The organism is Reyranella sp., assembly GCF_030651995.1.
In the GTDB taxonomy this organism is placed as follows: Bacteria; Pseudomonadota; Alphaproteobacteria; order Reyranellales; family Reyranellaceae; genus Reyranella.
Genome location: NZ_JAUSBN010000037.1, coordinates 1 through 54946 on the forward strand (window position 1 = coordinate 1; position 54946 = coordinate 54946).

62 protein-coding genes, 1 tRNA gene and 2 pseudogenes (1 of these 65 cut by a window edge) are annotated in these 54946 nt (G+C 64.8%); 23 read left to right on the plus strand and 42 right to left on the minus strand.

Annotated elements, in window-relative coordinates; translation table 11 throughout:
• A pseudogene (locus tag Q7V45_RS10280) lies at positions 1-151 on the plus strand (transposase); the annotation flags it as partial.
• Between the two features lie 164 nt (positions 152-315).
• On the opposite strand, the gene dctP reads toward Q7V45_RS10280, so the two are convergent.
• The 3 genes from dctP to Q7V45_RS10295 all read right to left on the minus strand — a co-directional run bounded on the left by dctP (position 316) and on the right by Q7V45_RS10295 (position 3263).
• Positions 316-1350 carry a TRAP transporter substrate-binding protein DctP gene (gene dctP, locus Q7V45_RS10285; protein WP_370692588.1) on the minus strand — a complete coding sequence of 345 codons (1035 nt, stop codon included), beginning with the start codon at positions 1348-1350 and terminating at the stop codon, positions 316-318.
• Positions 1351-1691: 341 nt separating this feature from the next.
• Positions 1692-2258 carry a hypothetical protein gene (locus Q7V45_RS10290; RefSeq protein WP_304851124.1) on the minus strand — a complete coding sequence of 189 codons (567 nt, stop codon included), beginning with the start codon at positions 2256-2258 and terminating at the stop codon, positions 1692-1694.
• Positions 2259-2852: 594 nt separating this feature from the next.
• Positions 2853-3263 carry a hypothetical protein gene (locus tag Q7V45_RS10295; RefSeq protein WP_304851127.1) on the minus strand — a complete coding sequence of 137 codons (411 nt, stop codon included), beginning with the start codon at positions 3261-3263 and terminating at the stop codon, positions 2853-2855.
• A 94-nt stretch (positions 3264-3357) separates the two neighbouring features.
• Between Q7V45_RS10295 and Q7V45_RS10300 the strand changes: the two genes are divergently transcribed.
• The 3 genes from Q7V45_RS10300 to Q7V45_RS10310 are packed head-to-tail and all read left to right on the plus strand — an operon-like array spanning position 3358 to position 6742.
• The gene (locus Q7V45_RS10300; protein ID WP_304851131.1) at positions 3358-4956 is read left to right on the plus strand and encodes a recombinase family protein; all 1599 of its coding nucleotides are present in this window, start codon (positions 3358-3360) and stop codon (positions 4954-4956) included.
• On the plus strand, positions 4953-5843 hold the full coding sequence (locus Q7V45_RS10305) for a plasmid partitioning protein RepB C-terminal domain-containing protein (RefSeq protein ID WP_304851135.1): 891 nt from the start codon (positions 4953-4955) through the stop codon (positions 5841-5843). The genes Q7V45_RS10300 and Q7V45_RS10305 overlap by 4 nt, the downstream gene beginning before the upstream one ends.
• A 2-nt stretch (positions 5844-5845) precedes the next feature.
• Positions 5846-6742 (plus strand): plasmid partitioning protein RepB C-terminal domain-containing protein, encoded by an 897-nt coding sequence (locus tag Q7V45_RS10310; protein ID WP_304851139.1) that lies wholly within the window; start codon positions 5846-5848, stop codon positions 6740-6742.
• A 317-nt stretch (positions 6743-7059) separates the two neighbouring features.
• Here Q7V45_RS10310 and Q7V45_RS10315 read toward each other — a convergent pair whose 3' ends face one another.
• The 26 genes from Q7V45_RS10315 to Q7V45_RS10440 all read right to left on the minus strand — a co-directional run bounded on the left by Q7V45_RS10315 (position 7060) and on the right by Q7V45_RS10440 (position 29089).
• Complete coding sequence (locus Q7V45_RS10315; protein ID WP_304851142.1) at positions 7060-7596, minus strand: hypothetical protein; 537 nt, start codon at positions 7594-7596, stop codon at positions 7060-7062.
• Positions 7593-8309 carry a glycosyl hydrolase 108 family protein gene (locus Q7V45_RS10320; protein WP_304851145.1) on the minus strand — a complete coding sequence of 239 codons (717 nt, stop codon included), beginning with the start codon at positions 8307-8309 and terminating at the stop codon, positions 7593-7595. Before Q7V45_RS10320 ends, Q7V45_RS10315 begins: the two co-directional genes overlap by 4 nt.
• Positions 8306-8533 carry a hypothetical protein gene (locus tag Q7V45_RS10325; RefSeq protein ID WP_304851148.1) on the minus strand — a complete coding sequence of 76 codons (228 nt, stop codon included), beginning with the start codon at positions 8531-8533 and terminating at the stop codon, positions 8306-8308. The genes Q7V45_RS10320 and Q7V45_RS10325 overlap by 4 nt, the downstream gene beginning before the upstream one ends.
• 56 nt (positions 8534-8589) lie before the next feature.
• The gene (locus Q7V45_RS10330; protein WP_304851151.1) at positions 8590-10236 is read right to left on the minus strand and encodes a hypothetical protein; all 1647 of its coding nucleotides are present in this window, start codon (positions 10234-10236) and stop codon (positions 8590-8592) included.
• 7 nt (positions 10237-10243) lie between these two features.
• Positions 10244-11140, minus strand: coding sequence for a hypothetical protein (locus tag Q7V45_RS10335; RefSeq protein WP_304851154.1), 897 nt, complete (start codon positions 11138-11140; stop codon positions 10244-10246).
• Positions 11141-11148: 8 nt separating this feature from the next.
• Complete coding sequence (locus tag Q7V45_RS10340) at positions 11149-11379, minus strand: hypothetical protein (RefSeq protein ID WP_304851157.1); 231 nt, start codon at positions 11377-11379, stop codon at positions 11149-11151.
• On the minus strand, positions 11379-12194 hold the full coding sequence (locus Q7V45_RS10345) for a hypothetical protein (protein WP_304851160.1): 816 nt from the start codon (positions 12192-12194) through the stop codon (positions 11379-11381). Before Q7V45_RS10345 ends, Q7V45_RS10340 begins: the two co-directional genes overlap by 1 nt.
• A gap of 13 nt (positions 12195-12207) precedes the next feature.
• Positions 12208-12852 carry a hypothetical protein gene (locus Q7V45_RS10350; protein ID WP_304851163.1) on the minus strand — a complete coding sequence of 215 codons (645 nt, stop codon included), beginning with the start codon at positions 12850-12852 and terminating at the stop codon, positions 12208-12210.
• A gap of 3 nt (positions 12853-12855) precedes the next feature.
• Positions 12856-14592, minus strand: a complete 1737-nt coding sequence (locus tag Q7V45_RS10355) for a hypothetical protein (RefSeq protein ID WP_304851166.1) — start codon at positions 14590-14592, stop codon at positions 12856-12858.
• A gap of 13 nt (positions 14593-14605) precedes the next feature.
• Positions 14606-18508, minus strand: a complete 3903-nt coding sequence (locus tag Q7V45_RS10360) for a phage tail tape measure protein (RefSeq protein ID WP_304851169.1) — start codon at positions 18506-18508, stop codon at positions 14606-14608.
• Positions 18509-18511: 3 nt separating this feature from the next.
• On the minus strand, positions 18512-18856 hold the full coding sequence (locus tag Q7V45_RS10365; RefSeq protein ID WP_304851172.1) for a hypothetical protein: 345 nt from the start codon (positions 18854-18856) through the stop codon (positions 18512-18514).
• A 47-nt stretch (positions 18857-18903) separates the two neighbouring features.
• Positions 18904-19323, minus strand: coding sequence for a hypothetical protein (locus Q7V45_RS10370; RefSeq protein ID WP_304851175.1), 420 nt, complete (start codon positions 19321-19323; stop codon positions 18904-18906).
• 89 nt (positions 19324-19412) lie between these two features.
• On the minus strand, positions 19413-19601 hold the full coding sequence (locus Q7V45_RS10375; RefSeq protein WP_304851179.1) for a hypothetical protein: 189 nt from the start codon (positions 19599-19601) through the stop codon (positions 19413-19415).
• An 18-nt stretch (positions 19602-19619) separates the two neighbouring features.
• Entirely contained in the window at positions 19620-20543 is a 924-nt protein-coding gene (locus Q7V45_RS10380) for a phage tail tube protein (protein WP_304851182.1), read from the minus strand.
• A 64-nt stretch (positions 20544-20607) separates the two neighbouring features.
• On the minus strand, positions 20608-21069 hold the full coding sequence (locus tag Q7V45_RS10385) for a phage tail terminator-like protein (protein WP_304851185.1): 462 nt from the start codon (positions 21067-21069) through the stop codon (positions 20608-20610).
• Between the two features lie 7 nt (positions 21070-21076).
• Positions 21077-21781: a hypothetical protein gene (locus Q7V45_RS10390; protein ID WP_304851188.1), complete on the minus strand. Its 705-nt coding sequence runs from the start codon at positions 21779-21781 to the stop codon at positions 21077-21079.
• Positions 21781-22116: a hypothetical protein gene (locus Q7V45_RS10395; RefSeq protein ID WP_304851191.1), complete on the minus strand. Its 336-nt coding sequence runs from the start codon at positions 22114-22116 to the stop codon at positions 21781-21783. Before Q7V45_RS10395 ends, Q7V45_RS10390 begins: the two co-directional genes overlap by 1 nt.
• 1 nt (position 22117) lies before the next feature.
• Entirely contained in the window at positions 22118-22780 is a 663-nt protein-coding gene (locus Q7V45_RS10400) for a hypothetical protein (RefSeq protein WP_304851194.1), read from the minus strand.
• On the minus strand, positions 22777-22965 hold the full coding sequence (locus Q7V45_RS10405) for a hypothetical protein (protein ID WP_304851197.1): 189 nt from the start codon (positions 22963-22965) through the stop codon (positions 22777-22779). The genes Q7V45_RS10400 and Q7V45_RS10405 overlap by 4 nt, the downstream gene beginning before the upstream one ends.
• 28 nt (positions 22966-22993) lie before the next feature.
• Entirely contained in the window at positions 22994-23419 is a 426-nt protein-coding gene (locus Q7V45_RS10410) for a hypothetical protein (RefSeq protein WP_304851199.1), read from the minus strand.
• A gap of 85 nt (positions 23420-23504) precedes the next feature.
• Positions 23505-24851 carry a phage major capsid protein gene (locus Q7V45_RS10415; protein WP_304851202.1) on the minus strand — a complete coding sequence of 449 codons (1347 nt, stop codon included), beginning with the start codon at positions 24849-24851 and terminating at the stop codon, positions 23505-23507.
• A 16-nt stretch (positions 24852-24867) separates the two neighbouring features.
• Positions 24868-25551 carry an HK97 family phage prohead protease gene (locus Q7V45_RS10420; RefSeq protein WP_304851205.1) on the minus strand — a complete coding sequence of 228 codons (684 nt, stop codon included), beginning with the start codon at positions 25549-25551 and terminating at the stop codon, positions 24868-24870.
• Position 25552: 1 nt separating this feature from the next.
• Positions 25553-26782, minus strand: a complete 1230-nt coding sequence (locus Q7V45_RS10425; protein ID WP_304851208.1) for a phage portal protein — start codon at positions 26780-26782, stop codon at positions 25553-25555.
• Positions 26782-26985 carry a hypothetical protein gene (locus tag Q7V45_RS10430; RefSeq protein ID WP_304851211.1) on the minus strand — a complete coding sequence of 68 codons (204 nt, stop codon included), beginning with the start codon at positions 26983-26985 and terminating at the stop codon, positions 26782-26784. Before Q7V45_RS10430 ends, Q7V45_RS10425 begins: the two co-directional genes overlap by 1 nt.
• An 8-nt stretch (positions 26986-26993) precedes the next feature.
• On the minus strand, positions 26994-28721 hold the full coding sequence (locus tag Q7V45_RS10435; protein ID WP_304851214.1) for a terminase large subunit: 1728 nt from the start codon (positions 28719-28721) through the stop codon (positions 26994-26996).
• The gene (locus tag Q7V45_RS10440; RefSeq protein WP_304851217.1) at positions 28700-29089 is read right to left on the minus strand and encodes a hypothetical protein; all 390 of its coding nucleotides are present in this window, start codon (positions 29087-29089) and stop codon (positions 28700-28702) included. The genes Q7V45_RS10435 and Q7V45_RS10440 overlap by 22 nt, the downstream gene beginning before the upstream one ends.
• Positions 29090-29180: 91 nt before the next feature.
• Here Q7V45_RS10440 and Q7V45_RS10445 point away from each other — a divergent pair, with 91 nt between their 5' ends.
• Positions 29181-29477, plus strand: coding sequence for a type II toxin-antitoxin system RelE/ParE family toxin (locus Q7V45_RS10445; protein WP_304851220.1), 297 nt, complete (start codon positions 29181-29183; stop codon positions 29475-29477).
• A gap of 2 nt (positions 29478-29479) precedes the next feature.
• Positions 29480-29809, plus strand: a complete 330-nt coding sequence (locus Q7V45_RS10450) for an addiction module antidote protein (RefSeq protein WP_304851223.1) — start codon at positions 29480-29482, stop codon at positions 29807-29809.
• On the opposite strand, the gene Q7V45_RS10455 is transcribed toward Q7V45_RS10450, so the two are convergent.
• The 3 genes from Q7V45_RS10455 to Q7V45_RS10465 form a co-directional block, all read right to left on the minus strand.
• Positions 29806-31059, minus strand: coding sequence for a site-specific DNA-methyltransferase (locus Q7V45_RS10455; protein ID WP_304851227.1), 1254 nt, complete (start codon positions 31057-31059; stop codon positions 29806-29808). The two genes, Q7V45_RS10450 and Q7V45_RS10455, sit on opposite strands and share 4 nt — an antisense overlap.
• Positions 31047-31679: an NUMOD4 motif-containing HNH endonuclease gene (locus Q7V45_RS10460; protein WP_304851230.1), complete on the minus strand. Its 633-nt coding sequence runs from the start codon at positions 31677-31679 to the stop codon at positions 31047-31049. The genes Q7V45_RS10455 and Q7V45_RS10460 overlap by 13 nt, the downstream gene beginning before the upstream one ends.
• Positions 31680-31792: 113 nt before the next feature.
• Positions 31793-32242, minus strand: coding sequence for an HNH endonuclease signature motif containing protein (locus tag Q7V45_RS10465; RefSeq protein WP_304851233.1), 450 nt, complete (start codon positions 32240-32242; stop codon positions 31793-31795).
• A 3-nt stretch (positions 32243-32245) separates the two neighbouring features.
• Between Q7V45_RS10465 and Q7V45_RS10470 the strand changes: the two genes are divergently transcribed.
• The 3 genes from Q7V45_RS10470 (at position 32246) to Q7V45_RS10480 (ending at position 34105) form a co-directional block, all read left to right on the plus strand.
• On the plus strand, positions 32246-32545 hold the full coding sequence (locus Q7V45_RS10470; RefSeq protein ID WP_304851236.1) for a DUF3489 domain-containing protein: 300 nt from the start codon (positions 32246-32248) through the stop codon (positions 32543-32545).
• Positions 32546-32551: 6 nt separating this feature from the next.
• Positions 32552-33115: a DUF3489 domain-containing protein gene (locus tag Q7V45_RS10475; protein ID WP_304851239.1), complete on the plus strand. Its 564-nt coding sequence runs from the start codon at positions 32552-32554 to the stop codon at positions 33113-33115.
• 477 nt (positions 33116-33592) lie between these two features.
• Entirely contained in the window at positions 33593-34105 is a 513-nt protein-coding gene (locus Q7V45_RS10480; protein WP_304851242.1) for a hypothetical protein, read from the plus strand.
• A 488-nt stretch (positions 34106-34593) separates the two neighbouring features.
• On the opposite strand, the gene Q7V45_RS10485 is transcribed toward Q7V45_RS10480, so the two are convergent.
• Both Q7V45_RS10485 and Q7V45_RS10490 read right to left on the minus strand, forming a co-directional pair.
• On the minus strand, positions 34594-34893 hold the full coding sequence (locus Q7V45_RS10485) for a DUF6362 family protein (protein WP_304851245.1): 300 nt from the start codon (positions 34891-34893) through the stop codon (positions 34594-34596).
• A 4-nt stretch (positions 34894-34897) separates the two neighbouring features.
• The gene (locus Q7V45_RS10490; protein ID WP_304851248.1) at positions 34898-35374 is read right to left on the minus strand and encodes a DUF302 domain-containing protein; all 477 of its coding nucleotides are present in this window, start codon (positions 35372-35374) and stop codon (positions 34898-34900) included.
• A gap of 72 nt (positions 35375-35446) precedes the next feature.
• Here Q7V45_RS10490 and Q7V45_RS10495 point away from each other — a divergent pair, with 72 nt between their 5' ends.
• Both Q7V45_RS10495 and Q7V45_RS10500 read left to right on the plus strand, forming a co-directional pair.
• Entirely contained in the window at positions 35447-35962 is a 516-nt protein-coding gene (locus tag Q7V45_RS10495; RefSeq protein WP_304851251.1) for a MarR family winged helix-turn-helix transcriptional regulator, read from the plus strand.
• Positions 35925-36932 (plus strand): tripartite tricarboxylate transporter substrate binding protein, encoded by a 1008-nt coding sequence (locus Q7V45_RS10500; protein WP_304851254.1) that lies wholly within the window; start codon positions 35925-35927, stop codon positions 36930-36932. The genes Q7V45_RS10495 and Q7V45_RS10500 overlap by 38 nt, the downstream gene beginning before the upstream one ends.
• Positions 36933-36984: 52 nt before the next feature.
• On the opposite strand, the gene Q7V45_RS10505 is transcribed toward Q7V45_RS10500, so the two are convergent.
• Both Q7V45_RS10505 and Q7V45_RS10510 read right to left on the minus strand, forming a co-directional pair.
• Positions 36985-37425, minus strand: a complete 441-nt coding sequence (locus Q7V45_RS10505) for a DUF6362 family protein (protein ID WP_304851256.1) — start codon at positions 37423-37425, stop codon at positions 36985-36987.
• A gap of 244 nt (positions 37426-37669) precedes the next feature.
• Positions 37670-37759, minus strand: a tRNA-Ser gene (locus Q7V45_RS10510).
• A gap of 350 nt (positions 37760-38109) precedes the next feature.
• Between Q7V45_RS10510 and rplU the strand changes: the two are divergent.
• From rplU to Q7V45_RS10570, 12 genes and pseudogenes are all read left to right on the plus strand, one after another.
• Positions 38110-38403 (plus strand): annotated as a pseudogene (rplU, locus tag Q7V45_RS10515) (50S ribosomal protein L21); the annotation flags it as partial.
• A 28-nt stretch (positions 38404-38431) separates the two neighbouring features.
• A complete protein-coding gene (gene rpmA / locus Q7V45_RS10520; protein WP_304851262.1) occupies positions 38432-38704 on the plus strand; it encodes a 50S ribosomal protein L27 in 273 nt (90 codons plus the stop codon).
• Positions 38705-38777: 73 nt separating this feature from the next.
• Positions 38778-39815 (plus strand): GTPase ObgE, encoded by a 1038-nt coding sequence (gene obgE, locus Q7V45_RS10525; RefSeq protein WP_304851265.1) that lies wholly within the window; start codon positions 38778-38780, stop codon positions 39813-39815.
• Positions 39812-40927: a glutamate 5-kinase gene (gene proB / locus Q7V45_RS10530; RefSeq protein ID WP_304851268.1), complete on the plus strand. Its 1116-nt coding sequence runs from the start codon at positions 39812-39814 to the stop codon at positions 40925-40927. The genes obgE and proB overlap by 4 nt, the downstream gene beginning before the upstream one ends.
• A gap of 16 nt (positions 40928-40943) precedes the next feature.
• Positions 40944-42227, plus strand: coding sequence for a glutamate-5-semialdehyde dehydrogenase (locus Q7V45_RS10535; RefSeq protein ID WP_304851270.1), 1284 nt, complete (start codon positions 40944-40946; stop codon positions 42225-42227).
• A gap of 24 nt (positions 42228-42251) precedes the next feature.
• Entirely contained in the window at positions 42252-43355 is a 1104-nt protein-coding gene (locus Q7V45_RS10540; RefSeq protein ID WP_304851272.1) for a nicotinate-nucleotide adenylyltransferase, read from the plus strand.
• A gap of 196 nt (positions 43356-43551) precedes the next feature.
• Positions 43552-44010 (plus strand): 23S rRNA (pseudouridine(1915)-N(3))-methyltransferase RlmH, encoded by a 459-nt coding sequence (gene rlmH, locus Q7V45_RS10545; protein WP_304851275.1) that lies wholly within the window; start codon positions 43552-43554, stop codon positions 44008-44010.
• A gap of 136 nt (positions 44011-44146) precedes the next feature.
• Positions 44147-44674: a hypothetical protein gene (locus Q7V45_RS10550; protein WP_304851278.1), complete on the plus strand. Its 528-nt coding sequence runs from the start codon at positions 44147-44149 to the stop codon at positions 44672-44674.
• Positions 44674-46266 (plus strand): 2,3-bisphosphoglycerate-independent phosphoglycerate mutase, encoded by a 1593-nt coding sequence (gene gpmI, locus Q7V45_RS10555; protein WP_304851281.1) that lies wholly within the window; start codon positions 44674-44676, stop codon positions 46264-46266. Before Q7V45_RS10550 ends, gpmI begins: the two co-directional genes overlap by 1 nt.
• A 130-nt stretch (positions 46267-46396) precedes the next feature.
• The gene (locus tag Q7V45_RS10560; protein WP_304851284.1) at positions 46397-47803 is read left to right on the plus strand and encodes a S41 family peptidase; all 1407 of its coding nucleotides are present in this window, start codon (positions 46397-46399) and stop codon (positions 47801-47803) included.
• A gap of 27 nt (positions 47804-47830) precedes the next feature.
• A complete protein-coding gene (locus tag Q7V45_RS10565) occupies positions 47831-48982 on the plus strand; it encodes a divergent polysaccharide deacetylase family protein (protein WP_304851476.1) in 1152 nt (383 codons plus the stop codon).
• Between the two features lie 5 nt (positions 48983-48987).
• The gene (locus Q7V45_RS10570) at positions 48988-49455 is read left to right on the plus strand and encodes an RNA pyrophosphohydrolase (RefSeq protein WP_304851287.1); all 468 of its coding nucleotides are present in this window, start codon (positions 48988-48990) and stop codon (positions 49453-49455) included.
• Positions 49456-49557: 102 nt separating this feature from the next.
• Here the strand turns inward: Q7V45_RS10570 and Q7V45_RS10575 are convergent, their stop codons facing one another.
• The 6 genes from Q7V45_RS10575 to Q7V45_RS10600 all read right to left on the minus strand — a co-directional run.
• Complete coding sequence (locus tag Q7V45_RS10575; RefSeq protein ID WP_304851290.1) at positions 49558-50376, minus strand: ferritin-like domain-containing protein; 819 nt, start codon at positions 50374-50376, stop codon at positions 49558-49560.
• A gap of 113 nt (positions 50377-50489) precedes the next feature.
• Positions 50490-50903, minus strand: a complete 414-nt coding sequence (gene atpC, locus Q7V45_RS10580) for an ATP synthase F1 subunit epsilon (protein ID WP_304851293.1) — start codon at positions 50901-50903, stop codon at positions 50490-50492.
• Positions 50904-50907: 4 nt separating this feature from the next.
• Complete coding sequence (atpD, locus tag Q7V45_RS10585) at positions 50908-52335, minus strand: F0F1 ATP synthase subunit beta (protein ID WP_304851295.1); 1428 nt, start codon at positions 52333-52335, stop codon at positions 50908-50910.
• Between the two features lie 40 nt (positions 52336-52375).
• Positions 52376-53266, minus strand: coding sequence for a F0F1 ATP synthase subunit gamma (locus Q7V45_RS10590; RefSeq protein WP_304851297.1), 891 nt, complete (start codon positions 53264-53266; stop codon positions 52376-52378).
• Positions 53267-53281: 15 nt separating this feature from the next.
• Positions 53282-54808, minus strand: a complete 1527-nt coding sequence (gene atpA / locus Q7V45_RS10595) for a F0F1 ATP synthase subunit alpha (RefSeq protein ID WP_216956314.1) — start codon at positions 54806-54808, stop codon at positions 53282-53284.
• Positions 54809-54946 carry the end of a F0F1 ATP synthase subunit delta gene (locus Q7V45_RS10600; RefSeq protein ID WP_304851300.1) on the minus strand. Its footprint extends 426 nt past the window's final position, so the window shows 138 of its 564 coding nt (coding positions 427-564); the start codon falls outside the window, past its right edge — the gene reads right to left on this strand; its stop codon occupies positions 54809-54811.

Here is a 54946-nt window from a genome sequence, read left to right on the forward strand (position 1 = left end):
GTGGGCGACAGTGGTGTCGATTGCGTCCAAGATCGGGTGCACGGCGCAGACCCTGAACGAGTGGGTGAAGAAGGCGGAACGCGAGAGCGGGAAGCCTGGCCTGACCAGCGATATGGCAGCCAAGCTCAAGGCGCTCGAGCGGGAAAACCGTGATCCGACCACCAGCGTAGATGATGTGGCGCGGCGGCTCGATGTGTCGCCGGCAACGTTGTACCGACATCTGCCGGCGGCAAGATCGACGCTCCAGGACGAAATTGCGAACAAGGGGATGCCCGGTCCCAGCTCCATGTCGGATGCCGGGCATCGATAGCAGTGCTACTTTTTCTGCGGCCCGGCCAATTCGTCTTCGCCTATGGCGAGACGGTTGAGCCAGTTGAGGTGATGGCGTTCACGAACGGTCACCGGATAGAGCGGCGTAAAAGCATTCCTGAACGATTGGTGGTCGAAATCGTGGGAGATTTTGGCACCGGTCGCTGCCGCCACCTGCCTCGCCTGCGCCTCATACTCGTCCATCAGCGCACGCTGTTTCTTCACCGAAGAATTCGCCGCTTCGCGAAGCAAATCCCGATCCGCCTTGGACAATGACCGCCATCTCTGCTGCGACATGATCAGCACCGAAGGTGGCTGGGCATGCTCGCTGATCGTGAAATATGGCGCAACGTGGAAGTAGTTGAACGCCAGATACTCGGACAGGCTTCCCTCGACCACATCGATGATGCCGAACTGCAGCGCTCTAAAGATCTGTGACTGAGGCAAGGTGATGGGCTCTGCGCCGAGCATCCGGAACATCGCTTCCGAGGTATCTCCTTTCTCGATACGGATACGCTTGCCCTTGAGGTCCCTAACCTTGTTGATGAAGCCGGCGCGGCTGAAAAACGAATAGGTGCCGCTGTCATAGAAGGCCAGTCCGACAAGCCCCGCTGGTGCGAGTGATGCAAGCAGATCCCGTCCGAGCGCACCATCAAGAGCCTGGCGCTTCTTTGCCTTGGATTCAAAAGCAAAAGGCAGTGTCGGGATCACGGTAAGAGGCGCAATGCCATTCAGCGCATTTAGGTTCACCCGTGCGATGTCGAGCTGGCCTAGGCGGACCTGCGCGACCAGGAAGCTATCGGAGCTCATCACTCCCGCTCCCAAGTCACCGATATATAGCCGGCCGTTTGTCCGTTCCCGCAGGGTCTCGCTCATGCCGCTAACGCTCTGCACTGTCGGGTGATCAGACGGGAGCGTGTCCGCCGAGCGCAGCACCTGGCCGATGGCGGGCGCAGAGTGGAAAGCAAGAAGGACCGCGAGAAATATTCTCACATCCCAACTCCCAATATACTTCGGTAAAATGCCGAATGTTATTCTCACCTCTAAACGTTGCTCTCAGTAGAAGGATGCGACGCCTCGGCGAAATAATTGAAGGAGGTTCGCCGCGTAACTCCTCAGGCCGCGGCCTTCACCGCATGCGTACAGAAGCGCAACCTCATCGAACGATGCATCGGAAAGCTCAAGCAGTTCAGGCACGTCTGCACACGCTTCGACCGCATCGCCTTGAACTACCTTGCCATGGCGAAGGTTGCTGCCGCACGACTTGCTGAGACATTATGAGTCTGCGGCCTAACCATCCAAAACACCGCCCGTCCGCGATCGACAGCTTCCGACAAAGCTGGGGCGATCCAAAAACTCTTCAAGATAAGGCGCTGCGAGGACTACCTGGACGAATCGCCGGTATTCTTCTCCCAAGTTTCTCTTGCGGCGTCGCCCGCCGCGCGCGCTGCGTCAGCGGCATCTCCTGCCGCCCTTGCCAACGCCTCCTTGGCTTCGATCGCCGCCTTCTTCACTGCCGCAACATTGGAACTGATGGAGGCCTCTGCCGATTTCTTCGCCTTGTCTGCCGCATCCCTCGTCGTAGCGACGGCCCTCCTGGCGGCACCCTCCGCCTTCAACATGAACTCATTCGCCGTGGTCGTGACAGTCTTGTTCGCCAACGCGATCTTTTCTTCAGCGCGCTTGACGGCAAGTTCCGCTTCGACAGCCAGGCGTTGCGTCACCTCGGCGGTCTGCTGCGACGCTTCGTTCGCTGCGGCTTCGGCCGCACTGACCGCCTGCCTTGTGGCCTCCTTGGCGTCGTTCGCTGCTTCCTGGGCAGCACGCCCCGCCTCCTGCATTTTCGTTTTTGCCATCTCCATGGACGACGGGGCCGGCGCCTGGGCATGGCCAGAAGTGGCAGTACTCAGTGCCACAAGGAATGAAATGATGACGTGTGTGATTTGCATGTCGTGGCTCCGTCTCTTGTATTGCCTCGACCGCTTTCGTTACCCGGCGCCTTGCGCCTGGGCAAGATTAGTCCGTTCCTCCACAGCAGCCAAGTGCCGGCGATCCGGATGTCGCTGACGCGCACGCGCCTCACAGCGATGTTGCCGTCGTCGAGCCGCCCGCCCAGCTGGTCGAGCCGGCGCAACGTTTCGGGTTTCAGGCCGCCGTATGGCAAGGCTCGCTTCGGCCCGTCACGCCAACCCGCCAGATGCTTGGCAGGCTGCCCATTTTGATGTGGCCTTGCGCGCCAAGCTTCTGCATCGTCGCCGGCTGCAGTCCGCCTTTGTACATCGAGGAGGCGCACGCCCCGGACGCATACTTCGACTGAATACCGACATTGGGATGGGGCCCAGGCGAAGGGGCTCCGACCTTGCTCTCGCCGTGAGCCTCGGAAAATAGTGCCCCAGAAGAAGCCCACATGGTCCGAGCGGCGTTGCTCCCAGTCACGCAAATATTTCAGCCCAATAGCGATGATAGAAACTATCAGGTTCGGGATTTCCAATGCGATAGCCGTACGGATGACCTGCCGTTTGGGGAGGCCGAATCGTCATCCGTCACTTATTGGAATCCGCGTTCAGGATCTTTTGAATAACAGCCAGCAAGCCAAGCAAGCGGTCGCGGGCCTCGAGCAGATGACTCCGTGCCAGGTCTGGGCGCTGCGCACGATCAAGGAACGCCGTTAGGACAGCATCTGAATGGCGCGCCAGCGCTATGAGGTGGTCGCCACTCGGACCACGCGCACCATTGAACCAGTATTTGACAGTTCGCTCGCTGGCTCCTGTCCATCGTCTCGCCGACTTGATCGCATGTCGAGAGTTTCCAAGCTCACTGCGAAGCGCAGCAGCGATCACAGCTGCGTACTCGCTCCCGGACTCATGCTCAACCGAGGAAAGGTGCACAATTGTGCCCTTCCTCGAGACATTTGCTCTCTTGTTTGGAACAACTGTGCCCTTCTTTCTCGCCACGATGCGCTCCTATGCGTCTACACTGACGTAGGAAAAGACGCCGTGGACCACTGCACCGCATCGACCGGCGCTGGTGTCGCCCCGGCAACTCCAGATGCCGATTGAATGGGAGCAGGCGGTGGCGCGTGGTCCGAGGCGGCCCCCTAGTGACGAGCAGCCGCAACTGCCGGCACCAGTTCGTGCCGCGCAGTATGTCCGCATGTCGACCGAGCACCAGCAGTACTCCACCGAGAACCAGGCTGATGCCATCCGCCAGTATGCCGAGCTGCGTGGCTTTCAAATCGTGCGAACGTATGCCGACGAAGGCCGTAGCGGTCTGAGCCTAGATGGCCGGGATGCCTTCAAGCGTCTCATCGACGATGTCGAGAAGGGCGAAACGGACTTCAAGGCAATCTTGGTCTACGACGTCAGCCGCTGGGGCCGCTTTCAGGATACGGACGAAGGCGGTTACTACGAGCACGTGTGCAAACGTGCTGGTATTACAGTGCACTTCTGTGCCGAGCAGTTCGAGAACGACGGGAGTTCTCTGGCTGGCATTGTGAAGGCCGTGAAACGCTCGATGGCCGGAGAGTACAGCCGCGAGCTTTCTGTGAAGGTCTTCGCCGGGCAACGACGCCTTATCGAACTAGGATATCGGCAGGGCGGCGCACCTGGGCTCGGGCTCCGTCGCTCTCTTGTCGACCAAGCCGGTTCCACAAAGGGTTCGCTCTCCCGCGGTGAGCAGAAGAGCATCCAGACCGATCGCGTCGTCCTAGTGCCTGGACCGCCTGAGGAAATCGAGGTGATCCAGTGGATCTACCACGCGTTCGTGGAGAGTAGAATGTCGGAGAAAGCCATTGCCGATGATTTGAATGCTCGCGGTATTCTGACTGATCTGAACAGGCCGTGGACCCGGGGCAGCGTGCACCAAGTGCTGATCAACGAAAAGTATATTGGCAACAACGTGTGGAACCGGACCTCTTTCAAGCTGAAGAAGCGGCACGTCCGTAATGCTCCTGAACACTGGGTCCGGGCCGATGCTGTCTTCCCGGCAATCGTGAGCCCCGTGCTGTACCGCGCCGCACAGACCTTTATCCTCGATCGTGCACGGCGTGTTTCGAACGACGACATGCTTAACGGGCTTCAGCATCTCTACAAAGAGCGGGGCTACCTATCCGGTCTGATCATCGACGAGACCGAAAACCTGCCATCTAGCAGCACGTACCAAAGTCGGTTCGGGAGTTTACTGCGCGCGTACCAGCTTGTTGGATACACGCCTCCTCAAGACTACAGCTATATCGTCATCAACAAGGTCCTGCGCGATCTGCATCCCGAGATCGTCTCGGCAACGATACACGACATCGCAAAGGCCGGAGGCAAGGTAACGCAGGACGCCCGGACCGGACTTATCACGGTGAACGACGAGTTCACTGCGTCGGTCGTAGTCGCTCGATGCAAGCAGACTGTGGCTGGCTCGCTCCGTTGGCACGTCCTTCTCGACACTGGCCTTCAACCCGATTTGACGGTCGCTGTTCGCATGGACCAGCAGAACGCTGCTCCACTGGACTACTACATCCTGCCACGGCTCGACATGACCGAGACGCGCCTGCGGCTGGCGATGCACAATCCCATATTTCTGGATGCGTATCGCTTCGAAACGCTCGACGCACTCTACGGCATGGCGGCTCGTGCCCGGCTTCCGGAGGTCGCATGAAAAGATCGGCGAACGCTCCTCTTATCGAGCATATCGACACGGACTTGATCAACGTCGTCAATCCGCGCGTTCGCAACAAACGGGGATTCCGGGACATCGTGGAGAATATTGGTGACATCGGGCTGAAGCGGCCAATTACGGTCGCCCGCCGAGTCCACGCTGGCGGCACACGCTACGATCTCGTCTGTGGGCAAGGCCGGCTGGAAGCCTTCAGAGCGTTGGGCCAGCAATCAATCCCGGCAATTGTAATCGACGCCGACAGCGACGATTGCCTCGTCATGAGCCTCGTGGAGAATTGCGCTCGCCGCAAGCATCAGGCCATCGATCTCCTGAGGGATATCCAGGGCTTGAAGAAGCGCGGCTACAGGGAGTCCGAGGTTGCTCAGAAGACAGGGCTATCTATCGACTACGTCCGGGGTGTGATTCAACTGCTCGAGAAGGGTGAGCATCGCCTGATTCGCTCCGTCGAGTCCTCCCAGATTCCGCTCAGTGTGGCCATCGACATCGCAGAGGCAGACGATGCCGGCGTCCAGCACGCTCTCCAACAAGCTTACGAGAAAAAGCTGTTGCGGGGGAGGAAGCTCCTAGCAGCGAAGCGGATCGTCGAACAGCGCCGCCGACGCGGCAAGGGCCGGCAGGCTGCGAAAACAAAGCGCGATGGCCTTGTCTCGTCGGCCACGTTGCTTCGCGCCTATCGCGACGATGCCGACAAGCGCCGGCTCCTCGTCAAGAAGGCCAGCGCGACCAGGGACTGCCTGATCTTCGTTACCGAAGCACTGAGAACGCTATTTGCAGACAGGCACTTCGCGACGCTCCTTCGTACGGAAGGTCTCGACAGTATGCCCCGGAACCTTGCCAACCGGCTTCAGGCCGGGAAACCGGCCTGACAATGCGTGCAAAAGAAAAAGGCACGGTCGGGATTGGTTTCGAAGAGACGAGCCAGCGCATAGCGATTGACCTGATTCAGCCGCTTCGCCTCGTCGGACTCGGCACGAAGAAGACTGCGAAGTACGCCCAGATCGCCGCTTCGGTGCAGGAGGTTGGCTTGGTCGAGCCGCCGGTGGTGGCAAGAGACAGGAATGAACCCGAGAAGTTTCTCCTCCTCGACGGACATCTCAGAGTCGAGATTCTCAAGGACATGGGTGTCACGGCGGTCGATTGTCTGGTGTCGACAGACGACGAGGCATTCACTTACAACCGGCGCGTCAGCCGTATCGCCATTATTCAGGAACACAAGATGATCCTGAAGGCGCTTGAGCGAGGGGTCTCGGAAGAGCGCCTTGCCCGGGCGTTGAATGTGAATGTCGATGCCATCAAGCGAAAGAAAAGGCTTCTCGACGGTATCTGCGCCGAGGCCGCAGAGCTACTCAAAGACAAGGATATCCCGATAAACTCATTCGCAGAGCTCAAGAGGATGGCGCCACTGCGTCAGATCGAGGCGGCCGAACTGATGATTGCGATGAACAAGTTCACCATCAGCTATGCCAAGTCTCTGTTCGCGGCAACGCCACAGGACCAGCTCGCTGACTCAACCCGAAAGAAGTCGCTGAAAGGCCTGACCGACGAGCAGGTGTTGCTCATGGAGCGCGAGTCCGCCAGGCTCGACCGTGAATTCAAGATGGCCGAGCAATCCTACGGTACTGACCACTTGGACCTGGTTCTGGCCAGGGGCTTTCTCGCCAAGCTCTTGGCAAACGCTCGGGTCATTCGTTATCTGTCCCAGCATCATCAGGAACTTTTGTCGGAGTTTCACAAGGTCGCCACTCTCGAATCGTCGGCGGCCTAAGCAACCGAAACCCAGGCCGCGCAGCCGGCTACGTGCGGCCACCATTGGGGACCCGGACCCACAAGCGCGGGGACCACGGGAGACGCCGCACGGTGGGGCGGATCAATCGTGGCGATGGGAATGACGGCGAACCCGTTCGGAGCCCATCAAGCTGCCCGTCATATCGGCAGCCGGGTACCCGGTTGGCTCTCAGCCGGGTGTCCTTGAAGGGCGTGTTGCAGGTCTCGCCGAGCCGGCCCTACGCGGCGACTGCAGCACGTCCTTATGGGGTTGGCTCAGCCTCTCCGGTTGGATCTTCACCGAGAGCAGACATCCGCTCACCTTTGCCCCAGTACCCTTTCCAGAGCGGCGTTCTTTTGCATCGAACCGCTGGAAGAGCCCACCCAATACGCGACGACGCTCGACGCCATTCCGGCCAGCGTGCCCAGCAGCAGCGTGACCATGTCGCGCTGGTTAGCGGGCACCTCCTCCCGGATGACGAGCCACAGCATGACGGCGAATCCTACCAGCACGATGGCCGATACCATGACGGCCCCATAGGCGATCGGGCTCCGCACCTCGGCCAGCTTGACCGTCTGACTGCGGGCGCTCTGGACGTCAGCCAGCTGAGCCTGGAGCGCCCCAAATTCCTGTCGGCGTGCGTCCGCCTCGGCCTGGATGACGGCCATCTTGAACTGCAACGCGAGATTCGGATCTGCGGCAATCGCCCGCTCGATGCCGCTGGCATCGTCGGTGCCGAGGATTTCACGGGCGATGCCAGTCACCTTGGAGACGGCGGCACCGGTCTTGTCGCCCATTATCCATGACACGACCGTGGGCGCGATGCCGAGCAGCAACGGAACAAGGGGCATCATGCGGCCTCCAGGGTGATGCCGAGCGCGGCGAGGGTCTTCGGGCCAGCGACGCCATCCGCCGCCAGTCCTCTCGCCTTCTGGAAGGCGATGACGGCCCGCTCGGTGGCGGGCCCGAAGTCGCCGTCAGCGACGAGACCAAGAGCGGCCTGCAGCTTCTTGATGGCACTGCCCTTCTCGCCCCTGACGAGGATGCCATCGGCGTCCGCTGGGATGAGATGCGAGAATTCTGCGACCGGCGTGCCCGCTGGCCTCCACCACTCGGTGATGCGATTGGCCCAGCCCGTCGCGAAGATGGCCTGAGAATGGTCATTACCGATGATGCGGAGGAAGTTGTCCAGGCGCTCGCAGATCAGCGGCCAGAACAGCTTAGCCTGGTCGACCGTGCCAAGCTTCTGCGCCCCCAGTACGACCATCAGCGCCTTGACTGCGCGGCCGGTACCGCTGTTGACCGCATAGTCGAACAGGAACTCGAGCACCTTGGGATCCGTCACTCCCTCCAGACCGCGGAAGAACACGGCGCGGTAGATCTGCCTCGCCTCCGGAATCGTCAGGGCCTCTACATCGGCCGGGGTCACGGCATACCCACGCCACGAGGAGAGGGTGGCCTGGGTGATGCCGTACTTCGTCGGTCCGCCCCGGTCGGCCGGATGGTTCGAGTATCCTGCCTCGCGGCGGATCACGTCCGTGATGAGATTGTCGATTGCGTCGCTCATGGTGTGCCTCCGATCTTGTGCAGCTTGTCGAACAGCGCCCAGAGCGCGGCGACCGCTATTGCCATGACGCCGCCGACCTTGAGCGATAGCCACAAGGCGCCCTTGCCCATGTCGGCAATGCTCGTGAGGTGATCGAGCTTGCGCTCGATGGACTTCAGGGACTCCTGCTGGGCGGCCACGATCTGCTCGACCTTCACCAGCCGATCGCGCTCTTCGGGGCTCATGGCTTTCCGTTCCTTTGGTACTTACCGGGCAGGGTCTCAGGACTGAGCGACATCGATCAGCCCCAGCCGCGATCGGCGACGAAGGCGTATTTCCAGTTTCCGGCGGTTACGGCCGCGGTGGTGATGCCAGAGGTGCGGACGGTCACGACATAGCCAGCGCTCTGGCCCAGCTGAATGCCGATGAGCTTCGACGTCGTGACGACGGGCATCGGGATGTAGAGCGTGCTGTAGGCCGAAGCGTGCCCCTCGGTGATCTGGTCGCCGGCGGAATAGCCATGCTCCGGGGTGACGTTCTCGACGATGAACTTGGCCACGTTCGGCTTGATGCCGAGGTTGTGGTTCGCCGAGGTGAATGTGGCGGCTCCCGGAAGCGTTGTGGTGAAGGCCGAGACGAAGCGGCCGTTGTAGGCATAGGCCACGGTGCTGATCACGCCACTGCCATCCGTGGCGGCCTCGCCGACCATGACGACGAAGGCCTCCGGCGCCGTGCTGCCGTTGCCCAGGTAGCCCTTCATCTCGCCGATGTTGAAGGTGAACTGGCCGTTGGCTGTGCCGGGGGTGCCGCCCTCCTGGTAGACCGGCGCGAGGATGGTGCTGCCGGGCGTCAGCGCGCCATCGGCGCCGACGGCCACATAAAGGAAGTTCGGCGTCGCAGCGGCGCGGCTGGCGGTGAGACCGGTCCATTGCAGGTTCGCCAGGCTGACGCCGACGCGATCGTTCGGCCGCCCCTGCCAGTCCCAGCCATTGGCCGCCGTGGCGACGAAGCGTGCTGTGGCAGTCACATTCTGCATCGTCAGGCTGAGCGCACCGTTGGTCGAGGGCAGGAACGTCGGCAGCCCCGCGCTCGAGACCGGGCCCGCGGCGACAGTCTGGCGCCGGCCGGTGCGCAGTGCTGGCACTGAGTTGAGGTAGGAAACCCGCCAGGTGTCGCCAGGCTCATCCCATTCCACATCGAAGCGGACGCTGCCCGGGATCCTTTTGGTCGCACCATCGGCGCCACCGTCGATGCCGTCACCGGCTGCCGGGGTCAGCACGATGCCATACTGGCCGGAGCTGAGGCCGAGTCCGCCGACCTTGAAGCCATGTCCCACACCGGCGGCGTCATGCGCCGGCAGCGTTAAGGTGCGATCGGCGGCGGCATTGTTCTGGGTGAAGACGCCGCCGATGTCGGCTGCGGCGATCGTCTTGTTCGAGGCACCAATGGCGGCCCACGGCCGGCGTCCGTCGGCAAAATACGCGTCCTTCACGACATCGTAGACGCCGATGCGGGTGTTCGTGGCGGTGCCGGTGGCCAGCCGGTCGATCCACGAGACGGCAAGGCCGGCGGCATGGTCCCACCAGCGCGCGCCGGTGCGGCCCCACCACGGGCGGGTTGCACCCAGGTTGCCCGCGATCAGCCCCGACAATACGTCGGCCGAGGCGATCGAAAAGACGTAGTAGACGTCGGACGCCTGCCAATCGATCGCCGCACCCGCGTTGCTGCTCTTCCTGACCGTGCGCGTGAGCGTGCGTGGTGGCCCGATGGTGAGCGTCCCGGTGCAGAACTCCCACCTGGTCTTGGCGAGGTTCGACACGAAATAGGCAACCGTGTCGCCGTCGGCAAAATCCTGCGCGAAAGTGCGCGAGTAGCCCACGGCGCCGACAAGCGTGTAGCTGCCGGTCCCCGTGGTCGACGAGGACTCCATGACTGAATCGGCAAACATCGGTACCTCAGAGTTTTTCGACGAGGGTGAAGGTAAAGCCCCACATCATCCGGCCGTTCAGGAACAGCGGCCGTGGAGTGAAGTCGTGGCTGCCAGTGACCAGGAGCCCCTGCATCGACCAGGTATGGAAGCGGGCAAGCTCCCCGGGGTCGAGGCAGCAGATCAGATCGCCGGCGAGCCCATGGAGCCGGGCGAACTGCATCGCGCCCTCATGGGCCTCGTCCTGATCCATCGAACCGAAAGGCAATACGAAGCGCCGCTTCCGATAGGGCCGGGGGTCGGTGAAGGTTTGCCCGTAGGGCGTCGGCTCCTGGACATCGTCCGACATCCAGCCGACCGTGCCGCTAAAATCGCAGTTAAGCGAAGGCTGGAAGGCGACCCCCAGTACGAGCCGCCCGGCTTCGAGCCAGGTCGTGGTCGGCGCAGGATCGGCGAACTCGATACGCCACCAGCGATGATCTCCACTGGAAGTCCAGCGGACCAGGGCCAGGTGATGCGCCCAGGAGGCATCAATCGGCTTCACGCCACCCGCCCACACGCTCTGCCAGCCGGTATCCGACACCGCCGTGACCCCCACATCGGCCAGGGCCGCGTATCCCCTCACCCGCCACAGGCCGGCGCCACTCAGATTATGGCCGACGAGGGCCGCCGCGTTGCACCCCAGCCCCGACGCCAGGGCGATGTCGATGTATTGTCCGATGGTCGAGGTCGAGCGCCATTTCTTGGTGGGCTCCGGGCTCTGCAGATTGGTCACCGGGAGCGTCGTGACGGCGGTGCTGGCGGACAGGGTGCCGAGGTCGCTGTCGCGCGGCGACAGCAGCAGGACGCGCTCGGCCATGCCCAAAGGCAGGACATAGGGGGCCACGGCGATCGGCAGCGCACCGTGGGGATACGGGAATGTCATGGGCCGCCTTAGTCTTCGGAAGGCTCCAGTGCGGCCGGAAAGGATGGATCGGCGCTATCCAGACGAGGGAGCACCGCCAGGAATTCCGCGTGCATCTGATAGGCCGGATGATCCAGCACGCCGGCCGGCAGGATGAACACACCACCCGGCCGTTCGATGGGCTCCAGCGCATACGGCGGCGACGCCGGACCGCGCACATGGGCTGCCTGGTCGGCGGTGAGGACGATGAACACCGGCATCAGACGTTTGCTCCCAGGGCAGTGGCCCACACCTGCACGGCGTTGTACTGCGCCAGCTCCTGCGCCGCGCTGAGGGTGGCGCCCACCGCCATGAAGCCGATCGAAGTGGCGCGGGACGCTGTGAAAACGCCCGCGTTGTTGTATCCACCGACAAAGATCGGGACGACGGGCAGACTTGCCGAGCCGAACGCCGTCGGAGCGACGGTCTGCACCAAGGCAACCCCGTTCTTGTAGCCGTAGCTGCTGGCAGCTGACGCCGCATCGCGCGAGCCGGCCGTATATCCGGCGCTGGTCGCCGCGGGGAGCGTGTAGGTGCCGGAAGAGGAGTTGGCGTCGAGATAGGCCACGCTGCCATTGCGCGGACGCACACGGAGGTTTCTGTTCGAGCTCGAGACGGCACCTGCCGCGTACGTGTTGCCCGACAGATTGTCGCGCAGATAGACCGCGAGACGAATATTGTGCCTGCTGGCCGCGATCTTGTGCGTCGAGGGAATGAAGCCGGTGTTGAGATATCTGGAGGTGCCGTCGGTCGCAAAATGCCGGCGTGCCGTGAAGACCGGTGCGTTGACCAGTGTCACGGTGCGCCGCTGCTTGAGCGACACGGTCGCCTGGATCAGGTTCTCGCCCCAGAACGGCCAGTAGTCGTCGGTCAGCGGCCACGCGCCACTCGCCTTCTCGTCCGCCACGAAGCGCGACGCGATGGACAGGATGGCAACGGAGACACTGCCGCCGGCGACGACGATGGTGTCGCGCCACGACAGCACGTCCGCATCCACCCGCCCCATGACGCCGAGGCGGCGGGCAATCGAACTCATCGTGGCCCCTCGCCTAGTAATTCTGCGCGACGATCGACATCAGCCACGTCGTGCCGCCGTCGAAGGTCACGAAGTTGAGCAGATCGCGTGTGCCGTCGGTGCTGGACGGCGTGTAGGTGCCGTTCAAGGTGGTGACGCTGCCTGGCATCGTCACGGTGCGGGCAGTGCCGTCCGCGGTAAACTCCACCGTGAAACCCGAGGCAAAGCCTGTTAGCGCGTTGGCGATGGTGACGCCCGTCACGTCGGCGTTGAGTGTCACCTTGTGCACGGTACCCAGCAGAAGATCGACGGTGAGCGCGCCTGCAAAAATGGTCGGCGCATTGACGGCTTCGAGCGAGCCCAGGAGGGTGAGCACGGCTGCCGGCGCCACGAGCGAGATCGTCTTGGTGCCGGCCGAGAAGGACACGGCGGCACCGGTGCTGGATTTGAGCGGGGCGGCGCGCGCGATGCTACCGGCGCCGGCGCTGGCGTAGGTGCAGAGCGCGATCTCCCATTCGGCAGCCGTCGAATGCTCGATCAGGCCCCAGAAGGTATCGCCGTTGGCGAAGCCGGCGCCGGACAGGGACAACATCTTCGATGTAGCCCCTGCGAGCGTGAGCCCGCCCGTTCCGGTGCTGGTCGTCGTCTCCTGCACGCGGTCGAGTATCTTGTGCGCCATTGGCTATCCCCATAGATCGAGCGCGACAGACTTCGACGAGGCGAAGCTCATGCCGACACAAATGAACTTGCGTGCGCCGGCCCAGCCGTAGCGCGGAAAGCCGTAGATCTGGATCACCTTGCCCAGCAGGTTGGCAAAGGGATCGCAGGGTACCGTGACCCGCCACCGCTCCCGGCGGACGCCCATGACGCGCTGCTGCCGCGCCGCCTCGGCATGGGCTGACGCCTCCAGCGAGAAGCCGCCGCTCACATAGACCGCGGCCGCCGTGGGCCAGAGGCTGGCCTGGAAGCCGTCGGACGAGCTGGCAAAGCGTTCGATGCCCCGATAGAGGAGCACCGCCGCCGCATCGATGGAGCCCGCCAGCCGGCTGGGATCCTGCGGCGTGTAATTGCGCTGCCAGCCGACATAGGTCGCCCGTCGCGGTGCCTGGTAGGTCTGCATCATCTGCGGCTCGGAGGAGCCGAAGTCCTCGGGGTAATGGATGGTCAGCGCCGGCGAGCGTGTCGGCTCCTCCAGGAAACCCATGGCGAGGAGGCCGTTTGCCCGTACAGCCCACCAACCCAGGCATCCGGCCATGACCTCAGTCAGGGCCTCGGCCTTGCTGATCGCGTCCTTGAAGTAGAAGCCAACGATGCCGGCCTGCTCCTGCTCCATGTAGTTCAGCGCTGCAAAGTCGATCTGGGCGTCGCCGAGCACGATTGTGCCGCGCCCGGTGGCGATCCGCCGGGCGATCTGGCCGCGCGTAAAAGGATAGGTCTGACCGTTTATGGTGTCGTTGTCGCCGCGGAGGTCGACGGTCAACGTATAGACCACCGCCGAGCCCAGCCGGATCAGGCCCTGCGCCAGGCAGGTGGCGTACTTCCCGGCGGGCACCGCAGCATCAGCCAGCGCCGCCCAGTCCGCATAGTCGGCATCGAAGGCAAGAGGCACGCCGCCATCCCGCACGGCGTCCACCGCCAGGATCGAACTGCAGGACAGCTGGAAGATCAGCAGCGCGGCACTGACTTGTGTCGGCTCGCAATTGTAGACCGGGCCCACCGCGTAGGGCTTCATCTGACCGGCGATGGAGGCATCGCCGTCGGCGCCGCCGGTGCCGCCGTAGCGCAGGCCGTGCAGCTCGGCGGCGGCCAGTTGCCAGCCGAGGTCGCGCAGCCTGAACTCCTTGCGGCGCTGGTCGTAGAGCAGGCCGTTGGTCGTTAGCCGGCCCACCACCTCGAAGGTTGAGAACGCCGCCAGCGGATTGCCGCGCAGGATATCGAGGCGGGCGCCGTCCCACGCGAGGGCGATCAACCCGTCCAGCTCGCCGTCCGGGTCGATCAGGGTGATGGCCCCGACGCCGCCCTTGCCGCCGGTGGTCGGCTCGATGCCGTCGAACAGGCTGATGCCGTAGTTGATGGGACCATTCAGTTTGCCCGGGACGTAGGTATTGGCCGGCGTATCGTCGGGTGCCGTGGAGCGGCCGAGCGAGGCGGCCGGATAGATGACGGTGCGGGCACCAGGCCACTCGACCTGGAAGGGCGTCGGCCAATCAGTCATGCCAGAGGGATAAGGCGCGCCACCGGAGAGCGCGATGTTGGTGCCGGGATCAGGTGGCGCGGCGCGCAGCAGATACGACAGGCCCCGCGCCGACTGCAGGTCGACGGCATCGGCGCCGACATCGACCGGGAACTGCGCCAGCGCGGGATATTCGACCGTGCCCGATGGACCGGGGAAGCCCGTCAGGTAGATCGTGCTGGCCATGTGGCCGTCCCTCTCAGCCGTTCACCACGCGGCGCAGCAGCAGGTCGTTGGTCTCGGAGAGCTTGGCCATCAGGGCTGCAATCTGCCGGCTCTGTTCGGAGACGACGGTCTGAAGCTGGACCACCTGGGCGACGGCCACTTGCGTGGCGCCGTTGTTGTCGTTCGGCGCCGGGTTGTTTGCACTGCCGCCGCTGCCCTGCAGTTGCGACTGGATAGTCAGAAGGTCGTCGAGGATCTGCTGTTTGAGGGCCTCGTAGTCCGGGCCGCTCGCATAGTAGGACTGGGCCGCCTGCGCGAAGGTCGTGCCTTCGGCCGCTACGCGCGCGATGGCGCTGCTGTCGCCTGAACGGGCCTGCGCGACGGTGGCCTGGTAGGCCGCCCGCACGCCCGTCAGCATGGTGGTGGGCGAGAGGTTGGCGAGGTCGCCCAGGCTGAGACGCCTGATCGCATCCTCGAGCTGTGAGATCGCACCGCCGTAAAGTTGCTCTTTGAGCGCGGCTTCTCGGCGCAGCAGGGCTTCGGTGATGCGCGCGTTATCGACGACGACGTCAGTGTGCTGCTTGATGTAATCGATATTCGCCAGGATCGACTGCTTCTCGTCTTCCCAGGCGCGCAGGCTGGCCGCGATCGGATCAATCAGGTTGTCGACATAGTCCTGGCCGAGGCGTTCGGTGGCCTTCTTCTGCTCGGCCTCGATCGGCGCCAGGGCGAGCCCAAGCCTGGTCGCCTTGTCGGTCATGTCGTCGAACTGCTTCTCGAGCTCGCGGAACTGCGTCCGGACAGTCAGCGCGCCCTTGCCGAGCAGCTCATAGACGTCATCGACGAAGACGATGCTTTCGGCGGTCTCCTTGATGCCCATGGAAGCGGCGCGCATGGACTCCAGCGCGGTCTTCATCGTGGCACTGGTCTCGCCGACAGCGCCCGACAGGATCGACCGGATCGCGACCTGGGCGGCGCCGGTGTCCATCATGTCGTCCATGTTCATCCGCCAGGCTTCCTGGCTACCCGTCTCCGGGTCGACGAGGTGCGTGGCGTTGCTGGTATAGCTCCAGTCCTTGCCCTGGGCGGTCCAGGACGAGGCGTTGAGCCCCCAGACCTTCGATGGGTCCTTCACCCCGCCCAGGATGCCCAGCACTGAATCGATGCCGCCCGTCAGACCGCGCAGCGCGCTTTCCGACTGGCCGCTATTGGCGTTCGGGCCATATGCACCGCCGGTCGTGTACCAGTTGCCGTTGCCGTAGTGCAGCGAGGCGTTCGTGCTGCTGTGCGTGCGCGCGTTGGGCTCGCCAATAAGGCTGGGAAGGATCGCGGACAGAGCAGTGACGATCATCCCGGGGATTTGCATGCCCGGGATCAGCATCATGCCAGAACCGATCATCGATCCGATGCCGCCGAGCGTCCCGCCCAGCGACTTGGACGTGATGGCTTGATAGGCTCCCATGCCGATACCAAGGGCAGAGCCCAAGCCAGCGCCGATTGACATGCCGCCGATGCCGCCGATGCCGGATGCCGAAGCACTCGCCCCCGTGCTGCCGCTCGACAAGAGCGCGCCGACGTCAGCATAGCCTCCAGCCGGCGCGGCCGATGAGAACAGAGAAGCCATCGGCCTCTGCAAGAAGCTGCTCGCGCCGGAAAACATATTGCTGAGGCCGCCGCCAATGAGTCCGCCGCTGCTGCTGCTACTGCTACTGCTTTCCAACACTTCGCCGTAGCGACCGAGGCCACCACCTGTTGACGGCATAGAAAACCCACTGCCGCCGAAGAGACCGCCACCGCTGCCGCCGCCTAGTCCCGGCATTGACGTGCCGCCACCGAGGCCCATGACAGAAGCCATGTTGGGCGAGACTGCGTTCACAAGTACAGACATGACAGGCCTGACAGTCGCAAGCGCCAGGAACTCAGCGGCCATACGGATGACCATCTTCTTGAAGACCTGGCCTAGCTCTTCGAAGTGAAGCTTGCCGCTGTTGAGCATGTTCTCGAAAGCATCAGCCGCCGTCGTCTGGATCGACGAGAGCGCTGTTTTCAGTGGCTCCATCCAAAGCTCGTTCGAGCGCTTGATTTCTTCCGCCTGCGTCTTCAGATGCTCATTCGTTTCCATCAAGGCGATGCGGTCGTCGATGTCCTGCTTGTTGTCGGACAGCCCCTTCGCACGGACCTCCTGCATGACCTTGAGGGTCGCCAACTCCCTCTCACGGATAGCGGGCAATTCGCCAGCAAGGCGGAGCTCCGCTTCGAGCAACTCATTCTGGTCGCGAAGCGTCTGAGTACCGATGCGGAAGTCGCCGAGGTTCTTTAGCTTCTGCGTGACGAGGGCCTGACCCTCCAACTTTGCAGTCAGGTCTGCAACGCCCTTTGTATTGTCGTCAGCCGTCTTACCGAAAACATCCTGCGCCGCTTTCAGCGCCCTGAAGTGTATCTCCAGTCGAGCAACAGCGTCGGCTCCCTGGTTGGCGGCACCTGCAAATGCCCGCGCCTGCTCGAGTTCCCGGGCCGCGTCACCCAGAGCCTTTCGCATGCGATCGGCCTCCGCGTCGCCGGATCCTTTCACGGTCGAGAAGCCGCCTCCCGTCGTCTTGGGTGGCACATAGCCGGTTGCGCCGGCCTCCTGTTTGGCAAACCAATCGTCGAAGTCGATCTTTCGCTGCGCTTCGCGATCGGCCTTGTATTCGCGGCCATACCCACGGCCCCGCATATCCGCCTCGGCCTTGTCCTCGGCTGCGCGGATGCCGGCATTACGATCTGCGGTGCTGGCGCCGCCACCATCGAGTCGACCGAACTTGACTGGATCGGGCGTGATGCCGAGCTTCTTACTCGTCCACGGTGCCTGCTCAACCATCGTCCGATTGATGATGTTTAGGCCCTTCTCGATCGCCTCGATGGCATCGTTCATACCATCGATGAACGCCTTCTTGAGAAAGCCCGGGATCGAGCGGATCGCCTCGCCGAAGCCGGCCGCAAAGCGAGCACCCGCAATGATGACACTGTCGAATGCGGACTTCGTAACGTCGATCCAGTCGCCAGCCTTACGGATCGCAGCGTCATAGGCGTCGCCGATCGCCCCAGTGATTTTCTGCGGATCCTTGGCGATCAGTTCGACCATGCCGGCCAGGCCGAGCGTAACCAGGTTAACGAGCGTCCTGTTGCGTTCGTACCAGTCAGCCACAGCACTGATCATGTTCGCGAAAGCCGCCCGCCAGCGGAAAGATGCACGCTCGGCGGCATCCGCCATCTCGTCCAGGCGCTTGGACGTCTCCGGGCCGATGTAGGCGCCGGCCTTGATCATCTTGGCCGCCATGGCATCGGCGCCGTTGCCAATCTCTGCCATCATTGGCAGCAGCTTGGTCCCGGACTTGCCGAAGAATTCGACCGCAGCCGCCGCGCGCCGCGCCGGGTCGTCGATGCCAGCAATTGCGGCGGCGACGTCTTCCATGATGTCTTCGGTCGGCCGCAGCTTGCCGGCGAGATCGAGGTTCTTGACGCCGAGCTTCTGCAGCGCCTCGACCATCTCCTTCGAACCGTCGGCCGCCTCACCCATCTTCTGGTTAAACTTACCGTAGGCAGTTTCCAGCTGCTCAAGCTTGACGCCGTTTTGAGCGGCCAAAAATTGCGAAGCCTGCAGGAACTTGTTGCTGACGCCGATCTGATCCGCCAGCTCGTCCAGGCCGGCCGCGGCGTCAAATGCGTGCTTGCCCATCTGCACCAAGCGGGCGCCGATGTCTGCGATCGCCAGCGCCAGGTGGGCCTTAAGCAGTCCGCCGATCTTGCCGAGCCCGCGCTCCATGCGATCCAGCGACGAGACGGCGGAACCTTGAGCCCTCTCCATGCGCTCCAGCGCGCGCGTCGCCGCGGCCGAACCATCGACCGCCTTGGACGAATCGACGACGATTCGGATTATTTTGGTTTCGTCGGCCATGAATCACCGCTTTTGCGACCGAGAAGCCGCCGCCTTATACTCGGCAGCGATGCGGAGCGAGTTCACGCGAACGAACTCGTCGTCGATGCCGCGAAGCACGGCAACGAAGTCTTCTAGGCCATCGCCCTCGTAGCCTTGGCGAGCACCCTCGGCACGTATCCTATCGAGGTCTATGCAATCGGGAAGATCGACCGAGCCGACCATCCCGCCGCCGATCGTGTTCCTGCGGCGATCACGATCGAGATCGAGGAATGCCGCCCAGTATGGTTCAGCTTCGTCAGGAAGGTCTGGCCGGGACAGCAGCCGCTCCGTCGCGAACCCGGCGTTGGGGCCGCCGGCCTCCGCCATGAGCTGCCATGCCGCGACATGGCCGGCGTTCTCGCTGTCCCAGCGGATCAGTTTCCCGCGTGTTCGATGATGGCGCCGACTCGGGCGCTGCGAAAGTTCAGGGTGTCGTAAACGATCTCGTCGACGGCTGTGTAAGCGTCGTCAGCAGCCAGAAGAAATGCCGTGCAGGCTTCAACGCTGTACGGCACCTCGACGCCCTTGATCCTCACGCCCCGCCAACCCTTGACCAGGTGACGGGCATACTGCGGCGCCAGGTAACTCCGGAGCTGCTCGTTGGTGGCGCGGGCGTTCCGCAGCCGCCGCAGTTCCTTGCCGATCGCGACGCTGGCCGTCCTCCACAAAGGATTTGCATCCGTGGCCGCCCGAACGACCAACGTGATGTCGCCGGGCAGGCCAAGCTCGGTGCCCTCTGCCTCGATGTCGCGCTTCCTCTGCAGTTCCTCGATGTTATCGAATTCGTAATCCATTGATCTCTCCGGTCGGGTGTCAGGTGGGCCGCCGGCCACCACGGCGGGCCCGTATCGCACCGCCGTCACCGGCGGCGCAGGCGGCCACGCTAGGCCGCCGTGGCGAGTCCCTTGGACACCCAGTCGTCGGCGGTGTGCCCCTCGGGGATCTCGGAAGCCTCGATCACCATGCCCTTGGCGAAGGTTGCTCTCCGCGCCGGCTTGTCGGTGCCGTCTGCGTTCTGCCCCTGCCCGACAAACAGGTGGAAGGTGGCCGCAATGATCAGTTTGTCGTCCATCGTCAAACTCCGTGATCGTTAGGTTGTGTTGCGGGTGATCTTGATGGCGGCCGCCTCACCGGTGTCATAGCGGGCCATGAAGTTCAGGGTGACCATGTGGTCGCCGGTCGCGCCGGGATCATCGACGTCCGGGTTCCACACGTCGCAGTAGGGCAGTAACAGCGCATCCTTCTGGGCGTTGGTGTTTCCGATGAGCAGCGAGAGGTCCAGCCCCGTCTGCCTGTTCATGAACGTCGAATAGTCCGTGGACGCGCTGAAGTAGAGTTGCACGCGCCCGCTGACATCAAACAAGCCTTGCCCGATGCCGAAGGGCGAGTTGGACCCCCACGAATGCTGAGGCCGCATGTTGTTCGCGATGGTCATGTCGAGGCTGACGACCTTCGCACCGGAGATGGAGAAGCAATCAGTGACCACGATGTCCGCTGGCGTCGAGGGATCGAGGCCCGGCGTCGGCGCCGCGTAGGTCGCACCCACAATCGCAGTTGTGGCGGCAGTCTCGGCCAGCGCCTGGATGCCGAAGGTGATGGTGCCCGGCTGGCCGGTGCGGAAGGAGATGGTTGTGGTATCAACCTTGCAGCCGGTGAGACGGCGGTATGGATCTGTGATGCCGCCTTCATAGCGCTCTTCAAGCGTGAAGAAAGTTTCCGCGCTTCCGTTCTTGAGGACATTAGTCTGCCAAGTGCCGCAAAGCGCGTTGCTCAGAAGGATGTCTGTGCCGGCATCGCGCGCCCACGGCAACTCGATGCTCTTGGGGAACGTGTAAAGACCGGACGTCATGTTCGCGGCCATGCGGTCGCTGCGGCGTTCCGGGGAACGGGTAGCAGGACGATCCGGCGAACCACTCACTCGAATATCGCGAAGTAGTTTGAAGCCGGGCGTCGCCGGTGTCGATCCCTGCGTCACCTCCGCGACGATCGCGGTCTGCTTGTTTGCGCTGTCCATCGCGGGACTCCTCTATTGCAACACAGAAAGCCGCCCGTCAGGCGGCCGTACACACGCGGGCGGACTAGCCGACGTTGTAGGTTTCGTAAGCGAGGGCCAGGCTCTCGACCCACATGCCGCCTTCGTCGAAGCCGCCGCCCATCGGAGCCACGGCAGTGATGCGGATCGTGCGGGCGCCGGCGGCGAAGCGGTCCATGCGGAAGAGGTTGCGCAGCGCGGCGGCGTAGGTTTCGGCGTAGTCGCGCACGGTGGTGCCCGCACGCAGGCGGGTCACAATGCGGACCGTGACCTGCCCTTGCTCGCGGTGGAGGTTCGAGGCCGGGGCGCCGAACGTGTACTGAGCCTCGCTGCCGCCGGAAAAGTCGAGCTCGAGGTGACCTTGCGTGGTGCTCGCCGCATTGGCCGCCGCGGGCGCCGGCTGCTCGGCAGTGTTGAGCACGTCGACGATCGGCCACGGGATGCTCGCGGTGGTGCGGTGCGCTGCCAGCCTGGTGCGGAAGGCGTCGCGGAGGGTGTCGCCGGCCATGAGTACCTCAGTTCGGCAAGCCGGTCGGCTTGATGAAGAAATGCAGCGACGGATAGACGTGGTCGCGCAGGATCCGCTTGCGAGCACCGCCCCCGCCCTGCCAGCCCTTCACCTTCACGCCGGTGTCGAGCTTCACGTACTTGAAGTCGAAGAACATCGACCGGCCGTAGCGCTGCACCAGCATCGGCAGCACGACGCGCTCATAGACGCCGCGCGGTGCTTGGCGGCTCAAGCCGGGGACCGCGGCTGTCTTCGTCTTGGCAGCACCGCGGCCCTTAGATCGGGAGCGACGGCCCTCGATCTTTTTGGCGTAGGGCTGCGGATTGACGATCTGGACGCGGTCCGTTTCCTTCACGGACTGCAGGGCGGCACGCAGGTCGCCCGAGATCTCGACCTTGTTTAACAGCACGACGTGCGACTGCGCGTAGCGGCCCGTTCGGACCGGCGACCGCTTTCGCAGCATGTCGAGCGCCCAAAGCACGGCCTCGGCCATCTGCGGCCGGCGGATGAATTCGATCCTGCCGAATGGCTTTACCTGGTCGTAATGGCGGCGCGGCATGCCGTCGGTGACGACGACGGGCTGGTTGTCGAAGCCCTTGCCGACCTCCTCACGAAGCGCGGTCTCGGCGACGCGGATCGTGACTTCCTTGACCCACTGGCCGATCGTCTGGCCGTCCGTGGGCTTCCCTATCTGCTGGATGGTGACCGGCATCAGCCCACCACCTCGAGTTCGTAGAGCGCGACCGTGTCGCCGTCACCCATGGGCTTCCAGTCGACGACTGTACGGGCGCGACCGCCGACGGTCAGGGTGTCCGTGCCGGAGCTTGGAACCTTCGACGTCCAGGCCGACGCCAGCATCTCGGTCGGCGCGATCTTGACGCGGAACCGCTGCTGTTCGGCGCTGCCGCCGACGTCGTCGGTGCCGCCCGGGATCCTCTTGCCCTGCAGGCCAATCGTTGTGGCCTCGCCCTCGCGGGATAGAATCATGGTCTCGCCGTGAAGACGGATCAGGCGGGCGGCGTTGCGATGGATGGCGCCGCCCGGCACGTCAGAGCGCCCAGGACCTGAATGGAGCCAGCGCACCTTCAAGGGCGGTCAGCAGCCCGCTCTTACCTATGCTGTCACCTCCGGCGACGGCATACGAGCCGGACCAGACGTCAGGCGTATTCTCGGACCTGAGCGCGGGGTCCCGATCGGTGGCCAGGTACTTCATTTTAACCTGCTCGATCACCTGTCCCTCGAGTTCGGCCGGTACCTCCGCGGGCAGTGACCAGCCGGCCGTCCAGGACACCACGATCTTGCCGGGCGACCAGCAGACCGGGGCGTCGTCGGCCATTCTTTCCAGCATGCCCCCGCCAACGAGGCGGAAGTCGGTGTTCAAGGCGAGACTGGTCCCATCCTCCACGACACTGCTCACGGCAGTAACGGGCGTGCGCCAAGGCAAGACCAGGATTGAACTACGGCTCATGTCGGTGCCCAGCCAGGTGGCACGGACGACTTCCAGGCCGAACGTAGGCACGGGACCGGCCGCGCCGCGGGCCAGATTGCAGAACCGGACACACTCCCCGCTGACGGCATCGATGATGCTTTCGATGAGGGTCGTATCGACGGCACCAAGCCTCAGCGCCGCCTGGACCTTTGCCGCCGTGGTCAGTCGGCAGGCCACCGCGGAGACTGCCGGCGTCACCACCTCGAACAGCGGCGAGTTCACCGGCTCGCCGATCGCCGCCGCAGAGGTTCTTGCGCCATCGGAGCAGCGCCCAGCGCCTCTGCCCACCCCTCGGCAACAGCGACCCTCGCGAGATCTCCCTCGACCAGCTCCGACACCTCGAACTGCCGCGGATGGAGGGCGCCATCGGGCGCCCCCATGAATGCCTTGATGACCTTCGCCTTCATGACTGGCTCCTCATGCGATCAGAGCCGATCAGGCCGGGGGGTTCGAGGTCGGCCGGTTGCGCGGACAGCCAAGCACCCACACGCCCGCGACGAAGGCGTTGCCGGTGTTGGCCGCCGGCGTGATTGTGACGCGGGCGTACCGCTTGCTGGTGCGCAAGCCGATCTTGAAAACCTTGTCATCGTCGCTGAACAGGAAGCTCGCCTGTGTCTCCAGGCCGATCAGCTGATCATCGGGAACGGCTGTGGCATCCGACAGGTTAGCCGCGTCCCCGTGCTCGACCAGGGTCGTGAACGTGGCATCGGCATCGGCCAGCGCGCCGGTCAGGATCACGAACTCGGCAGCCTCATACCCGGCAAGATCCGCGATCTGCGATACGAACGGCGTGTTGTCCGCAACGGCTGCCGCAGGGCTGATGCCGCGCTTCAAATGAATGTTGTTGTGCAGGTCTTGCATGGTGACAGTCCTTTGAGGGCAGAATAAGAAAAGGCGCGCCTCATGAAAGCGCGCCTTCGATGTTTGTCCGGTCCGTGCCGACCGATCAGGTCGAGCACTTCAGCTTGCGAATGGCCTCGGCCAGCGTCACCGCACCGCCAACACGCTTCCAGAACAGGAAGCGGACATTGCCGCTGGTCGCCTGGGTGAGGTTGTCGCGCTGGAGCGACATGGCGAGGCGATCGACCAGCGTATAAGCCCGGGCGAAGTCGCCGTAGGCGATCGGGTAGGTATTCGCCCCCTCGCTCGGCATGTCGGGCACTTCTACATACGGGTCGCCATCGATGGTGTTGGGCTTGCCGAGCGCAATCCCGGGCATCCAGATGTACTGCTTGTTGCCATCTTTCAGCTTGCGGACCGAGCCCAGCGTGGTGCGGTTCAGCGCCCAGGTGGCATTGCGCGTATAAGCCGTCTTGATCGCGTGTTTCAGGGTGAGGATGCCGTCCGCCTGGCCGTTGGCGTCCGCCACGGTGGCCGCGGACCCCGAGACAGTCGAGCCCACGTCGGTGTTGGTCAAAAACCCCTCGCACTGGTTGACGCCCGTGCCCGACACGACCTCGGCGCCTTCCTTGACCGCGAACTGCTCGTCGGCCTCCAGCCGCAGCTCGGCTTCCAGATCAAAAGCCGAATCTTCCAGGTTCTGCCGGCTGATATCGATCAGCGCACACATCTCCGGGGCCACGATCTCGATCATGCCCCAGGTGAGACCGGTGGTCTCAGTGCGGGTCTCCTGCTCGCCGACGCGGCGCGCGGCAAACTGGCCGGTGCGCTTAGGCAGCATGATCGACTTGGCCCCGGTCGAGCGGACCCGGACCAGGGAGCGAACCGGCGACATCTCGGTGATGCCCTTGATGATCTCTTTCACATACTCCGGAGGCGCCAGGTAGCCGCCGGTCGTGTCGTTCTGGATCGAGAGCGACTTGCATTCGGTCTCGACGTCGGCCAGCACCTTGCGGTGCTCGTCCGAGAGCGGCGTTCCCCCCATCGAAGACAGGACCGCCGCGCGTGCCCAGGTCGCGTGTGTGACCTTGCGCTGCAGTTTGAGGTCTTCGCCGCCCATCAAGGGCCGCTTGAGCTTGAGTTCCAGCCTGTCGATGGTCTCGCGCAGCTCCTGCTCGCGCTCGATCGCGGCCTTGGCCTCCCGCTCGATGGCGACCAGCTTCTGGTTCACCTCTTCGGTCCGGGCGAGGTCGGCCTCGATCCTGTTGAGCTTTTCCAACGTCAGGGGATCGGCCGCCCCCTTCTTCTCGATCTCGGCCAGGCGCTGATCGTTCGTCTTCTTGAACTCCTCGAAGCCCGTCATCAGCGGGTCGACGACCTTCTTGACCTCGGCGGCGACATTGGCGCCGCCGTCATCCTTGCGCTCGATGCGGCGCAGATTGCCTAAATTCATTGTCCTGTCCTTCGGTTCAGGGGGAGAAAACGCTGGTGGCACGGTCGCGCAGTGCCTCCAGCTCCTTCGCCGTCCCGCCCTCATCCCGAGGGGTCGGATTGGCCTTGTAACCGCCGCTGGCTATCGCCTTGGCGGCAGCAATCGAAAACCCGCCTGCATCCCGCAGGAAGCTTTCGAAATCTCGGATGGTCTTGATGTTCTTCGACGCCTTGGCGCCCTCGATCCCAGCCTGCTCGTTCATGCCCCACAGCACGGGGCCCACCTCGTAAAGGTCGAGCTTGCTGATGGAGCGGAAGGTCTCGCCCGCGAGCTTCCCGTAGGAGCTCTCCACGACCGAGTAGGTGATCGACATGGCGTCGATCGCCTCGGCCATCATGCCTTCGTGCAGGGTGCGGCCGCGGTCGGTATCCAGGGCGATGAGCTGGCCCTCGACCCTCAGGCCGTGGTCGTCCTCCTCCATGCCGGTCCAGTAGCCGATCGGCAGCAGGTCCTCCGACGACATGCCAAGACCGTGATGCCACAGCATCTTCGGCATCTTGCCCTTGGCCTTCCACTCGGCGAGCGTGTCCCTGAAAGCGCCTTTGACGATCATGTCGCCGCCGTCGTCGATGTTGTCGAACACCGCGCCGTAACCGGAGAAAGACCCCGGCTTCGTGTCGCTCGCGAACTTCAGCTCGAACGGCCGGGTGGTACGCAGCATGTCAGTTGCCTCCAGGCGGTAGCGGCCGGGCGCGCTCGCCCTGTGTGCTCATGTTGAGGGGCAGCAGCGGCTCGCCCAGCCCCTCGATCGGGTTCAGATCTTCCAACCGCCGCGCCTCGTTGCGTGTGAGCCAGCCATTGGTGATGCCGCTGGCATAGAAGGTGGCACGCGCCGCGTTGTCGCCGCGCAGGAGGCCCTGCATGGAAAACTTCGCGACGATGTCGTCCTCGTCGGGGAAGAGGTCGCGGGCCAGCGACTGCTCCCAGTTCTCGATCCATGGATTGAGCGTGTGGATGACGTGGGCCAGAAAGAACGCCTCCGCCGAGGCGAAGGTCGCCGTCTTGTCGGCGTAGCCCACCATCTGCGGGAACACTTTTAGGTCACGGCAGATCTCCTCGATCTGGAAGCGCCGCGTGTCGAGATGCTCGGCATCGACTCCCTTCATGCCAAGCGGCGTCCAGGTGCTGTCCATGTCGAGCACGGCCGTCTTGAACTTGTTCTGCATCCCACCCTGATACTGTGACCACGCCTCCTTCAGACGGGCGCGGGCCGCATCGTCCAACGCCCCCTTGATCGACAGCACACCGCCCGGCTGCGTGCCGTTGGCATGAAGGGCGGCGTGAGTTTCCTCAGTGGCGATGGCAAGCCCCACCGCCTCGCGCGCGACCTGCAGGGCGTCGAGGCCGGCGACGCCGGTCCAACTGGGGCCCCGCAGATGGAACACATCCTCGCGTGGCAGGACCGTCGCCTGTCCATTCAGGCCGGTTAGCCGGTAGGTCAGCGTGTAGTCGCTGGCCTGCTCGATCGTATAACTGCCCGGCACCAGCGGGATCAGCTCGCGCGGCACGCCGCGGACGCGGCCTATATAGGCGCAGCCGTTCCCAAGCAGAACAGCATGAAACATCATGACCTGCCGGAACTCGAAGGACGTCATCCACTCGTTCGGGCGGCGCGACAGCAGCCGGTAGGCCGGATGGTCCTTCGCCAGCTCCTTCGAGCCGTCGGCCTTCTCCCGGTAAACTTTTAACGGCACCTGCGCGATGCCGTCGGCCAGCACCCGCAGGCAGGCAAACACCGTCGAGACTTTCAGCGCGCTGTCGACGTTGACCGACACGCCGGCACGCGAGTTCTGCTGGCCGAACAGCGCCGCCCAGCTGAGGTTTCCGGCGTCGGTCGCTTTCAGCTCGCGGCGTCGCAGGCTGGACGCCAGGGAGCCGAACAATCCTGCCATCAGTCCGCCGCGCGATTGCCGAGCGCAATCATCAGGGTGCCGACAATCAGCAGAATGCCCGCGGTGATGAAACCGGCGGGCGGGTAGATCATCCAGGCCCCGTAGGACACGAGGCCGACACCGCAGAGGCCGGCCAGATCGCGGGCAAGACCGGGCACCGCCCCTGCAATTGTGCGCACGGCGGTGGCGAGCAGCTTCATCATGCTTCCCTCTAAAGAACGAGCATCTCGCTCGACCGCAGATATGACCGTCCGGCGGCCTGAGGATTCATGGCCATCAGGGCAACCGCGTTGAACGCCGCCATCAGCGGATCGATCTTGGCCGTTCCCGAAGCCTGTTTCGTGATCACGATGGCATTGCCCTTGGGCTCGACCTTCGCGTTGCCCACCGCCCAGGCCATCAGTCCCATCCCGCCATGAACCAGCGTGCCATCGGCCAGCTTGCGCTCTGCCGTCTTGATCGCGCCGGTGAGCTTCCAACCCTGCGTGATACCGACCACCCGGTCGTTGCCGGCAATCCCCACTTCGGCCAAGGCGTCCACGATGGCGCCGACGCCGAACGGATCGAGGCCGACGGATCCCAGCTTGCCAGTCTCGTCGACCCGCTCGGCCAAGGTAGCTATCTCGGCGATGTCGTCGCCCAGGTTGGCGACAATTCGCAATTCGCCGGCGGTTTCGAAGTCACGGAGCACCGAGGCCTCACTTTTGCGCCGTTCCAGCACCGAACCGTGGGCCCACGCCCGCGACCACAGCAGCCAGTGGCGGGTGACCCTGTCTCGACCGAGTACTGCCAGGCCCAGCAGATCGTCCAGGCCGCCTCCGTCGATGCCGATCACCACCACCTCGCTCCGCTCGATCAGGGCGTCCAGGGTGAGGGTCCTGTCCGCCGCCCGCTGCCAGAGGTCGGCACCGACCCAGCGATCGGAGCGAAGCGCCAACCCGATCTCGATGTTGAGATGCTGGGAGGCCCAGCGAATGATCTCGCCCTGCCCCTTGGCCTTCGCCTGGGCCCAGTCGTCTTCCAGCCGCTTGATCGTGACCGACCGGTCGCGGTTCGGCGTCACCATCCACCACTTGCTGGAATCCTGCCACGCCGGCGGGTCAGCGGTGTCGTTGGCGATGTCCTCGGGGAACTCGTAGAGCACCGGGAGCATCGCTCCCCGGGTCTTACCGTCCCGGATGGCGCGCGCCACCATCAGCTCGGCTCGAAACGCCCCTCGTGGCGGCTCGTCGGACTGGGTCGTGATGAACACCAGGAAGCCCTCGGGGTTGGGCAGCAGCCCGCCCCGCAACTGGCCGATGATCCGCTCGGCCGCCGCGACCTTGGCGATCTCGTGCAGTTCGTCGAGCAGTACGCCGGTAGGCTTCACGCCCGTGAGCACCGTGGTGTCGAACGCCTTGATCTCCAGGGTAGCTTTGGTCCGACGATCGGTGATCTTCCGCAAATGCTCCTGCACGTGCAGGCGCTTCCTGAGGAACCCGTCGGGATCCTTGTCGACCATGCCCAGCGCCTGGCTGAAGGCTATGTGGGCCAGCGACACCGTTGGCGCCACCAGCAGGAATTCTGCCCTCGGCCGCTCGTTCATCAGCAGCGTCGTCACCATCAGAGCCGCGGCGTACGACGTCTTCGAACTCTTCTTCGGCGCCAGCAGAAAGATCTCGCGGATCATCCGCTCCCGGGCGACCGGGTCGAACGACCCGTGCAGCGCGCCGACGATCTCGCGGAACCAGTCCGCCCCCGCCTCCGCCAGCGCCGGCGTGCCGATCACGTCGGGCAGCCGCAGCTTGTTGAAGATCGCGATCGCCCGGTTGGCCTGGGCCCGGTTGAGGTGCGGCAAATCAGGCAGCAGCGATCGACCCGCCCGGATGCGAGATGCGATCTCGCCAATCCGGTACGGCCAGCGACCACGGCTCCATCTCAGTTGACCAAGCGGCCCCACTCGGTGCCGTCGCCTGCCGTCAGCGCATCACGTTCGGCCGCCTCCTTCTTGCCCAGAGGCTCTTCCACGCGCTTCGGCGCGTACTCCGACCAGCCCGCCCGCACTTTCAGCCAGAAGATCGCCGCCGACAGGCCTTCCCGCGTCGGCTTGCACGCCATGGTGAACAGGTTCTGCGCCACCTTGGCCGTAGCCTTGATGCTCCCCAGCTCGATCTGGTCGGCGTAGTGGAAGCGCAGCGTCTTCGGGTCGATGCCGACCAGGCGGGCGATCTCGCCCTGGGGGATGCCGAAGCCGGACAGGGATTCGACCAGGTTGCGGGTCTCGTCGGTCGGTACATGCGGGGGCCGTCCGCGTCCAGGGCGGGTCACTTGGAAATCCTATGGTTGGGTGCCATCCGGCGCACTGTTGCATCTGTAATCTGCAGTTGACGCCTCACCGCCAGTAACCTAGAGGTTACACGTGTTCGAGGTACGCCAGACTGTTGTCTTCAGCCGCTGGCTGGAACGACTTGCCGACCAGCGCGCTGCTGAGCGTATTGCCCAGCGTATCGTGCGCTTGCAGTCGGGGCTCCTCGGAGACGTCAAGCCAGTTGGAGAGGGCGTCTCCGAGTTGCGGATCGACTACGGCCCCGGTTACCGAGTGTACTTCGTACAACGGGGGAAGATCATGATTGTCCTGCTGTGTGGCGGAGACAAACGTACGCAGTCTCGCGACATCAGGGCGGCAAAAGCTTTGGCGGCGGACCTGGAGGATTGAAGATGGCTACGAAGACGATCGCCTTTGATGCGGCGCGCTACCTTGGTTCTGCCAAGGCTCAGGCTGAGCTGCTGACCGACGCCCTGGAGTCGGGCGATGCCGGGTACATCGCCAACGCCCTTGGCGTCATTGCACGAGCGCGGGGGATGGCCAAGGTCGCCCGCGGCGCAGGTGTGACGCGCGAGGCGCTCTACAAGACACTGAGCCCCACTGGCGACCCCAAGCTGACGACTCTGCTCGGCGTTATCCGGTCGCTTGGCTTCTCCCTTGCCGTCCAACCACCGGCCCGGCGGGCCACGAAGACCGTGGAACGCAAGCGGAAGGCTGCTTAGGTCGTTGGAAATTGGTCACCCGTGAGGGCGTGACAGGCACGAGCACCAGTCGTCCCCTGCCACCGCTGCACAATCACATCGACGTACCGCGGATCGAGTTCCAGCAGCCGCGCCCGCCGCCCCGTTCGCTCCGCAGCAATCATCGTCGTGCCTGACCCGCCGAAGGGATCGAGCACGATATCCCGGCTCTTCGAAGAGTTCCTGATGGCACGCTCAACCAGCGCCACCGGCTTCATCGTCGGATGCAGGTCGTTCTTCACAGGCTTGTCGAAGAACCAGACGTCGCCCTGATCGCGCGCGCCGCACCAGTAGTGATCGGCGCCGTCCTTCCAGCCGTAGAGGATCGGCTCGTACTGGCGCTGGTAGTCAGCGCGGCCGAGCGTAAACGTGTTCTTGGCCCAGATCACGAAGGTCGACCACTTGCCGCCGGCTTCGCGGAACGCCTTCTGCAGCGTGTCGAGTTCTGACGACGACATGCAGATGTAGATCGCGCCCTTGGTGACGGCGAGCATGTTGACGCTGGCGGCGTGGAGAAGGGCTTCGAACCCCTCGCCCAGCGCATCGTTCAGGATCGGCCGGTTCTTGCCGCGCAGCTTGTCCTTGGCCGAGTTGGCGTAGTTCACGTTGTACGGCGGATCGGTGAACGCCATGTCCGCCAGTTCGCCGTCGAGCAGCCGATCGACGTCGGCGCGGACCGTCGCGTCGCCGCACAGCACACGGTGCTCGCCGCAGATCCAGAGGTCGCCGGGCTTGCTGATGGGGTCGGCAGGCAGCTCGGGCGCCTCGTCCAGGTCGCCATCGCTATCGGTGCCGAGCAGCAGCTTGCCCAACTCGAGTTCGCCGAAGCCGGTCAACCCGAGGTCGAAGCCCATCGCCTTGAGGTCGCCGAGCTCGACAGGCAGCAGTTCGGCGTCCCAGCCCGCATTCAGCGCCAGCTTGTTGTCGGCGATGACGTAGGCGCGCCGCTGCGCCTCTGACCAGCCGGTCGCCACCATCACCGGCACCTCGGAGATGCCGAGGCTCTGCGCCGCCAGAATGCGTCCGTGGCCGGCGATGATCGTGCCTTGCTCGTCCACAAGCGCCGGAATCGTCCATCCAAATTCCCGGATCGACGCCGCGATCTGCGCGATCTGCTCGGCGCTGTGGGTACGTGCGTTGCGCGCTGAGGGCACCAAGCCGGCCACCGGCCGACGCTCCACGCGATCTGCCGGCCACAGCTGAGTTGGCTGGGCCTCCTTCACGTGCGCCATTTCAACACCCCGTACGCGCCTGATTTGCTCATGCCGAAATCTGCGGCGATCATCGCGAATGTCGCGCCTTCACTTCGGCGCTTGAGTATCGCGTCGGCCTGAGGGTGGCGCGATCGCGGAGGTCCGCGCTTCTTCTGGCCAGGTTTGAAGAAGTTGATCGGCCTCGCATAGGTGCCGTGCCGCCGCTTATCCTGCTCGTTCTCCGCCCGTGTGGCCCACCTGATGTTGCTCGCTCGATTGTTGAGCGTATTGCCGTCCCAGTGCGCAGCCTCATGCTTCGACGATGGCGGGAGTCCGAAGAAGGCCAGCGCCACAACGCGGTGGACGCCGCGCTTCGCCGACTTTCCAAGGGACACGTACAGGTAGGCGTTTGCCTTGAACAGCTTGAGGACGCGTCCCCTCAGCCGCCGACCGTCGGGAATCAATCGGTCAATCGACCGCACGCGACCATGGTCGCTGGCCTCGTAGCCGGGGTGACCGGGGATCGGGCGCCAATCTTCCAGTACCTCCCTCGCCGCGAATCGGTGCTCTCCGCTTTCTGCCGGCCACACCAGGCCGGCCGGGGGCGCAAGCGCGGGCTTCCAGCCCGTACCTGGCAGTACGGCCGTCTCAGCGGTCATCGTTCCCCTTCAGGTAGAGGCCCGGGAAGGGCCGATTCTTGGAGGTATTGGCGGACGGGAAAAATTCTCTGCGTGCGCCCCCGTCCGGCAGCGCGCCCCAAAAGCCCCAAGGATCAAGGTCCCCCCGGCCTCCGCGCCGTGCGCTTCGCGCGCTCTGCCACGGTCTTGAGGCTGTGGTGCGACGCGCAGAGCAGCCAGACGTTCGTGCGCTCCAGCGGCGCGCCACCGTCTTTCAGTTCGACGATGTGGTCGACGAACATGCGACGCTCAACGCGACCGCATCCGTCCACCTGACAACGTCCACCTGCTTCACGTCGAACACGATCGCGCAGCGCGATCCATGCCGGCGACGAGTAGAACGGTTCCGCCACCTTCGGCGGCAGTGCCGCCGTGCGCAGATCTGCCAGCCCGACGCGAGGCTGCAGCGCTTGTAATCCCATGATCGTGTTGCTCCCAATAAAGCAATCGAATGATCCGCTTGTGTGCTTGGCTCGTGCCGCGATTGAAGCGGTCATGATCACCGGGCCGCGATGGTCGTGGCCCGTTTCATCGAAAGGGTCCACGTCATGTCGAAAGCTTCAACCAGCACGCGCGCCAAGCGCACGACCAAGCACGCAACTGCCAAGAATGCCAAGGGCGCAGCCAAGACCGCCAGTGCGCCTCGCGCCGAGAGCAAGCAGTCGCAGCTCATCGCCATGCTCAAGCAGCCGGACGGCGCGACCATCGCCGAGATCGCCAAGGCGCTGCACTGGCAGTCACACACGGTACGTGGAGCCATTGCCGGGGCACTGAAAAAGAAGCTCGAGCTCAATGTCGAGTCCGAGAAGGTCGACGACCGCGGTCGCGTGTACCGCATAGCCGAGTAGCGGCTGATGTACCGCATCATCCTGCGCTCGGTCGGCAACCCGGACTTCGGCCAAGACCCGTATCAGCCGATGTCCCCGACCGAGGAGATCATGGTCGATACGCTGCAGCAGGCAGCAGCAGCCGCGCGCGCTTACATCGTGCGCCATAACCTCGGTGGCGGGAACTTCCCATCACCGCACGTGTTCAAGGGCAATCAGGTAGTCGCCCGGATCTCCTACAACGGTCGCATCTGGCTGCCGCCGGAGGGCGGCTGGAGCGACAACGACCCCGACGACTGGAGACGGTGGCGGGAGGCGCCGGGATATGCCCAAGCCTATGACATCCCCTCAATCTCTGCCACCCGGCCTCCCTTGAATCCAACTTCCAGCAAGCGGCCGGCAAAGCACGACAGGCTGGAAGCGATGCTACGTCGTCCAGAGGGGGCAACACTCGATCAACTATGCCGGGCGTTGGACTGGCAACCACAAAGCGTAATGGTCGCATTGTCTCGGATAATCAGGAAAGAGCGCGGACTGAAGATATCGAGTACTGTCGTGCGCCCCGTCCGGACATATCGAATAGTCGATTAGCCGAGCACCACCCGCTCGATCAATCAGCCGGTGGTCGCACCAATGCGTGGTCGCCGGCTTTTTCGTTCGTATTGTGGGTGATGCCCGCCGCGCGCGCCTCTCGCGATCATAGCAAGAAATCTACCTTGTCTGACCGAATCCGTCTGCGCGAAAAGTGTCTGCAAGTGCCGTTTTCTGAACGACCGCCTCGAGAGTGATTCGGCCTCCACATACCCTTCAAGGGCTGCGTGAGTTCGCGGCCCCTTGCGATGATCCGACGGGCGCCGCTCGCGGCGGGCAAGGCGATCGTTTCGCTCACCGATAAGTCTTGGGTGGGCCGCCGATGGCTTCACACAATTCACACTTGATGATAATTTCTCAGACAGCTTCAGGTTGTCGATATCAGAATGTCACGCAGTCGATCAAAGGGCGCAAGATCCTTACCGCGAGACGCGGAAACCCGCCCGCTTGGACTGTAATCCAGGTATGGAGCCGCTTGTGAAGAGCGTCGTTCTTCTCTACCCGCTCGCCGCGGTGATGCTGGCGGCACTTGGTTTGTATTCGATCCGCCACGAGCTCAGCGAAAAAGCCACCATGCGCCTCGAATGGGTGGCAACGCCCGCTCTAGCTATCGCCGTAGCGGCGGTGTTACTGATCGTGTCACCAGTCCAGCGCATTGAGTTTTGGATCCTCGCCCTCGCCGTCGGCTTCTTCCTGGGCGCGCTTGCGGGCTCATTGCTGAAGATCAACCAAGATGTTGGGCAGCAGTTACTGCGCGTTGCCCGCACCTGGGATGGCGCAATCGCGGCGGCGCTGCTTCTATTGCTTGCCCTGGTCAGGCTGGTGATATCACCCAAACCGGGCGAGCTCGGATTCGGTGCCGGCATCGCTGCATTCCTCGCGGCCTACCTCACCGGCCGCTACATCATCGCGCGCTTTTATAAAGTGCCGCGGGCGATCCACCTCGACATGGTCCGCGGCCGCAACCCACGACGGACACTGATTGCCTGACAAGGCCGCGGCGTGACGACATACGCAAGCGAGCGATCAAGAGCGGCCTGCCGATGTGCCCTTCACCGGTCCTTGCCGTTCTCGTGTTGATGGCGATGCTCCCGCGCGCTCTTCTCGCGATCATAGCAAGAAATCTAACTTTTCTGACCGAATCCGTCTGCGCGAAAAGTGTCTGCAATCAGGGAACTCGCCGAGATGGCCGCTTAGCAAAACTTGGGGGCGGCGTGAAAACGGCTCCCGGTTTCGAATCCTGTTGAGCGTCTCTCGGCAGGCTGGTAACCGGCTCCGATCGAACACTCACCCAATTCGACATACTAAGAGCCTCGTCCCAAACCCACCCTGAGGCTCCCGAGTAGCGATGGCCGGTGTCCCCAAGCACCGGTCATCGCATTCTCCTTCAGTCATATTTGACGCCCGCCGGCGGTCACGACAATAGCGTGGCCGCCGGCTTTCGTCGTCCGTCCAAGACGCGCGGACGGATCATGGGGCTATGCTTGCCTTGCCTGCACAGCTCGCAGGCGGCCAATCAGTTCCCGGCGCCCCAATCCCTTCGGAGCGGCACGGCCATTCAGCCGCCACGCCATGACGCAGAGCGCATAGAGCAAGTGCTCGTGCGCCGTGGCCCGCGCCAGGCCGACCGACCAGCAGATCGACTTCCAGCGCATTTCGCTGGCTCGTAGCCACGTGATCTTTGCGTCGACGGGCTTGAGCCAGGGCATCCAGCCGTGCGTGCCCTCCATCCGGCAGATAGCTGCGGCTGTTCGCTCAAGACATTGATGCGAACCCATGTGCTTAACGTGTTGCTGTTTCGGCAATTGTGGCCATCAAGGCCTCTGTGCGAACAGCTTGTTCCTTTGCCTGATCGCTGCTCTGCAGGCCATGTCGCTGAGCCACGCTGAGCATATGGCTCGCTGTGTTGTAGGTTACGCTTACGGTGCCAGTTGCGTCCTGCCAAACGAGGATCTTCAGCGGCAGGTCGATTGCCAGGGTCGGATAACGAATAAACCGCTCGGTCCCTATCCGGGGGTTGCCGATGACGAGCACCGTGGACGGCGGCATCGTTTGCCCGACGGATGCCGCCGCAGCCGCGTGGTCGAGGCGCCCAAAGACCTGAAACCCCTTCTCCCGCGCTGCAGTCTCTACTCGTTCGACCGTTGCCGTATATGAGTGGACGCTGCGCATGCTGGCGACGCCCTCGGCAGCCAGGCATGCCTGTCCGTAGATTAGTATGGATCCAACGAACGCGATGACGCCCTTAATGGAAATCATGATCTCCTCCCAATTTTCTCGAACATTGACACCCATTTATGATCAGTTTACTGATCGTCAGGATATTGATCAATGACAAAGCGCCCCGAAGTGAAGACATCCGCCAAGCACCCGATCCCAGAACGGCATCGGAAGATCGGCCCGCTCTCGCGTCGGTTCTTTCAGGTCTATCTCGGTCTAATTTCCGAGGTGCTTGAGCCGTTCGACCTTGATCCAGCCTTCTACAGCGTGTTGGTAGAACTCCATGACAATCCTGGTGTCGATCAAAGACGCCTCGGCGACGCCTTGGGCATTGATCGCACCACCATCGGCGAGATGGTCGATGAGTTGGAGCGTCGCCGGCTGCTTGAACGAAAGGTGGCCGCAGAAGATCGTCGCGCCCGGTCGCTCCGGCTTACCAAACAGGGCGATGCCCTGCGGCTGAAGATCCGCCCGCACATGCTTGCCGCCCAAGAGCGGTTCGAGGCACCCCTGTCGGCATCAGAGCGCCCCGTGTTCCTCGACCTCTTATATCGCGTTGTCACAGGTAGCCTCGACCACGAGCAGACCGGTGGATTTCGCCGTCGAAAGCGCAAAAAAGCCAACTGACCTAAAGGACTGGATGATGATCAGCCGAAGAGCGTTGTTTCTCGCCGCCACACCAGGCTTCTTCATTGCTGCGCGGGCTGAGGCCTTCCTGCCGGAAGGCAATGTTCGCATCCTCACCCCAGTACCGCCGGGCGGTTCACCCGATCTCGCGGCCAGATTGCTGGCCGACAAGCTCAGCGCTAAATGGAACAGAGTGGTGCTTGTCGACAACCGGCCTGGCGCCGACGGGATCATTGCCGTCACAGCACTCCTCGAATCCAAGGATCAATTCACGCTGCTTCTCGCACCATCCGGCATGCTAACTGTAACGCCGCTGCTTCGCGATGTGCCGTTTGACCCGCAAAAAGATCTCCGCCCGATTTCTATGATCGCAGCCGACTATCTTGCGATTGTTGTCCCTGAAGCTTCCCCCATCCGGTCCCTCAAGGCATTATCAGAGGCCGCGAAGCTCAACCCTGGCTCGCTCAACTGGTTTGCGGCAGCTGGTGCCCCGATGCTGGCGTTCGAAGCCTTCGTGCGGCGCAATCAACTGCAGTCAACATATGTGCCTTACAAGGGCGGGCCCGATGCCTTACGCGACCTGGTAGAGAGTCGAATAGGCGCGGCGGTGGTTCCGCTGGCGGTCGCGAGGCCGTTCGTGGCCGCTGGCCGGCTCCGTATAGTGGCTGTGACGAACCAAGAGCGTGCACCGGGATTCGCCGAGGTCCCCACCGCTGCTGAGTCGGGCTATCCCGAACTGGCGGTCGAAGGCATGCTCGGTCTTCTCGGTTCCAAATCGATGTCAAAGGTGCTGGCGCAACGCATTTCAGAGGATGTGCTTTCGGTCTTGAGTGATCCTGTTGTTAGAGCTGGGTTACTTAACAGCGGATTGCGAGCCAAGGGGAGCACGCCCGACGACTACGAGCATTATCTAACCGGGCAACGCGCCTACTGGAACTCCGAGGCGGCGATGCAACGGACAAAGAACTAGGACTAACTGAATTCATATTGCCATTATCCGAAACGATTAATGGCGTACCCGGTCACGCGCCTTGCCGAGGTGTGGACGCTATCAGCCGCCGCTTGCCGATGCGCTTCACCCGGCCCCTGCCGTTCAACCGCCACGCGATGACGCAAAGCGCGTAGAGCCAGTGCTCGTGGGCGGCGGCGCGTGCCAGGCCGACTTCCCAGCAGATTTCTTTCCAGCGCGTCCCACTGGCCCGTAGCCACGCGATCTTCGCGTCGATCGGCTCGAGCCAGGGCATCCAGCCGAGCGTCGCCTCCATCCGGCTGATGGCCGCGGCCGACGGCGGTGGCAGTCGCATCGGTTCGGGCGTCTGACCCACGAGGTCGCTGAACTCCACGAACATCGTTGGCCAGGTGCTGAAGTAACCCTGACCCCGTTGCGCGGGAAGCCGCCGCAGGACTGCAGCCGCCTCGATCAACCGCTCCTCGACCAAGCGTAATTCGCTGCCGGTTTCCACCGCCCGACCACAAGCACATTCGAAATGCGCAGAACCACGCTCCCGATCCGCCAATAATTTCAAAGATTTACACGATGGGTACCGAATTCCGAAGTCATCAGCTTCGGAGAGAATGGGCCGTAGAGAGAGCCAAACGGGGCCCGATGCGGCAAAGCCAGTCAACAGGTCCAGCGGGCAATGTCCGCAGCTATTGGGCTTTAGGTAGCCCCGCCAAGGCGGGAGAGACTATCAGTCCAAGGACGAATGGCGGAGGGGGTGGGATTCGAACCCACGGTACGCTTGCACGCACAACAGTTTTCGAGACTGTCCTAATCGACCACTCTAGCACCCCTCCGGGCGCGGGTTTATAGGCGGGCGTCTTTGGAGGAGCAACAGCTTCCCGCAAGGTGCGGTGCGGAGGGCGAAAAAGAGGCTCGAATCGTGCCCCTTGGCGAATCAAAAGCGGGCCGCAGGGACGAGGGCGGCGGGTGTCGCGAGGGCCGGTCCCGGCCCAGGACCTTGAAACGACTGGCTTTTCGGCCTCCCGGCGCGGTCCGGGCGGCGGATCGGCCCCTAAGTCTCCGACATTGACTCAAGGGCGGGCGTGCGTATATTCCGCGCTTCTTCGGCGGGCCCTGCGGGTCCGCCGCGTTCTTTCGTGTTTTTCGGCATTTCTGGCCGGGGAACCTCAAGCCGGGTGTCATCATGATCGCCGTTATCCGCACGGGTGGTAAGCAATACACGGTCGCCGCCGACGACCAGCTCACGGTCGAGAAGATCGACGGCGAGGCCGGCGCCAGGGTCGAATTCACCGACGTGCTGATGGTCGGCGACAAGATCGGCGCGCCGGTCGTCGAAGGCGCCAAGGTCGTGGGCTCGATCGTCAAGCAGGCCCGCGGCGAGCACGTGATCATCTTCAAGAAGCGCCGTCGCCAGAACTCGCGGCGCAAGAACGGTCACCGTCAGGACCTGACGGTGGTCAAGATCGAACAGATCGTCGCCTGAGCAGAGCGACCGGAGTAGGACGATGGCACATAAAAAGGCAGGCGGCTCTTCGCGTAACGGCCGCGACTCGGACGGCAAGCGCCTGGGCGTGAAGCGCTTCGGCGGCCAGAAGGTCATCTCGGGCAACATCCTGGTCCGCCAGCGCGGCACCAAGATGAACCCGGGCGAGAATGTCGGCCTCGGCCGCGACCACACCCTCTTCGCCACCGCCGACGGCGTCGTGTCGTTCCGCACCCGCGCGGGCGGCAAGGTCGAAGTGAACGTTCTCCCGGTACCGGCGCTCGCCGCCGAGTAACGCCGTTCATCCCATTGGATTGTGAAGGGGGAGCGGCTCGCCGTTCCCCCTTTTCGTTTCTGGACCCCATCTCATGAAGTTCCTCGACCAGGCCAAGATCTACGTCCGCTCCGGCAACGGCGGCGCCGGATGCGCGGGCTTTCGCCGTGAGAAGTTCATCGAGTTCGGCGGACCGGACGGCGGCGACGGCGGCCGCGGCGGCGACGTGATCGCCGAATGCGTCGACGGCCTCAACACGCTGATCGACTACCGCTACGCCCAGCACTTCAAGGCCGAGACCGGCCATCACGGCATGGGCAGCCAGCGCACCGGCGGCAAGGGCAAGGACATCGTGCTGCGCCTGCCGCGCGGCACCCAGATCTTCGCCGAGGACAACGAGACCCTGCTGGCCGACATGACCGAGATCGGCCAGCGCGTGATCATCGCCAAGGGCGGCGACGGCGGCTACGGCAACCTGCACTACAAGAGCTCGACCAACCGTGCGCCGCGCCGCGCCGATCCAGGCTGGCCGGGCGAGGAGCTCGCGCTGTGGCTGCGGCTCAAGCTGATCGCCGACATCGGCCTGATCGGACTGCCCAACGCCGGCAAGTCGACCTTCCTCTCCATCAACACCAATGCGCGGCCCAAGATCGCCGACTATCCGTTCACGACGCTCCATCCCGGCCTCGGCGTGGTCAAGGTGGGCGACGGCACCGATGCGCGCGAGTTCGTGATGGCCGACATTCCGGGCCTGATCGAGGGCGCTCATGAAGGCGCCGGCCTCGGCACGCGCTTCCTGGGCCATGTCGAACGCTGCCGCGCGCTGCTGCATCTGGTCGACGGCACGCAGGACGACGTGGCCGACGCCTACCGCACGGTGCGCCGCGAGCTCAAGGCCTATGGCGGCAACCTCGCGCGCAAGAAGGAGATCGTGGCGCTGAACAAGACCGACGCCATGACTCCCGAGGACATCGAGGCCAAGCGCGCCCAGCTCGCCAAGGTCAGCCGCAAGACCGTGCACGTCATCTCCGCGGTCTCCCGCCAGGGCGTGACGCCGCTGCTGCACGAGCTGATGAAGCTGGTCGACAAGCAGCGTTCGCCCTCCCGGGACGCGGCCATGAGCGCGGCATGACCCTGCTCGCCGGCGCACGGCGGCTGGTCGTCAAGATCGGCTCCTCGATCCTGGTCGACGAGACCAAGGGCGAGGTCCGGCGCGACTGGCTCGAAGCCCTGACCAACGACGTCGCCCGCCTGCACAGAGGCGGCTGCGAGGTCGTGCTGGTCTCGTCCGGCGCCATTCGCCTCGGCCGCACGCATCTCAAGCTCGCCGCCGGCCCGCTGCGCCTCGAGGAGAGCCAGGCGGCGGCGGCCACCGGCCAGATCCGCCTCGCCCAGGCCTATCAGGAGGCGCTGGCACGGCACGGCATCACGGTCGCGCAGATCCTGCTGACCCTGAACGATTCGGAGGAGCGCCGCCGCTACCTCAACGCGCGCCAGACCATGGCCACCCTGCTGGGGCTCGGCGCCATCCCGGTGATCAACGAAAACGATACGGTCGCCACCGACGAGATCCGCTTCGGCGACAACGACCGCCTGGGCGCGCGCGTCGCCGAGATGATCTCGGCCGACACGCTGGTGCTGCTTTCCGACATCGACGGGCTCTATACCGGCGACCCGCGCAGCGACGCCTCGGCGACCTTCATCCCCGAGATTCGCGAGATCACGCCCGGGATCGAGGCGATGGCGGGCGTCGCCGCGTCGGAGATGTCGAACGGCGGCATGGTGACCAAGCTGATGGCCGGCCGCATCGCCATGGCCGCGGGCTGCCGGATGGCCATCGCCGACGGCCGCACGGTGGGCGCGCTGGGCGCGCTGATCGACGGCACCGCGCGCTGCAGCTGGTTCCTGCCCGAGGGCTCGCCCCTGTCGGCACGCAAGAAGTGGATCAAGGGCTCGCTCAAGACCGCCGGCACGCTGGTCGTCGACGACGGCGCGGTGCGTGCGCTGTCGACCGGCAAGAGCCTGCTGCCGGCCGGCGTCACCGCGGTGGCGGGCGAGTTCCGGCGTGGCGACGTGGTCGACGTGAAGGATCGCGGCGGCCGCGTGCTGGCGCGCGGCCTGGTCGCCTATGCCGCCGAGGATGCGCGCCGCATCGCCGGCCGCAAGAGCGTCGAGATCGAGCGGCTGCTGGGCTTCCGCGGCCGCGACGAGATCGTCCATCGCGACGACCTCGTGGTCGAGTGAACTGACGGAGCGTCGCATGAACGTCCAGAGCAAGCCCGTCGCCGAAGACGTCGTGGCCCTCGTCGCGGAGCTCGGCCGCCGCGCCAAGGCCGCCGCCGCTTCCCTGCGCAACGCATCGACCACAGCCAAGAACGCGGCGCTGCTCGAGGCCGCGCGTCTGATCCGCGCCGAGAAGGCCGCGATCCTCGCCGCCAATGCGCGCGACATCGAGGCGGCCAAGGCCGCCGGCATGACCAGCGCGCTTCAGGACCGGCTGCTGCTGAACGAGGCGCGCATCGAGGCGATGGCCAAGGGACTCGACGACATCGCCGCCCTGCCCGATCCGGTCGGCGCAATCATCGAGGAATGGCGGCGTCCCAACGGCCTGGCACTCAGCCGCGTGCGCGTGCCCATCGGCATCATCGGCGTGATCTACGAGGCACGGCCCAACGTCACCGCCGATGCCGGCGCGCTGTGCATCAAGTCGGGCAATGTGGTGGTGCTGCGCGGCGGCTCCGACAGTTTCCATTCCTCGCGCACCATCGTCGAGCTCTTGCGTCGTGCGCTGTCCGGCGCCGGCCTGCCCGAGGATTGCGTGGCCCTGGTGCCGACCACCGACCGCGCCGCCGTGGGCGAGATGCTGCGCGCGATGGACTGGCTCGACCTGATCGTGCCGCGCGGCGGGCGCTCGCTGATCGACCGCGTGACCGAGGAGAGCCGCGTGCCGGTGCTGCGCCACTATGACGGCATCTGCCACGTCTATGTCGATCGCGACGCCGACGTCGACATGGCGCGCGATCTCGTGGCCAACGCCAAGATGCGCCGGGTCAGCGTCTGCGGCGCCGCCGAGACCCTGCTGATCGACCGCGCCGCGCTCGACACGCACCTGAAGCCGGTGCTCGACAGGCTGCACGAGCTGGGCTGCGAAGTGCGCGGCGACGCCGAGGTGCAGAAGCGCGATCCCAGGGCGCTGGCCGCCACCGAGAAGGACTGGCGCACGGAATATCTCGAACCGATCATCTCGGTCGCCACGGTCGACGGCGTCGCCGGCGCGATCGGGCACATTGCGCGCTACGGCAGCCAGCACACCGAATCGATCGTTACCGACAACGAGGCGACGGCGCAGCGTTTCCTGGGCGAGGTCGACAGCGCCATCGTGATGCACAATGCCAGCACGCAGTTCGCCGACGGCGGCGAGTTCGGCCTGGGTGCCGAGATCGGCATCTCGACCAACCGCATGCACGCGCGCGGCCCCGTGGGCCTGGTCGAGCTGACCACCTACAAGAACATCGTGCGCGGCAAGGGCACGCTCAGGCCGTGAGCAGACTCTCGTGAGTACCTGGCGATGAGCCTGCACCCGATGCCGAACGTGCCGCGCGCCACGGCGCGGCGCATCGGCCTGCTGGGCGGCTCGTTCAATCCCGCTCATGCCGGCCACCGGCATATCAGCCTGGAAGCGCTGAAGCGCCTCGGCCTCGACGAGGTGTGGTGGCTGGTGTCGCCACAGAATCCGCTGAAGAGCGGCGACGGCATGGAGCCGCTGCCCACGCGCGTGGCCCGTGCCCGCCAGGTCGCCCGCCATCCGCGCATCCGCGTCGGCGCGCCCGAGCTGCTGCTGGGCACGCGCTACACGCTCGACACGGTCCGGGCGCTGAAGCGCGTCTATCCTCATGCGAAGTTCGTCTGGCTGATGGGCGCCGACATCCTGCCCCAGCTCGTCGACTGGGCAGGCTGGCGCGACCTGTTCGCCGCCGTGCCGATCGCTGCCTTCGCCCGCCCCGGCTGGGGCTATACGGCGCTGGCCGCCCCGGCGCCGCGCACCTTCGAGCGTTTCCGGCTGCAGGCCACCGAGGCGCGCCGGCTGGCCACTTGCGAGCCGCCGGCCTGGTGCTTTATCCCGAGCAGGTTGGACAGCCATTCCGCGACGGCCATCCGCGCCGAGCGGCCCCGACGGACCAGATCGAAAGGAAAGACCATCCCCGACCAGACCCGCACGCTTCCCGATCGAAGCAAAGACTCCGACGCGCTCCTCGAACTGGTGCGCCAGTCACTGGACGACAACAAGGCCGAGGGCATCGTCGTCATCGACCTCAAGGGCAAGTCGGCCTTCGCCGACTACATGGTGATCGCCTCCGGCCGCTCGACCCGCCAGGTCGTGGCCATCGCCGAGAACCTCGCCGACAAGCTCAAGCAGTCCGGCCGCGGCTACATTCCCGTCGAAGGCAAGCAGACCGGCGACTGGGTGCTGGTCGATGCCGGCGACGTGATCGTCCATGTCTTCCGCCCCGAAGCGCGCACTTTCTACGCGCTCGAGAAGATGTGGGCGCTCGAGGACGAGGCCGCCGCCAAGCCGGTCAAGAAGGCTGCCGTCAAGAAAGCCGTCGTCAAGAAGGCGGTCGTCAAGAAGGCGGCCGCCAAGCCCGCGGCCCGACGCAAGCGCGAGTCGTGAGCCAGCGGTCGTTCCGAACGGCAACGAACGACTTCGGCCTTCCCGACAATACCCTCACCCTGAGGAGCGGTCCGCAGGGCCGCGTCTCGAAGGGTGGGCACGAACATCACGCCTGTTTCCCATCCTTCGAGACGGCCGCTGAGCGGCCTCCTCGGGATGAGGGACGTGGGTCAACCCGAAGCGGAAAGCTTCCGGCTTGAAGATCACCATCGCCGCCATCGGCCGCGCCTCGCGTGGGCCGGAGCGGGACCTGTACGAACACTATGCCGGCCGCATCCGCTGGCCGCTCGTGCTGCGCGAACTCGAGGAGAAGCGGAAGCTGCCCGCGCCCCAGCTCATGCAGCGCGAAGGTGAACTGCTGCTCGACGCGGCACCGGCCGGAGCGACGCTGGTGATGCTCGACCGCCGGGGCAAGGTGCTGGACAGCGAGGGCTTCGCGGCCCGCCTGGCCGGCTGGCGCGACACGTCGGTCTCGGACGTGGCTTTCCTGATCGGCGGGGCCGACGGGCATACCGAGGCGATGCTGAAGAATGCCACGCTCATCCTGTCATTTGGCGCCATGACCTGGCCCCATCTGCTGGCCCGCGGGATGCTGGCCGAGCAGATCTACCGCGCCCAGCAACTCCTCGCCGGTCATCCCTACCACCGGGCCTGACGAACCCTTCGGAAAAGGCGATTTTGCCTCTGTTCTGACGAAAAACCGGGGCTACATTGCTTCCATGCACCCCTTCCCCCGGTGGCTCCTGGCCACTTCGTCCGCCCTTCTCCTGGCAGCCGCTTCGAGCGCCGCAATGGCCCAGTCGACGAACCCGACGACGCCCGTCCAGACGCCCGCTGCAAAGCCCGTGCGGAGCATCCCCTACGTTTCGATCACCGGCGAAGACGGCAAGCAGCGCCACTACGAGACCAACGCCATTCCGCTGCTGTTCCACCGCGCCTGCTTCGGCTGGCGCATGTATCTCGGCGGCCCCAACCGGGTGGTGTCGCTGAAGGAGGTCCTCACGACCTCGCAGCCGGCCGAGCAGGTGATCGCCGGCCCCGAGACTGAAGTCAGCGACGACAAGACCAAGGCCACGACGCGCATGCTCGAGAGGGTGCAGGACGGCGTGCTGCAGCGCTCCTGGTGCATCATCCCCGGGGATCCGCCCGGCACCTACACCTACGATGTCAGCATCGACGGAGAGCCGCGCGGCGAGTTCGTGTTCTGCGCCATCGAGGTACCGGACCAGAATCCCAACACCGACCCGCGCGACCTGAGCTGCCCCAACAAGTTCAACGCCGTCGAACGCGCCCACCCCCAGATCCGGAAGGCCTCGTGATGGCTGCCAGTGCTCCGCGCCCCGTCATGCTCTGCATCCTCGACGGCTGGGGCCATCGCACCGACCTGTCGAACAATGCGATCCTGGGCGCCCGCACGCCGAACTTCGACCAGCTGGTCAAAACCTGCCCGCAGGGACTGATCGACGCCTCCGAGAGCTTCGTCGGCCTGCCCAAGGGGCAGATGGGCAATTCGGAAGTAGGCCACATGAATCTCGGCGCCGGCCGGGTCGCCGTGCCCGACCTGCCGCGCATCGACAATGCCATCGAGGACGGTTCGCTCGCGAAGAACCCGATCCTCGCCGAGACGATCGCCCGGCTGAAGCAGAGCGGCGCGGCGCTTCATCTGTTGGGCCTCGCCTCTCCAGGCGGCGTGCATGCCCATCAGGACCATCTCGTCTTCCTCGCCAACCTGATCGCGGGCCACGGCGTGCCGGTCTGGATCCATGCGTTTCTCGACGGCCGGGACATGCCGCCGCGCAGCGCGCTGGAGTGCCTCGACCACATCCAGGCGGGCCTCAAGGCCGGCCTGCCGATCCGCTTCGCGACCGTGACCGGCCGCTTCTATGCCATGGACCGCGACAAGCGCTGGGAACGCGTGACCCTCGCCTATGACGCGATGGTCGATGCCAAAGGCGAAGGTGCGACCACGCCGAAGGAGGCCGTCGAGAAAGCCTATGCCGCCAAGCTCGACGACGAGTTCGTCCTGCCGACGGTGATCGACGGCTATGCCGGCATGAAGGACGGCGACACCCTCCTGATGTTCAACTACCGCTCCGACCGCGCGCGCGAGATCCTGACGGCGCTGCTCGATCCGCGGTTCGACGGCTTCAACCGCACCCGGGTCGCAGCCTTCGGCGCGGCGGTCGGCATGGTCGAGTATTCGGCCGCCCTCAACCCGTTCCTGAAGACGCTGTTCCCGCCCGCCATCATCAAGATGGGCCTCGGCGAGACGGTGTCGCGCGCCGGCCTGAAGCAGCTGCGCATCGCCGAGACCGAGAAGTACGCGCACGTCACCTTCTTCTTCAACGGCGGCGAGGAGCGCGTGTTCGAGGGCGAGGAGCGCATCCTCGTGCCGTCGCCCAAGGTGAAGACCTACGACATGAAGCCGGAGATGAGCGCGCCGGAAGTGACCGACAAGCTCGTCGAGGCGATCGGATCGGGCAAGTTCGACCTGATCGTGGTCAACTACGCCAACACCGACATGGTGGGCCATACCGGCGACCTCGCGGCGGCGACCCGGGCGGTCGAGGCCGTCGATGGCTGCCTCGGACGGCTGATGCCGGCCATCCGGGCGGCCGGCGGCGTCATGTTCGTCACCGCCGACCATGGCAATGCCGAGCAGATGTACGACGAGCAGTCGCACCAGAAGCACACCCAGCACACGTTGCATCGCGTGCCCGCGCTGCTGTTCAACGGCCCGGCATCGGTCCATTCTCTGTCGGACGGAAAACTGGCCGACGTCGCGCCCACGATGCTGGCCCTGATGGGCGTTCCGCAGCCCGTGGAAATGACCGGCAGATCGATGCTCTCGACCGTCTCCCGACCGACCGTCCTGGAGGTTCCGCGCCCAGCGGCCGCAGCCTCTGCCTGATTTGTGAAGCGGCGCCGGGCCCCGGCGCCTTGATCCTGCCAAAGACGCCCCTGTATCTTCCAACCCACGCTGAAACACCGGATCGCCGGGCCCTCAAAGCCCCTGGCGACTCCCTCCTGAAGGCACCCAAATGACCTTTCTGCGCTTCGCCTCCCTCGCCACGGCCGTCGCTTTCCTGGCTGCTCCCGCCCTCGCGCAGACCAAGGCCGCCGACCCGAAGGCCGCCGGCGGCGACAAGAGTGAACTCTACCAGCAGCTCAACCTGTTCGGTGACGTGCTGGAGCGCATCCGCCGCGACTACGTCGAGCCGGTCGAGGAGAAGCAGCTTATCGAGAATGCCATCAACGGCATGCTGAGCGCGCTCGATCCGCATTCGAGCTACATGAACCCCAAGTCCTACAAGGACATGCAGGTCCAGACGAAGGGCGAGTTCGGCGGCCTCGGCATCGAAGTGACGATGGACAACGGCGTCATCAAGGTCGTGTCACCGATCGACGACACGCCGGCTTCACGGGCCGGCATCCAGCCGGGCGACCTGATCTTCGCGCTGGACGGCGAGCCGGTGCAGGGCCTCACCCTGCAGGAAGCGGTCGAGAGGATGCGCGGCAAGGTCGGCACGCCGATCAAGGTCTCGATCCGCCGCGGCACCAAGGATCCGTTCGACGTCTCGCTGACCCGCGAGACCATCAAGGTGAAGCCGGTCAAGTTCCGCCTCGAGGGCGGCGACATCGGCTACATCCGGGTCACCTCCTTCACCGAGCAGACCACGCCGGGCGTGCTCGACGCCGTCGAGAAGCTGAAGAAGGAAGCCGGCAACAAGCTCAAGGGCTACATCATCGACCTTCGCAACAACCCGGGCGGCCTGCTCGACCAGGCCATCGCCATGTCGGACGCCTTCCTCGACAAGGGCGAGATCGTCTCGGTCAAGGCGCGCAAGAACGACGAGGTCCAGCGCTGGAACGCCAAGCCGGGCGATGTCGCGGGCGGCCTGCCGATCGTCGTGCTGATGAACGGCGGCTCGGCCTCGGCCTCGGAGATCGTGGCGGGCGCGCTGCAGGACCACCGCCGGGCCATCGTTCTCGGTACCCGGTCGTTCGGCAAGGGCTCGGTCCAGACCATCATGCAGGTGACCGGCGGCGGCGCGATCCGCCTGACCACGGCGCTCTACTTCACGCCGTCGGGCCGCTCGATCCAGAAGGAAGGCATCAAGCCGGACATCGAGGTCGAGCCCGCGAAGATCGAGAACATCCAGCAGCGTTCGAACTTCCGCGAAGAGAACCTGCGCCGCTCGATCACCAACCCGAACGAAAAGCCGGTGGCGCCGCCGGCACCGCAGGCCAAGCCGGGCGATGCCAAGCCGGAAGCCGCCAAGCCGGGTGACAAGACCGACGACAAGGCGGCCGGCCAGACCACGCCCCAGGCGACGCCGTCGGGCGATCCGGATGAGCCGCCGAAGGAGCAGGCGGCCGACTACCAGCTGCTGCGCGCGGCCGACCTGATCCGCGGCATCTCGCTCTACAGCAGCAAGGCCAACTGACCGGCCTTCGGAGATGACGGCGTGACCATGTCCGCCGCCAGGTCCAGCCGGCGCGTCGCGATCGTCGCAAAGAAGCGGCCAGACCCTCGCGGTCTGGTCGCGGCTTACCTTCTGGTCTTCGGCCTGATCGCGGCCTCCGCCGGCATCGCCTTCGGCGACTTCGACGGGAAGACGCCGCAGATCGTCGACAGCGCCGTGGCGGCCTCGGCGCCGCTGCCCGCTGTCGAAGATGCCGCCCCGACAGCCCCCGCACCGGCGGAAATCCAGTCCCTGCCGCTGCCGCAGCGCCCGCCAAAGCCGTCGGGCTTCCGAAACCTGCCCGCCGAAGACCTCGCCGCAATGATCGAGACGACCGCAGACGGGCTTCGCCTGCCGCGCATAGCGCCCTCGGGCTGGATGCCGTGGATCGCCCATGCCCGGCGCTTCGATCCGGCCGGCCCGCCGGCGCGCCTCGGCCTGCTTGTGATCAATGTCGGCCTCAACGAGGCCACGATGCGTCGTGCCATAGAGGACCTGCCGCCCGAAGTCAGCCTGGCCTTCCTGCCCAGCACGCCCGACCTGCCGCGCTGGCTGGCGCAGGCCCGCGCGTTCGGCCATGAGAGCTACCTGATGCTCCCAATGGACGATCACGCCGTCGCCGAGCGCGGTGTCCGGCCGATCGAAGCCACCGCCGACGTGCCGGAGAACCTGCGCAGGTTGCGCGCCACCTTGGCGCGTGGCGAAGGCTATGTCGGCCTCGTGATCTCCCCGCCCGGGCGCGCCGCGCAATCGGAGGGGGTTATGCGACCGCTGGTCATGGAAATCGCCGAGCGAGGCCTTGCGCTGATCGAGGTCAATCCGGCGCCGGGGGTGACCCCGATCCAGCGCCTGACCGAGGAGCTGGGCGTGGGCTATGCCCGCAGCACGGACGTACTGGACTACAAGCTCGCGGGCGACGGCGTTGCGGGCAATCTCGACCGGCTCGGCGCATGGGTGGGTGAGACCACTCCCGGCCGCACACCGCGCCATGCCTTTGGCGTCATGCAGCCCGACGACGAGGCGATCACCGCCATCGCCGCCTGGCACAAGGGCCACGAGGGTCAGACCGCGGTATCTTTCGTGCCGATCATCGGGCATTTCGAATGCCGCGACGCCTGCATGACCCGCTTGCGGGCACAACCTGTGCAGCTCCGCCCCTGAGGTTCATGACCACCGCCATCGCACCCGAATATCGACGGAACGTCGGCCTGATGCTGATCGCGCCGGACCGCCGCGTCTTCGTCGGCTGCCGCGTCAACCAGCCCGATGCCTGGCAGATGCCCCAGGGCGGCATCGACAAGGGCGAGACGCCGGTGGAGGCCGCCTGCCGCGAGCTGCACGAGGAGGTCGGCACGACCAAGGCGCTGCTGCTGCGCGAGAGCACCGCCTGGATCTCCTACGAGGTGCCGGAGGAGCGGCGGCCCGCCTACTGGAAGGGCCGCTGGCGCGGCCAGGCGCAGAAGTGGTTCGCGCTGGCCTTCACGGGCACGGATGCCGACATCGACATCGACGCGCACGACCAGGAATTCGCCTCCTGGCGCTGGATCGCGCCCGGCGAACTGTCGACGCTGATCGTGCCCTTCAAGCGCGCCGTCTACGACGCCGTGTTCGAGGAATTCGCCGACCTGATTTGAGGTTAAGAAATCGAAAGGTCCCTCGCTTACGCTCGGGATGACAGCAGGTGGCGCTACCAAAACCTCTTGTCATCCCGAGCGTAAGCGAGGGATCTTTGCGCTCTAAGCCCCCTGCGACGCCAGCTTGGCGGCGTTGCGGCGCAGGAACCACAAGCCCGCGCGGGTCATCAGATTGTTGAGCCGGCCCTGCGGCTCCAGCCCGACCGCCTTCAGCACCATGGCCATGGCGCGCTGCACGTGGGTCTGGCGGTACAGTGGATAGGCGCGCCTTGCATAGGCCTGCATGTTGCGCTTGCGGTCGTACACCGCTCCCGTCGGCTCGTTGGCGGCGAAATAGGCGTAAGCCAGCTCGTCGTCCTCGCTCTCGGCGAGGCGCCCCCAGCCGATGCGCAGCCGGGACCAGCGGTTCAGCCGGTCGCGCTCGAGGCAGCGATTGAGGTGCTCGTAGAAGAGCTTGTAGTGCCGGAACTCGTCGGCCGCGATCTTCTGGCAGATCTGCTTCAGCACCGGCTCCTCGGTCGCATCCTTGAGGGCGCTGTAATAGGAGCTGGTGCCGGTCTCGACGATGCAGCGGGCGATCATCTCGCCGGCCTGGCTGCCGCGCACCGATTCGCTGACATGGAGCGGCACCTGGTAGCCGATCCGGAACCGTTCGAAGGCCGCGTCGAAATCCCAGGATGGGTCGGCAAGCCGGGCCCAGCGGCCCAGCGCCATGCCGTGCTGGACCTCTTCGACCACCCAGTTTTCCACGGCGTCCAGGAAGGCGGGATCGTCGGCGAAGACCCGGCAGAGATAGATGCCGTAGTCGCCGCCGTTCCGCTCCACCAGGGCTGCGGCCTTGATGTTGCGGACAATCTCCGGATCCACCTTCGACGCATCGAAGCGATCCCAGGCGATCGTCTCGAGTGTCCAGTTACCCATGCACGAGCACCCTCGGCGCGTTGTCCTACCAGCGTAATAAAGCCACCTCCGGCCCGCCTTTCAATGGCGGACCGGAGGACTTTTCGACCGAAAATTGCGCAGTAGAGCTGAAATCAGCGGCTGGCGTAGAAGGCCTGCGCACGCTTGAGATCCTGGGCGATCCCCAGATTCTTCTCGGCGGCGGCCTTCTCGGCGGGCGTAGCGGCGTCAGTGATATCGTTGCGGGCGGAGCGCTCGCGCTCGTCGAGCTGCGCGACGGTGACCTGTTCGAACGGCACCGCCTCGTCGGCCAGTACCGTGCAACGCTCCGGCGTGACCTCGGCAAAGCCGCCGGCCACGAGGAAGCGCCGCTCGACCTTGCTGCCCTGATAGACCTCGAGGACGCCGGGCCGAACCGTCGAGACCAGCGGAGCGTGGCCCGGCAGCACGCCGAAGTCGCCTTCGCTGCCCGGGACGACCACCATGTCGGCCTCGGTCGCGAGCAGCTCGCGCTCGGGCATCACCAGACGGAAGGAGACCTTGGCCATGTGCTTAGGCCGCCTCGGCCGCGAGCTTCTTGGCCTTGGTCACGGCTTCCTCGATCGTGCCGACCATGTAGAACGCCGGTTCGGGAAGGTCGTCGTACTCGCCGGCCAGAATGCCCTTGAACGCCTTGATCGTGTCCTCGAGCTTCACGAACACGCCCGGCGTGCCGGTGAACACTTCGGCGACGTGGAACGGCTGGCTGAGGAAGCGCTGCATCTTGCGGGCGCGGCTGACGACCAGCTTGTCCTCTTCCGAGAGCTCGTCCATGCCCAGAATGGCGATGATGTCCTGCAGCGACTTGTACTGCTGCAGCACGCGCTGCACGGCGCGGGCGGTATCGTAGTGTTCCTGGCCGACGATGCGCGGGTCGAGCATGCGCGAGGTCGAGTCGAGCGGATCGACGGCCGGGAAGATCGCCTGCTCGGCAATCGAGCGGCTGAGCACGGTCGTCGCGTCCAAGTGGGCGAACGAGGCGGCGGGCGCCGGATCGGTCAAGTCGTCGGCGGGCACGTAGATGGCCTGCACCGAGGTGATCGAGCCCTTCTTGGTCGAGGTGATGCGCTCCTGCAGGCCGCCCATGTCGGTGGCCAGCGTCGGCTGATAACCCACCGCCGACGGGATGCGGCCGAGCAGCGCCGACACTTCCGAGCCGGCCTGGGTGAAGCGGAAGATGTTGTCGACGAAGAACAGCACGTCCTGGCCTTCGGCATCGCGGAAGTACTCGGCGACGGTGAGGCCCGACAGCGCCACGCGCGCGCGCGCGCCCGGCGGCTCGTTCATCTGGCCGTACACCAGCGCCACCGTGGAGCCCGGACCGTCGAGCTTGATGACGTTGCCTTCGATCATCTCGTGATAGAGGTCGTTGCCTTCACGGGTGCGCTCGCCGACGCCGGCGAACACCGACACGCCGCCGTGCGCCTTCGCGACGTTGTTGATCAGCTCCATGATCGTCACGGTCTTGCCGACGCCGGCGCCGCCGAACAGGCCGATCTTGCCGCCCTTGGCGTAGGGCGCGAGCAGGTCGATGACCTTGATGCCCGTGACCAGGATCTGCGCTTCCGTCGACTGCTCGGTGAATTCCGGCGCGCTGCGATGGATCGGCAGGGTCTTGGTGTGGCCAACCGGGCCGCGCTCGTCGATCGGGTCGCCGATGACGTTCAGGATGCGGCCGAGCGTCTCGGGACCGACCGGCATCTGGATGGGCGAACCGGTGTCGACCGCCTTCTCGCCGCGGACCAGACCGTCGGTCGTGTCCATCGCGATGGCGCGCACTTCGGACTCACCCAGATGCTGGGCGACTTCCAGCACGATCAGTCGGTTGTCGGCGTTGACGTGCAGCGCGTTCAGGATGTTCGGCAGCTGCCCGGCTTCGAACCGCACGTCGACAACGGCGCCCGTGATCTGGGTGATCGAGCCAATGTTGTTGGTGGCCATGAGACGAATCCCTTTCCTTCGATTGCGTACAGCGCGCGGCCTAGACGGCCTCGGCGCCCGAGATGATCTCGATGAGTTCCTTGGTGATGGTGGCCTGACGCGAGCGGTTCATCTGCAGCGTCAGTTTCTTGATCACTTCGCCGGCGTTGCGCGACGCAGAGTCCATCGCCGTCATCTGCGAGCCGTAGAAGCTCGCGGCATTCTCCAGCAAAGCGCGGAAGATCTGGACGGTGAGGTTGCGCGGCAACAGGTCGGAGAGAATCTCGCCCTCGTCCGGCTCGAATTCGTAGATCGCACCGCCCACCGCGGCAGGAGCGGCCGCTTCGGCCGTGGTCTCGGGCGCCGGCGGCGGGATCAGCTGCTGCACGGTGGTGACCTGCGTCATCGCCGACTTGAAGCGGTTGAAGACGATGGAGGCCACGTCGAACTCGCCGGCCTCGAACATCTCCATGACGCGCGTCATCACCTTCTGGGCGTCGCCGAACGTCAGGCGCGGGCGGCCGAGGTCGGACACGCTCTCGACGATCAGGCGGCTGTAGTCGCGGCGCAGCTGGTCGCGGCCCTTGCGGCCCACCGTGAAGATCTTGACGGTCTTGCCTTCGGCCTCGAGTGCGCGGATCTGGCGGCGCGCCTCGCGCACGATCGTGCTGTTGAAGCCGCCGCACAGGCCGCGATCGCCGGTGGCGACGATCAGCAGATGAACCTTGTCCGAGCCGGTGCCGGCCAGCAGGCGCGGGCCAGTGCCGCCTTTGAAGCTGTGTCCCAGCGACGCCAGGATCCGGTCCATGGCTTCGGCATAGGGACGGGCCGCGGTGGCCTGTTCCTGGGCGCGTCGCAGCTTGGCGGCTGCGACCATCTTCATGGCCTTCGTGATCTTCTGCGTCGACTGAACGCTTCGGATCCTGAGGCGGAAGGTTTTGAGGCTGGGCATCGAAACCTTCGGGAGTTAGGCGAACTTCTTGACGAAATCGCCGAGGAACGCCTTCAGCTTGTCGTCGGTTTCCTTGACGATCTCACGCTTCTCGCGGATCGACGACAGGATCGAACCTTCGGCGCGGACCGCGTCGAGCAACTGGCGCTCGAACTCGTTGATGCGGCCGATCGGCAGCGTGTCGAGGAAGCCGCGGGTGCCGGCATAGAGCGAGATGACCTGCTCCTCGACCGGCATCGGCGAGAACTGGCCCTGCTTCAGCAGCTCGGTCAGGCGCTGGCCGCGCGCGAGAAGGCGCTGGGTCGAGGCGTCGAGGTCCGAGGCGAACTGGGCGAAGGCCGCCATTTCGCGATACTGCGCCAGCTCCAGCTTGATGGTGCCGGCGACCTGCTTCATCGCCTTGATCTGCGCGGCCGAGCCGACGCGGCTGACCGACAGGCCGACGTTAATGGCGGGACGGATACCCTGATAGAAGAGCTCGGTCTCGAGGAAGATCTGGCCGTCGGTGATCGAGATCACGTTGGTCGGGATGTAGGCCGAGACGTCGCCGGCCTGCGTCTCGATGATCGGCAGCGCCGTCAGCGAACCCGAGCCGTTCTTCTCGTTCAGCTTGGCGGCACGCTCGAGCAGGCGCGAATGGAGATAGAACACGTCGCCGGGATAGGCTTCGCGGCCGGGCGGGCGGCGCAGCAGCAGCGACATCTGGCGATAGGCGACGGCCTGCTTGGAAAGATCGTCATACACGATCACGGCATGCATGCCGTTGTCGCGGAAGTACTCGCCCATGGCGCAGCCGGTGTAGGGCGCGAGGAACTGCATGGGAGCCGGATCGGAGGCCGTCGCGGCGACGACGATGGAGTATTCCAGCGCGCCGTTGTCCTCGAGCGTCTTCACGATCTGGGCGACGGTCGAACGCTTCTGGCCGATGGCGACGTAGACGCAGTAGAGCTTGCGGCTCTCGTCGGTGCCCTTGTTAATACCCTTCTGGTTCAGGAAGGTGTCGATGGCGACGGCGGTCTTGCCGGTCTGGCGATCGCCGATGATCAGCTCGCGCTGGCCGCGGCCGACCGGGACCAGCGAGTCGACGGCCTTGAGGCCGGTCTGCATCGGCTCGTTCACCGACTTGCGCGGGATGATGCCGGGAGCCTTCACCTCGACCAGGCGGCGCTCGGTGGTGGCCAGCGGCCCCTTGCCGTCGATCGGGTTGCCGAGACCGTCGACCACGCGGCCCAGCAGGCCCTTGCCCACCGGCACGTCGACGATGGTTCCGGTGCGCTTGACCGTGTCGCCTTCCTTGATGGTGCGGTCTTCGCCGAAGATGACGACGCCGACATTGTCGCTCTCGAGATTGAGCGCCATGCCTTTGATGCCGCCGGGGAACTCGACCATCTCGCCGGCCTTGACGCTGTCGAGTCCGTAGACGCGGGCGATGCCGTCACCGACGGAGAGGACCTGGCCGACCTCGGCCACTTCGGCCTCGGTGCCGAAGTTGGCGATCTGCTGCTTCAGAATGGCCGAGATTTCGGCGGCACGGATATCCATTTAGGCAACTCCCTTCATGGCAAGCTGCAGGCGCTGCAGCTTGCTTCGGACGGACGAATCGAACAGGCGCGAGCCAACCTTCACGACGAGGCCGCCGAGAATGTCGGGTTCGACGCGCGCGTCGATGGAAACCTTGTT

Coding starts and splice junctions, on each gene's coding strand:
- Q7V45_RS10290 (WP_304851124.1), bottom strand. CDS start 2,258: ATGCAAATCACACACGTCATCATTTCATTCCTTGTGGCACTGAGTACT.
- Q7V45_RS10300 (WP_304851131.1), top strand. CDS start 3,358: ATGCCGATTGAATGGGAGCAGGCGGTGGCGCGTGGTCCGAGGCGGCCC.
- Q7V45_RS10305 (WP_304851135.1), top strand. CDS start 4,953: ATGAAAAGATCGGCGAACGCTCCTCTTATCGAGCATATCGACACGGAC.
- Q7V45_RS10310 (WP_304851139.1), top strand. CDS start 5,846: ATGCGTGCAAAAGAAAAAGGCACGGTCGGGATTGGTTTCGAAGAGACG.
- Q7V45_RS10315 (WP_304851142.1), bottom strand. CDS start 7,596: ATGATGCCCCTTGTTCCGTTGCTGCTCGGCATCGCGCCCACGGTCGTG.
- Q7V45_RS10320 (WP_304851145.1), bottom strand. CDS start 8,309: ATGAGCGACGCAATCGACAATCTCATCACGGACGTGATCCGCCGCGAG.
- Q7V45_RS10325 (WP_304851148.1), bottom strand. CDS start 8,533: ATGAGCCCCGAAGAGCGCGATCGGCTGGTGAAGGTCGAGCAGATCGTG.
- Q7V45_RS10330 (WP_304851151.1), bottom strand. CDS start 10,236: ATGTTTGCCGATTCAGTCATGGAGTCCTCGTCGACCACGGGGACCGGC.
- Q7V45_RS10335 (WP_304851154.1), bottom strand. CDS start 11,140: ATGACATTCCCGTATCCCCACGGTGCGCTGCCGATCGCCGTGGCCCCC.
- Q7V45_RS10340 (WP_304851157.1), bottom strand. CDS start 11,379: ATGCCGGTGTTCATCGTCCTCACCGCCGACCAGGCAGCCCATGTGCGC.
- Q7V45_RS10345 (WP_304851160.1), bottom strand. CDS start 12,194: ATGAGTTCGATTGCCCGCCGCCTCGGCGTCATGGGGCGGGTGGATGCG.
- Q7V45_RS10350 (WP_304851163.1), bottom strand. CDS start 12,852: ATGGCGCACAAGATACTCGACCGCGTGCAGGAGACGACGACCAGCACC.
- Q7V45_RS10355 (WP_304851166.1), bottom strand. CDS start 14,592: ATGGCCAGCACGATCTACCTGACGGGCTTCCCCGGTCCATCGGGCACG.
- Q7V45_RS10360 (WP_304851169.1), bottom strand. CDS start 18,508: ATGGCCGACGAAACCAAAATAATCCGAATCGTCGTCGATTCGTCCAAG.
- Q7V45_RS10365 (WP_304851172.1), bottom strand. CDS start 18,856: ATGGCGGAGGCCGGCGGCCCCAACGCCGGGTTCGCGACGGAGCGGCTG.
- Q7V45_RS10370 (WP_304851175.1), bottom strand. CDS start 19,323: ATGGATTACGAATTCGATAACATCGAGGAACTGCAGAGGAAGCGCGAC.
- Q7V45_RS10375 (WP_304851179.1), bottom strand. CDS start 19,601: ATGGACGACAAACTGATCATTGCGGCCACCTTCCACCTGTTTGTCGGG.
- Q7V45_RS10380 (WP_304851182.1), bottom strand. CDS start 20,543: ATGGACAGCGCAAACAAGCAGACCGCGATCGTCGCGGAGGTGACGCAG.
- Q7V45_RS10385 (WP_304851185.1), bottom strand. CDS start 21,069: ATGGCCGGCGACACCCTCCGCGACGCCTTCCGCACCAGGCTGGCAGCG.
- Q7V45_RS10390 (WP_304851188.1), bottom strand. CDS start 21,781: ATGCCGGTCACCATCCAGCAGATAGGGAAGCCCACGGACGGCCAGACG.
- Q7V45_RS10405 (WP_304851197.1), bottom strand. CDS start 22,965: ATGAAGGCGAAGGTCATCAAGGCATTCATGGGGGCGCCCGATGGCGCC.
- Q7V45_RS10410 (WP_304851199.1), bottom strand. CDS start 23,419: ATGCAAGACCTGCACAACAACATTCATTTGAAGCGCGGCATCAGCCCT.
- Q7V45_RS10415 (WP_304851202.1), bottom strand. CDS start 24,851: ATGAATTTAGGCAATCTGCGCCGCATCGAGCGCAAGGATGACGGCGGC.
- Q7V45_RS10420 (WP_304851205.1), bottom strand. CDS start 25,551: ATGCTGCGTACCACCCGGCCGTTCGAGCTGAAGTTCGCGAGCGACACG.
- Q7V45_RS10425 (WP_304851208.1), bottom strand. CDS start 26,782: ATGGCAGGATTGTTCGGCTCCCTGGCGTCCAGCCTGCGACGCCGCGAG.
- Q7V45_RS10430 (WP_304851211.1), bottom strand. CDS start 26,985: ATGATGAAGCTGCTCGCCACCGCCGTGCGCACAATTGCAGGGGCGGTG.
- Q7V45_RS10450 (WP_304851223.1), top strand. CDS start 29,480: ATGGCTACGAAGACGATCGCCTTTGATGCGGCGCGCTACCTTGGTTCT.
- Q7V45_RS10455 (WP_304851227.1), bottom strand. CDS start 31,059: ATGGCGCACGTGAAGGAGGCCCAGCCAACTCAGCTGTGGCCGGCAGAT.
- Q7V45_RS10460 (WP_304851230.1), bottom strand. CDS start 31,679: ATGACCGCTGAGACGGCCGTACTGCCAGGTACGGGCTGGAAGCCCGCG.
- Q7V45_RS10470 (WP_304851236.1), top strand. CDS start 32,246: ATGTCGAAAGCTTCAACCAGCACGCGCGCCAAGCGCACGACCAAGCAC.
- Q7V45_RS10475 (WP_304851239.1), top strand. CDS start 32,552: ATGTACCGCATCATCCTGCGCTCGGTCGGCAACCCGGACTTCGGCCAA.
- Q7V45_RS10485 (WP_304851245.1), bottom strand. CDS start 34,893: ATGGGTTCGCATCAATGTCTTGAGCGAACAGCCGCAGCTATCTGCCGG.
- Q7V45_RS10490 (WP_304851248.1), bottom strand. CDS start 35,374: ATGATTTCCATTAAGGGCGTCATCGCGTTCGTTGGATCCATACTAATC.
- Q7V45_RS10495 (WP_304851251.1), top strand. CDS start 35,447: ATGACAAAGCGCCCCGAAGTGAAGACATCCGCCAAGCACCCGATCCCA.
- rpmA (WP_304851262.1), top strand. CDS start 38,432: ATGGCACATAAAAAGGCAGGCGGCTCTTCGCGTAACGGCCGCGACTCG.
- obgE (WP_304851265.1), top strand. CDS start 38,778: ATGAAGTTCCTCGACCAGGCCAAGATCTACGTCCGCTCCGGCAACGGC.
- proB (WP_304851268.1), top strand. CDS start 39,812: ATGACCCTGCTCGCCGGCGCACGGCGGCTGGTCGTCAAGATCGGCTCC.
- Q7V45_RS10535 (WP_304851270.1), top strand. CDS start 40,944: ATGAACGTCCAGAGCAAGCCCGTCGCCGAAGACGTCGTGGCCCTCGTC.
- Q7V45_RS10540 (WP_304851272.1), top strand. CDS start 42,252: ATGAGCCTGCACCCGATGCCGAACGTGCCGCGCGCCACGGCGCGGCGC.
- Q7V45_RS10550 (WP_304851278.1), top strand. CDS start 44,147: ATGGCCCAGTCGACGAACCCGACGACGCCCGTCCAGACGCCCGCTGCA.
- gpmI (WP_304851281.1), top strand. CDS start 44,674: ATGGCTGCCAGTGCTCCGCGCCCCGTCATGCTCTGCATCCTCGACGGC.
- Q7V45_RS10560 (WP_304851284.1), top strand. CDS start 46,397: ATGACCTTTCTGCGCTTCGCCTCCCTCGCCACGGCCGTCGCTTTCCTG.
- Q7V45_RS10565 (WP_304851476.1), top strand. CDS start 47,831: ATGTCCGCCGCCAGGTCCAGCCGGCGCGTCGCGATCGTCGCAAAGAAG.
- Q7V45_RS10570 (WP_304851287.1), top strand. CDS start 48,988: ATGACCACCGCCATCGCACCCGAATATCGACGGAACGTCGGCCTGATG.
- Q7V45_RS10575 (WP_304851290.1), bottom strand. CDS start 50,376: ATGGGTAACTGGACACTCGAGACGATCGCCTGGGATCGCTTCGATGCG.
- atpC (WP_304851293.1), bottom strand. CDS start 50,903: ATGGCCAAGGTCTCCTTCCGTCTGGTGATGCCCGAGCGCGAGCTGCTC.
- atpD (WP_304851295.1), bottom strand. CDS start 52,335: ATGGCCACCAACAACATTGGCTCGATCACCCAGATCACGGGCGCCGTT.
- Q7V45_RS10590 (WP_304851297.1), bottom strand. CDS start 53,266: ATGCCCAGCCTCAAAACCTTCCGCCTCAGGATCCGAAGCGTTCAGTCG.
- atpA (WP_216956314.1), bottom strand. CDS start 54,808: ATGGATATCCGTGCCGCCGAAATCTCGGCCATTCTGAAGCAGCAGATC.